Source organism: Vibrio sp. QJM3NY_15 (genome assembly GCF_057785995.1).
Genome location: NZ_CM173517.1, coordinates 3,458,512 through 3,516,182 on the forward strand (window position 1 = coordinate 3,458,512; position 57,671 = coordinate 3,516,182).

Consider the following 57,671-nt stretch of genomic DNA (forward strand, 5'->3'; position numbering starts at 1 on the left):
TCCACAAAACCCCTTGGGTGTTGTATGGTTAAGCCTCACGGGCAATTAGTACAGGTTAGCTCAATGCCTCGCAGCACTTACACACCCTGCCTATCAACGTCGTAGTCTACGACAACCCTTTAGGACGCTTATAGCGCCAGGGAAAACTCATCTCAAGGCTCGCTTCCCGCTTAGATGCTTTCAGCGGTTATCGATTCCGAACTTAGCTACCGGGCAATGCCATTGGCATGACAACCCGAACACCAGAGGTTCGTCCACTCCGGTCCTCTCGTACTAGGAGCAGCCCCTTTCAATTTTCCAACGCCCACGGCAGATAGGGACCGAACTGTCTCACGACGTTCTAAACCCAGCTCGCGTACCACTTTAAATGGCGAACAGCCATACCCTTGGGACCGACTTCAGCCCCAGGATGTGATGAGCCGACATCGAGGTGCCAAACACCGCCGTCGATATGAACTCTTGGGCGGTATCAGCCTGTTATCCCCGGAGTACCTTTTATCCGTTGAGCGATGGCCCTTCCATTCAGAACCACCGGATCACTATGACCTGCTTTCGCACCTGCTCGAATTGTCATTCTCGCAGTCAAGCGGGCTTATGCCATTGCACTAACCACACGATGTCCAACCGTGTTTAGCCCACCTTCGTGCTCCTCCGTTACTCTTTGGGAGGAGACCGCCCCAGTCAAACTACCCACCAGGCACTGTCCGTAATCCCGATTCAGGGACCGACGTTAGAACATCAAAACTACAAGGGTGGTATTTCAAGGACGACTCCACCACATCTAGCGACGCGGTTTCAAAGTCTCCCACCTATCCTACACATGTAGGTTCAATGTTCAGTGCCAAGCTGTAGTAAAGGTTCACGGGGTCTTTCCGTCTAGCCGCGGGTACACTGCATCTTCACAGCGATTTCAATTTCACTGAGTCTCGGGTGGAGACAGCGTGGCCATCATTACGCCATTCGTGCAGGTCGGAACTTACCCGACAAGGAATTTCGCTACCTTAGGACCGTTATAGTTACGGCCGCCGTTTACCGGGGCTTCGATCAAGAGCTTCGACCGAAGTCTAACCCCATCAATTAACCTTCCGGCACCGGGCAGGCGTCACACCGTATACGTCATCTTACGATTTTGCACAGTGCTGTGTTTTTAATAAACAGTTGCAGCCACCTGGTATCTGCGACTCTCGTCTGCTCCATCCGCAAGGGACTTCACTGATAAGAGCGTACCTTCTCCCGAAGTTACGGTACCATTTTGCCTAGTTCCTTCACCCGAGTTCTCTCAAGCGCCTTGGTATTCTCTACCCGACCACCTGTGTCGGTTTGGGGTACGATTCCTTACAATCTGAAGCTTAGAGGCTTTTCCTGGAAGCATGGCATCAATGACTTCACTACCGTAGTAGCTCGACATCGTATCTCAGCGTTAATGAAAGTCCGGATTTACCTAAACTTTCCGCCTACGTACTTGAACCTGGACAACCGTCGCCAGGCCCACCTAGCCTTCTCCGTCCCCCCATCGCAATTGTAAGAAGTACGGGAATATTAACCCGTTTCCCATCGACTACGCCTTTCGGCCTCGCCTTAGGAGTCGACTTACCCTGCCCCGATTAACGTTGGACAGGAACCCTTGGTCTTCCGGCGAGGGAGTTTTTCACTCCCTTTATCGTTACTCATGTCAGCATTCGCACTTCTGATACCTCCAGCAGCCCTTACAGACCACCTTCAACGGCTTACAGAACGCTCCCCTACCCCACATACCCTAAGGTACGTAGCCGCAGCTTCGGTGTATAGCTTAGCCCCGTTACATCTTCCGCGCAGGCCGACTCGACCAGTGAGCTATTACGCTTTCTTTAAATGATGGCTGCTTCTAAGCCAACATCCTGGCTGTCTGAGCCTTCCCACATCGTTTCCCACTTAGCTATACTTTGGGACCTTAGCTGGCGGTCTGGGTTGTTTCCCTCTCCACGACGGACGTTAGCACCCGCCGTGTGTCTCCCGGATAGTACTTACTGGTATTCGGAGTTTGCAAAGGGTTGGTAAGTCGGGATGACCCCCTAGCCTTAACAGTGCTCTACCCCCAGTAGTATTCGTCCGAGGCGCTACCTAAATAGCTTTCGGGGAGAACCAGCTATCTCCAGGTTTGATTGGCCTTTCACCCCTAGCCACAAGTCATCCGCTAATTTTTCAACATTAGTCGGTTCGGTCCTCCAGTTGATGTTACTCAACCTTCAACCTGCCCATGGCTAGATCACCTGGTTTCGGGTCTAATCCTAGCAACTGTACGCCCAGTTAAGACTCGGTTTCCCTACGGCTCCCCTAAACGGTTAACCTTGCTACTAAAATTAAGTCGCTGACCCATTATACAAAAGGTACGCAGTCACACCACGAAGGTGCTCCTACTGCTTGTACGTACACGGTTTCAGGTTCTATTTCACTCCCCTCACAGGGGTTCTTTTCGCCTTTCCCTCACGGTACTGGTTCACTATCGGTCAGTCAGTAGTATTTAGCCTTGGAGGATGGTCCCCCCATATTCAGACAGGATATCACGTGTCCCGCCCTACTCGATTTCACTGATTATGATGTGTCGGTTACGGGGCTATCACCCTTTATTGCGAGACTTTCCAGACTCTTCACCTGCATCATTAAAAGCTTAAGGGCTAATCCAATTTCGCTCGCCGCTACTTTCGGAATCTCGGTTGATTTCTCTTCCTCGGGGTACTTAGATGTTTCAGTTCCCCGGTTTGCCTCCTGTTGCTATGTATTCACAACAGGATACGTGCTTATGCACGTGGGTTTCCCCATTCAGAAATCCCAGACTCAAAAGGTTATTACTACCTAATCTGGGCTTATCGCAAGTTATTACGTCTTTCATCGCCTCTGACTGCCAAGGCATCCACCGTGTACGCTTAGTCACTTAACCATACAACCCGAAAGGGTCTTAGTGTATGGCAACTAACCAAGGTTTTTGGTTGTCATCAAGAAGGGTTAATTCTTGATAACTGTTTGCCGGACTCAATTGTGAATCAAACTAACGTTTGATTCGAATACAAGACACTTGAATGTGTTTGTTGTGTTTACCAATAAAGGTAAACATTGAGAACTTTTAAATTTGATTAACATGACTCGTAAGTCAGTTAATCAGTCAGCTTTCCAAATTGTTAAAGAGCATAAAGCAAAAAGCTTTAATCAATAACTTACGTTATTAATTAAAGCTCTGGCTTTAACTAAATCTAAACCATCAATCTGTGTGGACACTCATCGTAAGTATCTTCGTATAAGGAGGTGATCCAGCCCCAGGTTCCCCTAGGGCTACCTTGTTACGACTTCACCCCAGTCATGAACCACAAAGTGGTGAGCGTCCTCCCCGAAAGGTTAAACTACCCACTTCTTTTGCAGCCCACTCCCATGGTGTGACGGGCGGTGTGTACAAGGCCCGGGAACGTATTCACCGTGACATTCTGATTCACGATTACTAGCGATTCCGACTTCATGGAGTCGAGTTGCAGACTCCAATCCGGACTACGACGCACTTTTTGGGATTCGCTCACTATCGCTAGCTTGCTGCCCTCTGTATGCGCCATTGTAGCACGTGTGTAGCCCTACTCGTAAGGGCCATGATGACTTGACGTCGTCCCCACCTTCCTCCGGTTTATCACCGGCAGTCTCCCTGGAGTTCCCGACATTACTCGCTGGCAAACAAGGATAAGGGTTGCGCTCGTTGCGGGACTTAACCCAACATTTCACAACACGAGCTGACGACAGCCATGCAGCACCTGTCTCAGAGCTCCCGAAGGCACACCTGCGTCTCCGCTGGCTTCTCTGGATGTCAAGAGTAGGTAAGGTTCTTCGCGTTGCATCGAATTAAACCACATGCTCCACCGCTTGTGCGGGCCCCCGTCAATTCATTTGAGTTTTAATCTTGCGACCGTACTCCCCAGGCGGTCTACTTAACGCGTTAGCTCCGAAAGCCACGGCTCAAGGCCACAACCTCCAAGTAGACATCGTTTACGGCGTGGACTACCAGGGTATCTAATCCTGTTTGCTCCCCACGCTTTCGCATCTGAGTGTCAGTGTCTGTCCAGGGGGCCGCCTTCGCCACTGGTATTCCTTCAGATCTCTACGCATTTCACCGCTACACCTGAAATTCTACCCCCCTCTACAGCACTCTAGTTCACCAGTTTCAAATGCAGTTCCGAGGTTGAGCCCCGGGCTTTCACATCTGACTTAATGAACCACCTGCATGCGCTTTACGCCCAGTAATTCCGATTAACGCTCGCACCCTCCGTATTACCGCGGCTGCTGGCACGGAGTTAGCCGGTGCTTCTTCTGTTGCTAACGTCAAGATGTGCAGCTATTAACTACACACCCTTCCTCACAACTGAAAGTACTTTACAACCCGAAGGCCTTCTTCATACACGCGGCATGGCTGCATCAGGCTTTCGCCCATTGTGCAATATTCCCCACTGCTGCCTCCCGTAGGAGTCTGGACCGTGTCTCAGTTCCAGTGTGGCTGATCATCCTCTCAGACCAGCTAGGGATCGTCGCCTTGGTGAGCCATTACCTCACCAACTAGCTAATCCCACCTAGGCATATCTTGACGCGAGAGGTCCGAAGATCCCCCTCTTTGGCCCGTAGGCATTATGCGGTATTAGCCATCGTTTCCAATGGTTATCCCCCACATCAAGGCAATTTCCTAGGCATTACTCACCCGTCCGCCGCTCGACGCCCATTAACGCACCCGAAGGATTGTTAGTGTCGTTTCCGCTCGACTTGCATGTGTTAGGCCTGCCGCCAGCGTTCAATCTGAGCCATGATCAAACTCTTCAATTTAAGATTTTGTGACTCAACGAATACTGACTTCAAAACTACTATGTAATTTTAAAGCTATTACCATTCCAACAGAATGGTAATGAATTGACTGTGCCGAATAACTACAAGTAGTTAAACGTATTGGTCACTCAGTTCATTGAAATCATTGTGTTACCGAAGTAACTGTCATTACGCCCTTTCGAAAAAGAACCAATAACGTTTTGATATTCATCAACGAGTGCCCACACAGATTGATAGGTTTAAATTGTTAAAGAGCTTTGCTTTCAGTGCCTTAGCACGTAAGCAGGACGCGTATAATACGCCTTCCACTTTGAAAGTCAACATAAAACTCTAAGAAAACTTAGAACTCTATGGTGACTTGTCTAGAAACTAGACAAAGTCGAAATTAAAGCCTGGCGATGTCCTACTCTCACATGGGGAAACCCCACACTACCATCGGCGCTATTGTGTTTCACTTCTGAGTTCGGCATGGAATCAGGTGGGTCCACAATGCTATGGTCGCCAAGCAAATTTTAAAATTCGGAAAACTGGATTTAAAAGTCTCTCTCATCAAACTCATTCAAGCGTTTGGTATTTCTTTGAGTCCACAAAACCCCTTGGGTGTTGTATGGTTAAGCCTCACGGGCAATTAGTACAGGTTAGCTCAATGCCTCGCAGCACTTACACACCCTGCCTATCAACGTCGTAGTCTACGACAACCCTTTAGGACGCTTATAGCGTCAGGGAAAACTCATCTCAAGGCTCGCTTCCCGCTTAGATGCTTTCAGCGGTTATCGATTCCGAACTTAGCTACCGGGCAATGCCATTGGCATGACAACCCGAACACCAGAGGTTCGTCCACTCCGGTCCTCTCGTACTAGGAGCAGCCCCTTTCAATTTTCCAACGCCCACGGCAGATAGGGACCGAACTGTCTCACGACGTTCTAAACCCAGCTCGCGTACCACTTTAAATGGCGAACAGCCATACCCTTGGGACCGACTTCAGCCCCAGGATGTGATGAGCCGACATCGAGGTGCCAAACACCGCCGTCGATATGAACTCTTGGGCGGTATCAGCCTGTTATCCCCGGAGTACCTTTTATCCGTTGAGCGATGGCCCTTCCATTCAGAACCACCGGATCACTATGACCTGCTTTCGCACCTGCTCGAATTGTCATTCTCGCAGTCAAGCGGGCTTATGCCATTGCACTAACCACACGATGTCCAACCGTGTTTAGCCCACCTTCGTGCTCCTCCGTTACTCTTTGGGAGGAGACCGCCCCAGTCAAACTACCCACCAGGCACTGTCCGTAATCCCGATTCAGGGACCAACGTTAGAACATCAAAACTACAAGGGTGGTATTTCAAGGACGACTCCACCACATCTAGCGACGCGGTTTCAAAGTCTCCCACCTATCCTACACATGTAGGTTCAATGTTCAGTGCCAAGCTGTAGTAAAGGTTCACGGGGTCTTTCCGTCTAGCCGCGGGTACACTGCATCTTCACAGCGATTTCAATTTCACTGAGTCTCGGGTGGAGACAGCGTGGCCATCATTACGCCATTCGTGCAGGTCGGAACTTACCCGACAAGGAATTTCGCTACCTTAGGACCGTTATAGTTACGGCCGCCGTTTACCGGGGCTTCGATCAAGAGCTTCGACCGAAGTCTAACCCCATCAATTAACCTTCCGGCACCGGGCAGGCGTCACACCGTATACGTCATCTTACGATTTTGCACAGTGCTGTGTTTTTAATAAACAGTTGCAGCCACCTGGTATCTGCGACTCTCGTCTGCTCCATCCGCAAGGGACTTCACTGATAAGAGCGTACCTTCTCCCGAAGTTACGGTACCATTTTGCCTAGTTCCTTCACCCGAGTTCTCTCAAGCGCCTTGGTATTCTCTACCCGACCACCTGTGTCGGTTTGGGGTACGATTCCTTACAATCTGAAGCTTAGAGGCTTTTCCTGGAAGCATGGCATCAATGACTTCACTACCGTAGTAGCTCGACATCGTATCTCAGCGTTAAGAAAGTCCGGATTTACCTAAACTTTCCGCCTACGTACTTGAACCTGGACAACCGTCGCCAGGCCCACCTAGCCTTCTCCGTCCCCCCATCGCAATTGTAAGAAGTACGGGAATATTAACCCGTTTCCCATCGACTACGCCTTTCGGCCTCGCCTTAGGAGTCGACTTACCCTGCCCCGATTAACGTTGGACAGGAACCCTTGGTCTTCCGGCGAGGGAGTTTTTCACTCCCTTTATCGTTACTCATGTCAGCATTCGCACTTCTGATACCTCCAGCAGCCCTTACAGACCACCTTCAACGGCTTACAGAACGCTCCCCTACCCCACATACCCTAAGGTACGTAGCCGCAGCTTCGGTGTATAGCTTAGCCCCGTTACATCTTCCGCGCAGGCCGACTCGACCAGTGAGCTATTACGCTTTCTTTAAATGATGGCTGCTTCTAAGCCAACATCCTGGCTGTCTGAGCCTTCCCACATCGTTTCCCACTTAGCTATACTTTGGGACCTTAGCTGGCGGTCTGGGTTGTTTCCCTCTCCACGACGGACGTTAGCACCCGCCGTGTGTCTCCCGGATAGTACTTACTGGTATTCGGAGTTTGCAAAGGGTTGGTAAGTCGGGATGACCCCCTAGCCTTAACAGTGCTCTACCCCCAGTAGTATTCGTCCGAGGCGCTACCTAAATAGCTTTCGGGGAGAACCAGCTATCTCCAGGTTTGATTGGCCTTTCACCCCTAGCCACAAGTCATCCGCTAATTTTTCAACATTAGTCGGTTCGGTCCTCCAGTTGATGTTACTCAACCTTCAACCTGCCCATGGCTAGATCACCTGGTTTCGGGTCTAATCCTAGCAACTGTACGCCCAGTTAAGACTCGGTTTCCCTACGGCTCCCCTAAACGGTTAACCTTGCTACTAAAATTAAGTCGCTGACCCATTATACAAAAGGTACGCAGTCACACCACGAAGGTGCTCCTACTGCTTGTACGTACACGGTTTCAGGTTCTATTTCACTCCCCTCACAGGGGTTCTTTTCGCCTTTCCCTCACGGTACTGGTTCACTATCGGTCAGTCAGTAGTATTTAGCCTTGGAGGATGGTCCCCCCATATTCAGACAGGATATCACGTGTCCCGCCCTACTCGATTTCACTGATTATGATGTGTCGGTTACGGGGCTATCACCCTTTATTGCGAGACTTTCCAGACTCTTCACCTGCATCATTAAAAGCTTAAGGGCTAATCCAATTTCGCTCGCCGCTACTTTCGGAATCTCGGTTGATTTCTCTTCCTCGGGGTACTTAGATGTTTCAGTTCCCCGGTTTGCCTCCTGTTGCTATGTATTCACAACAGGATACGTGCTTGTGCACGTGGGTTTCCCCATTCAGAAATCCCAGACTCAAAAGGTTATTACTACCTAATCTGGGCTTATCGCAAGTTATTACGTCTTTCATCGCCTCTGACTGCCAAGGCATCCACCGTGTACGCTTAGTCACTTAACCATACAACCCGAAAGGGTCTTAGTGTATGGCAACTAACCAAGGTTTTTGGTTGTCATCAAGAAGGGTTAATTCTTGATAACTGTTTGCCGGACTCAATTGTGAATCAAACTAACGTTTGATTCGAATACAAGACACTTGAATGTGTTTGTTGTGTTTACCAATAAAGGTAAACATTGAGAACTTTTAAATTTGATTAACATGACTCGTAAGTCAGTTAATCAGTCAGCTTTCCAAATTGTTAAAGAGCATAAAGCAAAAAGCTTTAATCAATAACTTACGTTATTAATTAAAGCTCTGGCTTTAACTAAATCTAAACCATCAATCTGTGTGGACACTCATCGTAAGTATCTTCGTATAAGGAGGTGATCCAGCCCCAGGTTCCCCTAGGGCTACCTTGTTACGACTTCACCCCAGTCATGAACCACAAAGTGGTGAGCGTCCTCCCCGAAAGGTTAAACTACCCACTTCTTTTGCAGCCCACTCCCATGGTGTGACGGGCGGTGTGTACAAGGCCCGGGAACGTATTCACCGTGACATTCTGATTCACGATTACTAGCGATTCCGACTTCATGGAGTCGAGTTGCAGACTCCAATCCGGACTACGACGCACTTTTTGGGATTCGCTCACTATCGCTAGCTTGCTGCCCTCTGTATGCGCCATTGTAGCACGTGTGTAGCCCTACTCGTAAGGGCCATGATGACTTGACGTCGTCCCCACCTTCCTCCGGTTTATCACCGGCAGTCTCCCTGGAGTTCCCGACATTACTCGCTGGCAAACAAGGATAAGGGTTGCGCTCGTTGCGGGACTTAACCCAACATTTCACAACACGAGCTGACGACAGCCATGCAGCACCTGTCTCAGAGCTCCCGAAGGCACACCTGCGTCTCCGCTGGCTTCTCTGGATGTCAAGAGTAGGTAAGGTTCTTCGCGTTGCATCGAATTAAACCACATGCTCCACCGCTTGTGCGGGCCCCCGTCAATTCATTTGAGTTTTAATCTTGCGACCGTACTCCCCAGGCGGTCTACTTAACGCGTTAGCTCCGAAAGCCACGGCTCAAGGCCACAACCTCCAAGTAGACATCGTTTACGGCGTGGACTACCAGGGTATCTAATCCTGTTTGCTCCCCACGCTTTCGCATCTGAGTGTCAGTGTCTGTCCAGGGGGCCGCCTTCGCCACTGGTATTCCTTCAGATCTCTACGCATTTCACCGCTACACCTGAAATTCTACCCCCCTCTACAGCACTCTAGTTCACCAGTTTCAAATGCAGTTCCGAGGTTGAGCCCCGGGCTTTCACATCTGACTTAATGAACCACCTGCATGCGCTTTACGCCCAGTAATTCCGATTAACGCTCGCACCCTCCGTATTACCGCGGCTGCTGGCACGGAGTTAGCCGGTGCTTCTTCTGTTGCTAACGTCAAGATGTGCAGCTATTAACTACACACCCTTCCTCACAACTGAAAGTACTTTACAACCCGAAGGCCTTCTTCATACACGCGGCATGGCTGCATCAGGCTTTCGCCCATTGTGCAATATTCCCCACTGCTGCCTCCCGTAGGAGTCTGGACCGTGTCTCAGTTCCAGTGTGGCTGATCATCCTCTCAGACCAGCTAGGGATCGTCGCCTTGGTGAGCCATTACCTCACCAACTAGCTAATCCCACCTAGGCATATCTTGACGCGAGAGGTCCGAAGATCCCCCTCTTTGGCCCGTAGGCATTATGCGGTATTAGCCATCGTTTCCAATGGTTATCCCCCACATCAAGGCAATTTCCTAGGCATTACTCACCCGTCCGCCGCTCGACGCCCATTAAATCCTCCGAAGAATCAATAATGTCGTTTCCGCTCGACTTGCATGTGTTAGGCCTGCCGCCAGCGTTCAATCTGAGCCATGATCAAACTCTTCAATTTAAGATTTTGTGACTCAACGAATACTGACTTCAAAACTACTATGTAATTTTAAAGCTATTACCATTCCAACAGAATGGTAATGAATTGACTGTGCCGAATAACTACAAGTAGTTAAACGTATTGGTCACTCAGTTCATTGAAATCATTGTGTTACCGAAGTAACTGTCATTACGCCCTTTCGAAAAAGAACCAATAACGTTTTGATATTCATCAACGAGTGCCCACACAGATTGATAGGTTTAAATTGTTAAAGAGCGCTAGCGTTTTGTGATTCACATCTCAGTCGCTAGGGGTGCGTACTATACCTGCACCACTTAGAGAGTCAAGGGTTATTTTCAACTCCTTTTTCTCTACCGATTTCGCTGTGTGACTTTCGTCTCACTTCGTGTCGGTGAGGCGGCATTATAGAGAGTTCGACATAGAGCACAAGGGCTTTTTTGAATAAAAGTTTTGTTCGCCTAAAAAGCCACCAGATCCGCATTTTTCGAATAAAAACTAAACATTTGAGACGTATCACAGCAATACATTGGCAAAATGGAAACCATGAACGTAAGATTCATGTATCTATTTTGTTAAGAGTAGATGCGTCTATTTCGTTTATTAATATGTAGTATTCCGATATGAACTCAAAAAAATCGATGTTGTTAATTGTCGCACTAGCTGTTCTAGGTGGCATTGTTTTCTCTCAGGTAGATATATCGCCTGCAATTACCTTTATCCTTGGTGTCTTGGCTTCCGCTTTTGTTGTTAACTTTTCAAGCACCGACTCAAAATCAGATTCAGAACCTAAGGCATCAACAAAAACACTTTATGTAGGTAACCTTCCATACAAAGCGAATGAATCACACGTACGTGAATTATTCTCAGAGTATGGTGAAGTATTTGCAGTACGCTTAATGAAAGACAAACGTACTGGTAAAAGAAGAGGCTTTGGATTTGTCGTAATGGCTAGCAATGATGTGAATCATGCTATTTCAGAACTTAACGATAAAGATTACATGCAACGAACTTTAAAAGTGCGAGTTGCAAATGATCCTAAACATCCAGAAACGGACGAAGCTGAACTGAGCTAAATCCTAACTGCTTTAACATGCTATTTAGTGCACTTTCTTTCTTAGGAAGTGCACTACAAAAAACCTCACGCACTCCCCCTTCTTTATTAGTGCTTTCCAAACCCAACAAATCTTGAACCCTCTTAGCTATCGCTTTACCAGAATCTATCAGCACTACGCTTTCACCTAGTACTTGTTGAATCTCTGATTTGATCAGAGGGAAATGAGTGCATCCTAATACAGCCACATCAACCATGTTGATCATCGGTTGAAGGATCTGCTGCAACTCTTCAACGTTAATCGCCTCTCCTCTGAGTTTATCTTCGGCCATATCCACCAGCCGAGTAGAACCTAACAGTTCGACTCTTTTATTACTCGAGAAGTTTTTGATGAGCTCGTGTGTGTATTCACGAGTAATCGTTGCGGGAGTAGCAATGAGACCCACGGCTTTATTGGCAAGTAGGGATGCAGGTTTAATTGCCGGAACAACACCAACAATTGGGATTTGATTATTAGCGCGGAGTGTAGGTAATACAATCGTACTTGCGGTATTACAGGCTATTACTACGATATCAATAGCGTGGCTTGCCACAAAACTAGCGACGATGCTTTGGACTCTGCGAACAAGGACTTGTTGATCGAGTTCACCGTATGGATAAGCCTCGTTATCGAATACATAAGTATAGTTATGATTCGGTAGTAACTGGCTTATCTCCTTATATACAGATAGGCCACCCACTCCAGAATCAAAGACCAGTATATTTTTTTGCAGACTATCCGACACAACGATTACCTATAATAAGTTTCGCTGCAATGATACTCCTTCGCTTAGTTTTCGCCAATCCTCACTCTATATAATGCAAGCTTGATAACGTTGATGAACAAAGCGATCACCCTGCTCTACATTTTCCAGCTCTATCTTAAGCTTTCCTTTAAAGCATGGCGCTGACGTTACTAAGGTATGGAACTCGCCATCTTCGCCACATGGATCGACATGACTCGGTAAACTGTCTATTAGCTCAAGCGTGTATTCTTTCCCGCAATAGTCCATGTCCAATGCATCGCTATCGACTGTGACGAGAAAGGTTTCGATTCCTCTGTCTATTATTTCACTCGCAAGTGCCTGACTGCTCTCTCCCATTAGAGGAAATACACATTCCCAACCCGCAGGTTCTATATAACTTCTTCGGTAATCAGCAATGCCATTGCAAAACATATCGCCGAATGCCACGGCATCGATAGATAAACCAGAGCCTTTAAGCGCCGTAACAATGGTACTTTGATAAATCTCATTACTAGGAAACACTTCTGGAAGCTCAATCGTGATCAATGGCAAACCGATTAATTGAGCCTGCATGGCAACAACTTCGATCGGAGTCACTTGGAAAGGAACTTCATCTCCAACATATGTCGTATAGAGAGCAACAACTTCATATTCGGAGCTTTCAAGTAGACGCTCTAGCGTTAATGTCGAGTCTTTACCTGACGACCAACTTATGACGACTTTCTTTTTCATTGATATACCCAATAAGAAAAAACCGCCGGAGGCGGTTTAGGTGTAAATTAGAATTGGTAAGCTACGTTCAAGTAATAAGCTCGCTCCGCGGCTGGGTACCCTAAAGCCGTTTCGTAATCTTCATCAAGTAAGTTATCAACACTAGCACTGATCGTAGTGTTCTCATTAGCATAATAGCTAACAGCAGTGTCAACCAATGAATAAGATGGGAGAGTTACATCACTATATGGCCATGTCCCGTAATCAACATCAGGTCGCTTACCTACATATTGATAGCTTATAGACCAATCGACAACGTCAAATGCCACCAATGCATTCCACTTATACAGTTCTTTTGCTCGTCGCTGCAGCTGTTTACCATCATCACCTTCTGCATCTTTATAATCAGCACTCAACTGGTGTTGCACAATGCCCGTATCAAACTCGGCAGTCAGCTCTACACCTTGAATATGCGTCTCACCATCAACGTTGATGTACTTATATGTTGTTGGGTGGTAATCGATTAGATTGGTGATCTTGTAATCGTATCCAGTTAATGTCCAATATACGTCTTTCACTAGACCATAGAAGCCCACCTCAATCGCATCAGACTCTTCTGGCTTAAGATCTTGAGTTCCGTAAGACGGGTCATACTGTTGGTAAAGATTTGGAGCTTTAAAAGCTGTACCGTATGAAGCTTTCATTCCAAATTCTGGAATAAATTGATAACCAGCCCCGACGTTATATGTCGTCTCTGTACCAAATTCTTCATTGTCATCGACTCTTGCACTTGCTTCTAAAGTTGCAGAATCAACAGTGACTGAAGATAGGCCGAATACTGCCAAGTTAGAACGGTCGAATGTTTTATTCGCATTCTTATCTACATATGACTCATCGCGCCAATCAACGCCACCAGCTAACACAACATTCTTGTTTAATTTATAGCTATTAATCCACTGAACATTGCTTTGTTCTAATTCGTCTTGAGTTCCAGATGTTTTGCTTTCACCAAATTGATAGTTCCAAGAATCTTGGCTTTGTACTGTAGCTTGCATCTCAGAGCGTAATTGGCTGCCTTGATAAGTACCACCAATCGACACTGATAAATCGTCTTTTTCAGACTCCATATAACTGCGTGTACTATATGTATTGTCATACTGGGAAATATTCTCATAGGCACGGACATTACCAAATACACTGAATTCTTCATTCAACTTGTGGGTATAACCAATCAAACCATTCAACGTTTCGAAGCCATGGCGGTCGCCATCATTTAAGCCAGGTACGGGCTTAACATTGTAGCCTTCATCGCTTTCATGACTAATAGCAAGGTTTAACTGACCATTTTCAGAAGTCGCAACGCCGGATGCTAGACTAAGTTCTTGATAATCTAAGCTACCCAAACCAGCACTCAATGTTGTTGATTCATCCGTCGCACGAGCAATCGTAATAATGTTGATTACACCACCAATTGCTTCAGAACCATATAAAGAAGCTCGAGCTCCTCTTACATACTCGATCCTCTGAACATAACTCAATGGGATTTGGTTGAAATCGACTGCACCTTTTGCTGCACGAGCAAAACGAACACCATCAACTAAAACGAGGACTTGATCAGAACTTGTTCCGCGAACAAATATAGAAGCGAGCTGTCCTCTACCACCATTTTGAGTAATCTGGATCCCTGTTAATCTTCTCAACACATCTGGGATTGTTTTAGCTTGTGTTCTTTGAAAATCTTGGCGAGTGACAACTTCAACATCAGTTAATGTCGCCGTGGCAGACTGCTCAAAACGGTTAGCCGTAACCACCATGGTTTCGTCAGTAGATGCTTCTTGGGCGTGTAAATTGGAGATAGGTGAAAGTAGCGATGCTACAGCAACCGCTAAAAGGGATTTGTTCATGTTGTGATCCTAAATCGCGTAAATTCCTACCAAACCACATTGTATGGTTTAGCTACTGGCAGGTATTCGGACTCAAGAGCACAACCTTATGGTTTACCTCATATTCGACTTCCCACAAAAAGCTATTTGCAGTGTCTTATGAATATTCGTTCTCTTTTACCGCTGCGCGTCAGTTCTGGATTCACACCAGATTCCCTCTTCAGCCATCTATACATCCAAATGGCACCAGCTTGCGGGAGATAGTATTAACCTATGAATCATTTGTCTAGTCTAAGATAGTTATAAGCTATAGTTTTCATGCTCGATTTACATTGAATGGCTCTCAACACTGGACAAGCGCCTGTGATTGAATAAAATCTGCGCTCTTGATTTAAAAGCACGACAGCAAAAAGGCATAACAATGGCGAATTTAGATGTAAACCCGCAACGCTACCAAGAACAACTAGCAGAAAAGACTGAGCGTCTTACTGAAATGTTCTCACAATACGATGTGCCTGAGTTGGAAGTGTATGAATCTCCAGAACAACACTACCGCATGCGTGCTGAATTTCGCGTGTGGCATGAAGGTGACGATATGTATTACGTCATGTTCAATCAAGAGACCAAAGAAAAATACCGTGTAGACCAGTTCCCAGCAGCTAGCCGTCTTATCAACGACTTAATGCCTCTACTAACAGATGCAATGAAAGAGAACCACTCTCTACGCCACAAGCTATTCCAAGTAGATTTTCTTTCTACGTTGAGTGGTGAGATTTTGGTATCACTGCTTTACCACCGTCAATTGGGTGAGCAATGGATTCAAGATGCTAAAGCACTTAAGCAGCAATTGAACGATGAAGGTTTTAACCTAAACCTGATTGGCCGTGCGCGTAAGATGAAAATCGTACTAGATCGCGACTACGTCATTGAAAAGCTAGACGTGAATGGTGACAGCTACATCTACCAACAAGTAGAGAACAGCTTTACTCAGCCAAACGGTAAAGTAGCAGAGAAAATGCTGGAGTGGGCTGTCGACTGTACTCAAGACAGCAAAGGTGACTTGCTAGAACTTTACTGTGGTAACGGTAACTTCTCATTAGCACTGGCACAAAACTTTGAGCGTGTACTAGCAACTGAGCTAGCGAAGCCATCTGTAGAGTCTGCACAGTACAACATTGCGGCGAACAAGATTGATAATGTTCAGATCATTCGCATGTCTGCGGAAGATTTTACCGTAGCAATGGAAGGTAAGCGTGAATTCCGCCGTCTGCAACAAGCAAACATCGATCTGAAGAGCTACAACTGCAACACTATCTTTGTTGATCCACCGCGCTCAGGTATGGATATTGATACTTGTAAGATGGTGCAAGGCTACGAGCGTATCATGTACATCTCTTGTAACCCTGAGACATTGAAAGAGAACCTAGACATTCTAAGCGAAACACACGACATCACTCGTTTTGCTCTATTTGACCAGTTCCCTTATACGCACCACATGGAAGCCGGTGTATTCCTTGAGCGTAAAGCGTAAATATCGCTCTCTAGGTCGCACAGCACATACAAAAAAACGAGCCAATTGGCTCGTTTTTTTATTTATACGTTGGTTTAAGCGGTTTTACCGATAAAGCCTAGCTTCTTACCTACCCAAGCGAGCAGTAACATAGCGACAATAATCGCAAAGAAGTTTGAACCTGCATCAGGGTGTTGTGCTTTCACAAAAGCCGAGTGGCCAAATGCACCTACAAAGAAACAAGCTAAACCTACTAACGGAATATCTTCAGATACTGGATTAGTTAGGTATTCTTGGTAAAGCGCTTGTACAGCCAAAACTAAAGCAATCAGCGGGAAAATAGAGAAGCCCACTTCGCTCATTGTTACCCAAGATAACAGTGCATCACCACACACACCTGCAACAACAGCAAGTACGAGTGTCTTTCTTTCAGAACCACGGTTTACAGTATTATTTTCATTCGACATTATTCAATCCCGCCTTTTAATCGGTTACGTTCACGTTCTTTACGATACCAAAAAGCCCCTTTGGCCATCATTCGCAATTGCATGATCAAGCGATCAGCCAGTTCATCTCGCTGACGTCGATCTAAATCTAATGCTTCTGCCCCTGAGTTGAAGACCAAAATGACGGAGGCTTCAGCTTGAGTAAAAGCTTCATCTCGTGTCATGCCAGTCGTTATCAAATATTCGGTTAACTCAGCAGAGAAGTGCTGTATCTCACGAGCTACCGCTGCACGAAACTCAAATGAAGTTCCGGAGCGCTCTCGCAATAACAGTCTGAATACGTTTGGGCTGCTTTCAATGAATTCCATAAAGGTTTCAACCGATGTGCGAATCACACTGCCTTCTTTTACTATGCGTTGCCTAGCTTGTCGCATTAGCTGGCGCAATAGTAAGCCACCTTCATCAACCATAGTTAAGCCAAGCTCATCCATGTCTTTGAAATGACGATAAAAGGAAGTCGGTGCTATTCCAGCCTCACGAGCGACTTCTCTCAAGCTTAGATTGGAAAAACTACGATCAGCACTGAGTTGGCTAAATGCCGCATCGATTAAGCTACGACGAGTTTTTTCTTTTTGCTGTGCGCGAATGCCCATTGGTTTCATACTTTATCAACATCTTCTTTTACAGCCTAAACAGGCATGTCTAATACTCTCTTCAATATAACGCGAATCACTTATTTATATAAGGCACTCTGGTTATATAAGACACTCAACATACCTCTTTGTTCACGTACCGAAGTAAATACGTTCGAATAAAAAATTTCAATCTCCACACTGTCATTTGGAGACATACGACATACCAAATATTATTTTTTCGATAACACTGCGTGATCCCACCGACTCTCTGATGCCCTTTTCATGTACCCAAGAACAGAATCAGTTAAAATCTCGCTAAAGCAATGTTAATCAAATATAACAAGGAAGATATCTATGCCACACTCCAACCACTTTGATGTAATCGTAATTGGTAGTGGCCCCGGAGGCGAAGGGGCAGCGATGGGATTAACCAAAGCCGGGTTGAACGTTGCAATCATTGAAAAAGAGAGCAGCGTTGGTGGTGGTTGTACTCACTGGGGAACCATTCCTTCAAAAGCACTGCGTCATGCCGTGAGTCGTATTATTGAATTCAACAGCAACCCGCTGTTTTGTCAGAACAACAAAAGCATTCACTCAACCTTCTCCAACATACTGGGTCATGCTAAATCAGTCATCGATAAGCAAACTCGACTGCGCCAAGGTTTCTACGATCGCAACCAATGTACACTGGTATTCGGTACTGCGCGTTTTATCGATACCAACACCATCTCGGTTTTACAAAGCGATGGTACTGAAGAACATTACAGCGCGGACAAGTTTGTTATTGCGACAGGTTCTCGCCCTTACCAGCCAGACAACGTCGACTTCCTACACGAACGTATCTACGATAGCGATTCTATCCTTTCTCTTAAACACGACCCTCAACACATCATCATCTATGGTGCTGGCGTTATCGGTTGTGAGTACGCGTCGATTTTCCGTGGTTTAGGCGTAAAAACCGACCTTATCAATACGCGAGACCGCTTACTGTCATTCCTAGACAATGAAACCTCTGATGCGCTTTCTTACCACTTCTGGAACAGCGGTGTGGTGATTCGTAACGACGAGACCTTTGAGAAAATCGAAGGGACGGACGATGGCGTGATCATTCACCTAGAATCAGGCAAGAAAATGCGTGCTGATTGCCTACTGTATGCCAATGGCCGAACAGGTAACACAGACAAGCTTAACCTTGGTGCCGTTGGCTTAGAAGCGGACTCTCGTGGACAAGTATCCGTCAACAGCAACTACCAAACCAGTATTAGTCACGTTTATGCCGTGGGTGATGTGATTGGCTACCCTAGCCTAGCAAGTGCTGCCTATGACCAAGGTCGTTTCGTGGCTCAAGCAATAGTGAAAGGCGAAGCGGAAGGCCACCTGATTGAAGACATTCCAACGGGCATCTACACCATTCCTGAGATCAGCTCTGTAGGTAAAACAGAGCAAGAACTTACCGCCGCGAAGGTTCCTTACGAAGTGGGACGTTCTTCTTTCAAACATCTCGCTCGTGCACAGATCGCGGGTAAAGATATTGGTAGCTTGAAAATATTATTCCACCGTGAAACCAAAGAGATTTTAGGTATCCACGTGTTTGGTGAGCGTGCTGCTGAGATCATCCACATCGGTCAGGCGATCATGGAACAGAAAGGCGAAGCCAACACCATCGAGTACTTTGTGAATACGACCTTCAACTATCCAACAATGGCCGAAGCTTATCGCGTCGCAGCGCTTAACGGACTTAACCGTTTGTTCTAAACAAAGAACCAATAGGACTATTTGACCACCTGTAGGCCAAATACATAAACAGCAAGCCATGAGCTTGCTGTTTTTATTTAAATCACTGAATTACATAGCTATGTGAGCAATTAGATCATGGTATTCTAAATACCCTCTTACCTGTACAGCTTCTATTTATAGCTCCCTGAACTGAGCTATCTAAGCTAAGCGAGAAACTCTCCTTTCTTCCACTGAGAAATAAATAAAACACCAAGACCAATCCCACGCATCGCCATAAAGCTCAACATTGCTAGCCACAGAGCATGGTTTTCTAAACCTGATGCTAAGTAGAAAATCGCAAAGAAACTGCAGGTCGCAACAAACATACTGTTACGCATATCTTTGCCTTTGGTTGCGCCCACGAATATACCGTCCAGCAAGAAGCACCACATAGAAACGAGCGGCATCGCAATCAACCACGGTAAATAAACTTCAGCCTGAGTCTTAACTGCTGGGATTGTGGTGATCATATTAATCAAACTAGACCCAGCAATCGCGAATACAATGGTCAGTACCAAACAAATATTGAAGCTCCAGAAAAAGGTGCCTATCAAAGACTGATTTAGCTCATCTTTATCTTTCGCTCCGATCGCTTTACCGACCATGGCTTCCATTGCGTAGGCAAAACCATCCATCCCATAAGAGATAATCATCAAGAAACTCATCAATACTGCATTGGCTGCCACCACATCATCACCAAAGCTTGCACCTTGGAAAGTCATAAAAGTAAAAGTGGCTTGCAGACATAATGAACGCAGAAAGATGTCGCGATTCAGTTTTACAAAACGGCTCAAGCCTTGGCTGGTTTTCTTAAGCAGAGCCCATGGGGATGGCAGCTGTCTCTTCATCCAGATTCGATACACACAAATTAAGCCAAACGTTAGACCCGTATAGTCCGCAATCACCGATGCTAACGCAGCGCCTTCAACTTGCCAGCCGAGGCCAATCACAAATACGATATCTAAAACGATGTTGGTGATATTAGTAATGATCACCATCCACATGGGTGCTTTGGCATTTTGGGTTCCGAGTAACCAACCTAACAGCACAAAGTTAGTCAACGCAGCTGGCGCACTCCATGCTCGGATGGAGAAATATTGCTGACCATAGTGCTTCACTTGATCACTTGCACTACTCAGAGAGAAAACCGCATCCGCAACGAAGCTGTGCAATAGCAAAAAGACACCAGCAAACCCTAAGGCCATGGTCACGCCTTGCACAAAGACTAAACCAAGTTGCTTGCCATCGTTCGCCCCATAAGATTGCGCGGCCAGTCCAGTCGTCGACATTCGTAGGAAACCAAGCAACCAAAAGGTCACGCTGATCATAGTCCCACCCAAAGCGACACCACCTAAATACCAAGAATGCTCTAAGTGACCGATAACCGCAGCATCGACTAAACCCAGTAGAGGAACCGTAATATTGGAAAGAACCATCGGGATCGCGAGCAACAACACTTTTTTGTGCATCGCCTGATTGGATAGCGTTTGAAAAATAGTTTGGGGATTAAATAACTTCACGATCACCTCTTTGATTAGAGGCGATAGTTTAACCTAGTGAGTGTGCTTTCACTATGTTGTGTACTTTGTATATTGATTAGCTTTTACCAAACTATCTGTTGATAGAAGAAGCTAGCGCTACCATTTAACGAGCACTAATTGAGGAGTTAAACGCTTTTTAAGCTGAGAAATTTTACACAACAATCGCTGCCACAACTTCCAACGATTACATTGCTGCTCTAATGGTGAAAATGACTTAACCCATTGCGCCCATGGCAACCAATTAAGAACACTGTCTATTGGTGAAGACAAGCCGTGAGCATATTCACCAGATCCTAGCTTCTGCCCCAGCGTACTTGAGCTCTTATCTCCAGCCAATACTAAGCAAGCGTGGGCATGAGTAAAGTAACGACTGAGAGACTGAATAAAATGTGCCGTCTGCTGTTCGTTGCAATCAAGCAGAGCATGTTCACACACCACCATCACTGAGGCTTGCTCTGGAATGTTCAATTCATCGAGCCACGTCAGATCGTCAACCGAGCCACATTCCAAACGATAGCGTTCATTTTTGTGGAACAAGCGTTGGCGCCAAACTAGGTTTTCTGTGACATCTAATTCAACCCAATGACAACGGCCATTATCCAAACGGTAGAAACGCGTATCGAGCCCCGCTCCAACATTAATGATCCAAGCATCTGGGTTATGAGATAAAAACTGCTGTACCTGAGAATCGCAAAGCTGAGTCAATGTTGCGTAGAGAAGTTGTTGTTGGTCGAGTTCACCGGTAAGACATTCCGGTGCGAGTTGGCAACGCTTGCAGGCTTGAGCTGCAATAGGGTCATAAACTAAGCCATCATCGGCAAGACTTTCGCGACTGCGAAACCAAAGATGTTGGACGAGATTGGTCGGAACTTGAAATTCTTGATGTGCAGACCCGCGATCAGAAGAAGCCTTTTGATCAGAGGAGCGCGGCTTACGAACAAGCGGCTTCATTTGAGGTTTGGTTGGGTTTGGCATCATCATCTTCCTTGTATCTCGACAAAGAAGATGATAATGAATATCAATTACAATAACAAGTTATTGAGAATAAATATCAATAAGCTGCTTGTAATGACTACATCCAGTCCGTGTTACGAATAATACCAACCGCAAGCCCTTCAATAGACAAGTGTTGGGATTCTAAGTCCACGTGAATTGGAGAAAACTCTTCATTTTCAGCATGTAACAGAACGGTAGAACCTTTGCGTTCTAGGCGTTTTACCGTTACATCATCATCAACACGAGCAACGACAACTTGTCCATCACGCACGTCTTGTGTTTTATGCACGGCCAGTAAATCACCATCCATAATACCGATGTCTTTCATACTTTCGCCATTTACGCGAAGTAAGAAGTCAGCTTGTGGCTTAAACATACCTGGGTCAACTTGGTAATGCATTTCTACATGCTCTTGAGCCAAAATAGGCTCGCCAGCGGCAACCTGACCAATTAATGGTAAACCTTGCTCTTCGTTCGCTGCATCTTCAAGCAAAATACGAATACCGCGAGACGCACCCGGGATAATCTCAATCGCTTCTTTACGAGCAAGAGCTTTCAAATGTTCTTCTGCTGCATTAGCAGAACGGAAGCCTAGTTCACGTGCAATTTCTGCGCGTGTCGGTGGCATACCGAAATCGTCAATCTTACTTTTGATAAGATCGAAAACTTGTTGTTGGCGGGGCGTTAACGGCTTCATGATTCACCTGTCTTTTTATACAGTTGACTGTGAGTATATCCAGTAACCGAACAAAAGCAAAGCAATTGGTTGTTTTTAGTTCATTTTTCAGAAATCACAAAAATAAAATGTCTAGCCAAACATAACCTGCCAAGCCTAAACAGACAAAAACCGCAGCAGAACCGGCATCTTTAGCCATGCCCGCTAGCTCATGATGTTCACTGCCAATCCGATCAACGACCGCTTCAATCGCCGTATTGATCAACTCGACCACGACCACTAATACAACAGCAGCGATCATTAAGATGCGCTCTACCTGGCTCACATCTAAGTAGAACGCCAATGGGATTAACACCGCTGCCATAAATACTTCTTGGCGAAAAGCCGCCTCGTTTTTAAATGAGCTAGTGATGCCTTGCCATGAAAAGCCTGCTGCTTTCACTATGCGTTTGAATCCGGTGTTTGATTTTTTGCTCATTTTTAACCCTATACTCAATCAGTCGATGAATGATTTTAAACAAACTTAACGGCAATATGACTATTTCCATTAAAAGGTTAGACCAGTTTCTGGTATTCTTGCATCGATTAAATTTACGCCTAGGCTTATCCCTATTTCACTCACAGGATTTATCCTTTCATCATAGAAATAGAGATACGCTTAAGCACATTGAAATAACTATTGAGGCAGTGAACCTATATGTCTTCTGGACAATCTTTTTCACGTTCATTAATGAAGCTACCTTTATCCGTTTTGGTAAAGGGCACATCAATACCTTCGAATCCGGTTGAGGATTTGAACATTGATTTAGGCAAACCGATTGTATACGCCTTACCATTTCGCTCAAGTGTCGACCTACTTACGCTGCAAAAGCATGCTCTGGAATTGGGCTTACCCGATCCTTTTAGCAAGCTTGAAATAAACGGCAAATCACTGCAACGCTTCGTGTTCATCTCTTCACGCAAAACATTGCTGCAAGATGATGACTATGTACCAAGCTCTTCAATTGAAGTTTTCTCTGAGCTGCTTTCACTGCATGCTGAAGACTCAGAGCTTGATGTTCAAGTTATCCCAGCAACCGTATTGTGGGGACGTAAACCAGGTAAAGAGAATAACCAGAAACCTTACCTACAAGCAATGAACGGCTTAGAAAAATCAAAAGCTGTATTGCTGGCTGGTCGTGACTGTCTGGTTCGCTTTAGTCCGGTTGTCTCTCTACGCTATATGGCCAACTCACACGGTACTGATAGCACTATCGCGCATAAGCTTGCTCGCGTGGCACGCATTCACTTCTCTCGTCAAAAGCTTGCAGCATCAGGTCCTAACCTACCAAGCCGCCAAGCTCTGTTCGACCGCCTGCTAAAGTCAGAAGCTATCAAAAAGGCGATCGAAGACGAAGCTGAATCAAAAAATATTTCCATAGAGAAAGCGAGCAAAGAAGCTCAAGACATCATGGATGAGATCGCAGCTAACTTCTCTTACTCGCTGATTAAACGCGGTGAGAAGATTCTTGGTTGGTTGTGGAATAAGTTGTACCAAGGCCTGCATATTAGCAACGCTTCAACGGTTCGTAAGCTAGCTCAAGACGGCCACGAAATTGTTTACGTGCCTTGTCACCGCAGCCACATGGATTACTTACTGCTTTCTTATGTGCTTTATCATGAAGGCATGGTGCCTCCGCACATCGCTGCGGGTATTAACCTCAACTTCTTCCCTGCCGGTCCTATTTTCCGTCACGGCGGTGCGTTCTTTATTCGTCGTAGCTTCAAAGGCAACAAGCTTTACTCAACGATTTTCCGTGAATACCTAGCCGAACTGTTCGCTAAAGGTTACTCAGTAGAGTACTTCAGTGAAGGTGGTCGTTCTCGTACGGGTCGTCTACTGCAAGCGAAAACGGGCATGCTAGCGATGACCATTCAAGCCATGCTACGCGGTATGAACCGTCCTGTTACTTTGGTTCCTGTGTACATCGGTTATGAACATGTAATGGAAGTGGCGACTTACGCCAAGGAACTTCGTGGTAAACGCAAAGAGAAAGAGAATGCGAGCCTTGTGATTCGAACTCTGCGTAAGCTGCGCAACTTTGGTAAAGGTTATGTGAACTTCGGTGAGCCGATCCAACTTAACCAATACCTGAACGAGCACGCGCCAGAGTGGACTAAAGACATCGATCCAATGGGTACCAGCAAACCACAATGGATGAACCCTGTGGTTAACGATCTGGCGACTAAGATGATGACGCACATTAACGATGCAGCAGCGACGAATGCACTGACACTCTGTGCGACCGCGCTACTCGCATCTCGACAGCGTGCATTGTCTCGTGATTCTTTGGTTTCTCAAATCAACTGCTACTTGTCTCTGCTGAAAAACGTACCTTACTCTGATACGTTCACGGTTCCAAAAGACAGCGCAGAAGACTTAGTAAAACATGCGGAATCACTGAACAAGTTCTTGATTGAATCAGACACGATGGGCGACATCATTTCACTTGATCGTCACCAATCCATTCTGATGACTTACTATCGTAATAACATCATCCACTTGTTTGCACTGCCATCACTGATTGCTCAGATGACAATTCGCCAACGTGGTATCTCAATTGCGACCATTCAGAAGAATGTTGCTGCGATCTACCCGTTCTTGAAGAAAGAGCTGTTCTTAAGCTATGACGAAGATCAGCTTGAAGACGTGGTTGCGAACATCATCAATGAGCTAGTCAGCCAAGGCATGATTGTCGTTTCTGATGGTGAAGTAACGATCAACCAATCGAACAGCCAAGCACTGATGTTGTTAGGTCGTACGATTTCAGAGACTTTACAGCGTTACTCAATTGCGTTGAATCTGTTAGCAGAGAACCCTGATCTTGATAAATCTGATCTTGAGCAGAAAAGCCAAGACATCGCGCAACGACTGGGTCGTTTGCATGGTATCAATGCGCCAGAGTTCTTCGACAAAGGTGTATTCGCATCGATGTTTGCAACACTGAAACAGCAGCAATATCTGGATAACGATGGTAACTGTGATTTAGAAAAGACTCAGCAATTCGCTAAGCTTCTTTACTCGATGCTTTACCCAGAAGTGCGTCTGACTATTCAAGAGAGTATTCACCAAGCAGAGTAATCTCTTGGTATACCGTGAATCTCTGTTCAAGGTTTGATTGAACACGATCGAAAAAGGCACCCAATGGGTGCCTTTTTATTTGGAACGGATTCAATGACCAAAACTTACCAGAAAGTAATGAATAAGCCTGCTGTCACTGCCATTCCAACATAGTTGTTGTTTAGGAAAGCTTGGAAACATAAGTCTCGGTCACGATGACGCATCAAATGTTGTTGATACACAAACAAGCTACCTGCCACCAACAATGCCCAATAGAAGGTATCACCCAACTGGTAATGCATACCTAGCGCAATCAACATCGCCAGTGTCACTAATTGTAAGAAGCCAACGATAAGCTTGTCGAAGCGGCCAAATAAAATAGCGGTCGATTTGATACCAATTTTAAGGTCGTCATCTCGATCCACCATCGCATATTGCGTGTCGTAGGCTATCGTCCAAAGCGCATTAATCACGAAAATAAACCACACTACATTGGGCAGCTCATTGGTTTGAGCAGCCCACGCCATTGGAATCGCCCAACTAAAAGCTAACCCAAGAAACAGTTGTGGAAGATGTGTAAAACGCTTCATGAAAGGATAGATAAAAGCTAAGCCAACACCGATAACAGAAAGCTTAATCGTCAGCGGATTCATGGTTAGCACCAACAAGAATGAAACCACCGCCAATACTAAGAAGAGTAATATCGCTTCTTTACTGGAAACTAAACCTGAAGGTAATGGGCGCTGCTTAGTGCGTTTTACATGACCATCGACTTTGCGATCGGCAAAGTCATTGATCACACAGCCCGCCGAACGCATCAACACGACGCCAAGTACGAAAACAACCAAGACATCAAAATCTGGCATGCCTTGCGCAGCAATAATCAGAGACCATAAGGTCGGCCAAAGGAGTAATAAGGTACCAATTGGGCGATTCATTCGCGTTAACTGCCAATACGCTTTCGCTTTGGTGGCCAGCATTTACACATTCTCCTTAGAGTAAATTGGGGCTGTGGGTAAAAACAACTCTGCCACAAGCATTGGCTTGTGGTTCATCCATAATCGAGAGCGGCGTGCGAGCAATCGCTCATCGCCTGCAATAACCCATCCGACTTGCAGCGCATCTCGCTTCACGTTCTCCGCGCTGAAAACCGTCAAACCAAGCGGGACATTACCTTGTTGAGAAAGGTCAGAATGCTGATCGTCTAGCGTGACTCTGGGAATTAAGGTACGACCTAACACCCACGGGGTATCATCACCTTTTAAAATCACTTTACGCAATAAGCAATCAAACGATGATAAAAGATGTTCCTCGTCGTGTTGTAGCCTTGAGCGTTCTACAACTTGGTTATGAAGTAACTCAACAGACAGGTGCTGACAGCTCTTGCCCAACTTACGGGAAAGAGAACCTTGCTCCATCAGCCACTCTTTGGTGGTTTCATTAGGAAAATCAAATGTTTCTGTACTTTGCCAATCTACATTCATTAACGAATTAAGATACAGCGATATTGGCTGATTCATACTAGTATTCAATAGGTGACTTTACACGTACAATAAAGCTTCAACTTTCGAACAAAATTAAAGCGTTCTTCGAATTGTAAACGTATTTAGATTTAGACCGCTCATTGTAACAAGACTAATGCGTTTCGAATATCGCGAATAAACTAAAGAAAAGTCACAAATATGCACAAACGTTATGTAGCCCAAATATTTCTTGCGATTAGCCTTCTTTTTTCAGCATCAAGTTTTGCAGAGGAAGAGTCTGGGCCTAAACTCGCCTACTTCACACTAGAGCCAGACCTCACTACCAATTTTTACACTAAAGGTAAAAATCTCGGCTACATTCAGGTACGCCTCGACATCATGGTAGCAAATAGTGATGACCTAGCGGCCATTGAACATCACCAACCTTTGATTCGTGATGCGGTGATTGAATTACTTGGCAAACAAAACGAAGAAACCATTAAATCTTTGTCTGGCCGCGAAGATTTAAGAAAAAGCCTAGTTGAGCACCTCAACAAGATTCTGCTTCCGGAAACAGGCAAAACGATCATTGCCGACTTACTGTTTACTAAATACCTCTACCAGTAACAGTCATTACTACTAGATTCCCAATAAAAAAGCGGCCATTGGCCGCTTTTTTATTTTTATCGTTTCTCTATCAATGAGAGATCATCATTTAGCTTCTTGCTGAGCTCGGCGCTTTCATTGCATCAATAAAACCAATGATCACACCAGCCGCTAAACCAGCTAGATGTGCAGTATTGGCGATGGCCATGAACGGCTGCATATAACCTAAGACTAACCACACCAACATAAAGCCGACGATTTGTCTTGGGATACCGAGGCCAAGCTGAGGTGCTTTTGCACCCACTACCCACAAATAACCGACCAACGCATACACCACGCCAGAAAGACCACCAAAGTTCGCTCCCTCAACCCAGTATTGTCCGGCTCCTGAAAGTGCAGAAGACACAGCAAAGATCTGAAGCAGTTTGAGACCGCCTAACTTTTTCTCTATATCTCCGCCCAGTTGCCACCACCACAAGATATTGAATGCGATGTGCATAACAGAGAAATGTAAAACAGCGTGACTTAACCAGCGCCAAAGCTGCCACTGTTGTCCATCAACCGCAGGAAAGTGTAAGGCGTTAAAAATAGCCTGACCAAAACCTATCTGCTGCAGAGCAAAAATAACGACACATACCAGCATGATGCTGAGTGTTACTGGGCCTGCTTTTGCTTTTATCATGCCCATGAAGCTCGGGGTGTGGTAATGAAAGTTGCTCTTTCTGGTTTCTGCCATATCCCAAGACGCTGCTTGGTAGCGTTTATGGTTTGGCTCAGACAAGAAACGATTGAGCTCTGATTCCGTCTCGACCTGATACTGACCATCCGTCAGCCAAAGAGCAAAACGCCCCTCACCTTCAGGAGACATTTGAATAGGGATCTGGCGAGAAGCCATGTAATCAATAAATGCTTGAGCAAGACGCGGGTTATCTAACACCATCAGTCTAATCATTATCACTTCCTATTCATTCTACTGAGAAACGTTTAACGCAACTAACCAGCGTTCACTGGAAGTTCTGCGCGATGCCAGGCTTCAAACCCACCATCAACACTATATACCTCTTCGAAGCCTTGGTTCACTAAATATTGTGCAGCGCCTTGGCTACTGATGCCGTGATAGCACATCACCAAAATAGGCTGTTCAAACTCAACTTCATCCATGAACGACACCATCGTATCGTTCGTTAGGTGATAAGCGGTTTTAGAGTGAGCGACCGCAAAAGACTGCGGATCGCGGATATCGACAAGTCGAGCTTCACCTTGCTCTATAAGGGCTTGAGCACCTTTAACATCGATATGTTTAAACTGGTCCATGACTTTCTCTTTTATGCTGATTTACTTTGCTGCCATTGTAACCTATCCCAAGGCTAACAATCACATCCACTTAATAAGGTTATCCACCAGCGATCACTTTTACACCGATTGTGGATAAACCTGTGAATTGCGTGAATAAAGTGGTTTTTGGAAAATGGATCCACAACATATAGTAATGATCCTGATCTAGCTGTGGGTTACTTAAAACATATCCCCACACCAAAAACCCTTCCAAAGCCTTACTACACCCTGCTTTTAGACAGCTGACGAATAAACTTCTCACAGAGTTATCCACAAAATCACAATGCAAATATCGATCGCAAAAGTTGAGAATTCGATCCAAAACAAAAAGGCCGAGATCTCTCGATCTCGGCCTTTTCAAATTCTAACTTTTTATGCTGCTGTTAGTTTAGTGCTTAGAAGTCGCCAACGGCTTGTTTCAACTTCTTCATGGCATTCTTCTCTAACTGACGTACACGCTCAGCAGAGATGCTGTAAGTATCCGCTAAGTCTTGCAGGGTCGACTTGTTATCATCCAACCAACGTGAGCGCACAATATGCTGGCTACGCTCGTCTAAGCTCTTCAATGCGAGGCCTAAGCGATTATTGGTATGAGATTCCCAGTTAGCCGCTTCAACCGTTTCAGCAACGTCTGACGCTTTGTCTTCTAGGTAGTAAACCGGAGCCGTGTAAGCAGAACCGCCTTCGTCGTCATCCATCGGTGCTTCAAAGGTCGCATCTTGTGCCGCTAAGCGAGATTCCATTTCACGAACTTCTGAAGGCTCAACGCCCAGTTCACGCGCAACAGTCTCAACTTCACCATTATTGAACCAACCTAAACGCTTCTTAGATTTACGCAGGTTAAAGAACAGTTTGCGCTGTGCTTTGGTTGTCGCAATCTTAACGATACGCCAGTTACGCAGTACATATTCGTGAATCTCAGCTTTGATCCAGTGAACAGCAAAAGAAACCAGTCGAACACCCACTTCAGGGTTGAAGCGCTTCACCGCCTTCATTAGGCCGATGTTACCTTCTTGAACGAGATCAGCCATTGGCAGCCCGTAGCCAGAGTAGCCTCTTGCAACGTGCACCACGAATCTTAGGTGTGAAAGGATCAAACCTTTCGCAGCATCGATCTCACCTTTGTAATGTAATCGCTCTGCAAGTCCACGTTCCTCTTCAGGCGTCAGCATTGGGTAGCTGTTCGCTGAGCGGATATAGCTATCTAAGCTATCTTGTGTGACTAAAGCCATTTGATACGATTGGTTTGCCATTCGGTTCCTCATCAATCTCTGATCTGGAGTAATATATCTATTAAAACCCGACAATCTTGAACCTAAAATGAACAGGATTCAAGAAGGGGGAAGTAATTATGCATAATCAATTCGTCTATACAAGGTAAAAACTGATTAAAAAGTGCCTATTTATCGTCTAAATATGACTCTATTCACCTAAACAGGTTCAATTTCTTTTAGGTGGCGCTGTGCGGAAAGCTTCGCAGCCACGCTACCTAATAGGGTTCCAACGATCAAAAGCAGTAACGATTCGTCCCAACTTAAGCCAATCAATCTAAAGTGACTATCGTAAAGCTGAGCTAAATCATCAACTGCACTGTTAAGTAAAACAGTAATCAGCGCCGTCATTACCCAAGCGCAGATCGCGCCTAACACACCAAACCACATTCCAGAATATAGGTATGGGCGTAAAATGAAGCTATCAGTGGCGCCAATCAGCTTCATGGTTTGAATCTCTTCTTTATGCGCCAACACATTAAATCGTAATGTATTGCCAATAATCAAAAACACAGCGCCCAGCATAAGCACGGTTAATGTAATCACGATGACAGCCGCCAGCGCTTTGATCGCATCCAGCCTTGCAAGCCAATCTTCATCTAAACGAACATCGGTCACAAGCTCTTGCTTCTTAACCTTGCTCGCCAATTCTTTGATTTGCGTGTCGTTGTGTACACTTGGCGTAATCACCAACACACCAGGCAACGAGTAATCATCTAAAATCGTCAGTGCGTCATCAAAACCAGAATACTTGCTCAGATCGGCAAGGCCTTGTTGTGGTGAAATGTATTCAACCAGCTCAACTTGATCCCAACCTTCTATCTCATCTTTAAGCACTATCACTCTCGGCTCAGGAATTCCATCCTCGACGTAAGCACTGATTTGTGACGGACTAGTGACGTCTTTAGCCACTTCTCCAACGTTTTTACCTAATAGATATAAACAGGCAGGCATAGCCAAGGCCATAGAAATAACAGCCAGCGTCAACAGGTTGCCGATTGGGCGTTGCCACATTTGCGAAAAAGATGATTTGGCTTGTTTCCAATGAACAACAAAAAAGCCGTCACTAGCAGCACGGCTAGTGGCTCGATTAGATTGAGGTTTCTTAATGCGCTTATTCGCGGCCATAGTCTTCAACCTCACTCAAAAAGCCTTGGTTTAATTCAAGATGACGGTATTGAGGGCGAGTGTTCACTAACCCGATATCGTGCGTTGCTAGGATGATCGTGACACCTGCGCGATTGAACTCTTCAAACAAGCGCAGGACACGGTTCGACAATTCAGGATCTAGGTTACCAGTTGGCTCATCCGCTAAAAGCAGAGTTGGACGGTTAACCACAGCGCGAGCAATACCCACGCGTTGCTGCTCACCACCAGAAAGCTGGCTTGGCAAACAACGGGCTTTATCTAGTAAGCCGGTTTTATCCAACGCAGCGCTGACTCGGCGCTTTATTTCGTTTTCAGAAATAGATTCAATACGCATAGGCAGTGCGACGTTATCAAAGATAGAACGATCCATCAGCAGGCGATGGTCTTGAAAGACAATCCCAATATTACGGCGTAAAAAGGGAATGTCTTTGGCTGGTATACGAGTGATATCGTGGTCGTTAAACCAAACGCGGCCATCAGTTGGGCGCTCAATGGCGCAAATCAACTTCAGCAAGGTACTTTTACCAGCACCGGAATGCCCGCCTAAAAATGCCATCTCTCCACGTTTGAGGTGAAAGTCCACTTTTTGGAGTGCCTGGCGTCCGCCTCGGTAGGCTTTACTCACTTGCTGAAATTTGATCACCGAAAATTCCTCTTACGATCACTCATATCAAACTTAAAACGGTAGCAGGTTAAGGATAAACCACTTTGCTACACGAGTTACTCTTCACGACTAAATAGTGCTTCAATAAAGTCTTTCGACTCAAATGGACGTAAGTCATCAATGCCTTCGCCCACACCAATGTAACGAATTGGAATCTGGAACTGATCAGCAATTGAGAAAATCACGCCACCTTTCGCCGTACCATCGAGTTTAGTTAGCGTAATACCCGTTACCGGCGCTACTTCACTGAATAGTTTCGCTTGGCTGATCGCATTCTGACCAGTGCCAGCATCTAGCGTAAGCATGATTTCGTGCGGTGCAGAGTCATCAATCTTCTTCATTACACGAACAATCTTGCGGAGCTCTTCCATCAAGTTGCTCTTGTTCTGCAAACGACCTGCAGTGTCAGCAATCACGACATCAACACCACGCGCTTTAGCGGCTTCGATAGCATCGTAGATAACAGAAGCACTGTCTGCGCCAGTATGTTGAGCAATCACAGGAACGTCATTACGTTGTCCCCAAACTTGAAGTTGCTCTACAGCGGCTGCACGGAAGGTATCACCTGCCGCCAGCATCACTTTTTTGCCTTCGCCTTGGAATTGTTTCGCCAGCTTACCGATAGTGGTCGTCTTACCTACACCGTTCACACCCACCATTAAAATAACGTAAGGCGTTTTCGTTGTATCAACCACAAGAGGCTGTTCAACTTGGCTTAGGATGTCTGCCATCTCTTCTTTGAGCAGACCATATAGAGCTTCACCATCTTTTAGGTCATTACGAGATGCTTTTTCTGTCAGGTTTTCAATGATCTTAACGGTAGTATTCATACCCACGTCAGCGATCAGAAGTTGCTCTTCTAGTTCTTCAAACAGATCTTCATCGATTTGTTTGCCTTTGAACAAGCCAAAGAAGCCAGCACCGATATTCGCTTTTGTGCGGCTTAGGCTGCGCTTAAGACGCGCAAAAAAGCTTTCTGTTGGCTTCTCTTGAACTTCTTCAATCTTAGCTTGAGGAACAACAACTTCTTCCTGTTCTGCTTCTGCTTCTGCTTCTGCTTCTGCTTCTGCTTCTGCTTCTGCTTCTGCTAGAACAGGTTGTTGCTCTTCTTGATTTTCTTCAAGTGCTTGATCTGATTCAGCAAGCTCAGACTCAGCTAACTGAGTTTCAGTTGGCTTAGCTACTTCAGCTTCAGCCTCGACTTGTGATTCAACTTCAGTTTGCTCTTCAACGTTTTCTACGTTCGCTTCATTCTGAGTTTTTGGGCTTTGTTCTTCTTCACCAAAACCAAGCCACGATAATAATCCGCGCTTCTTTTTTTCCGTCATCAGAGGAGTTTCCTAGATCTACTAATTAACTGCATTGACTTAATGCACGTTGACTCTTTGCTATTGTTATACAATACAAGCTTGTACAAACGAATAGTAAAGAAAAATGACAAAGCAGTGATAAGTTTGCTTTTAGCTTGATACACTTTGTCATTGCAAATTTATTTAATACCCGAACCCAACTAAATTGGGCTCGGTATAGTATCACTTTATTAGCGGTCAAAAAATCTATGGTAAGACGTCGCCAGCAAAACACATCACAAAAAAAGCCATCCGGAGGCTTTGTTCGAATTATTAGTGGCTCATGGAGAGGTAGAAAACTGCCCGTACATGACTTAGAAGGCTTACGCCCGACCATTGATCGAGTAAAAGAGACTCTCTTTAACTGGGTAGCACAAGATATCCCACACTCGACCTGCTTGGATGTATTTGCCGGTTCTGGTGGCCTAGGTTTTGAAGCGGCTTCTCGCCAAGCAAAATTAGTGACGCTACTAGAAATGAATCAGAAGGCCGCTAAGCAGCTTGCTGATAATGCAAAAGAGCTCAAAGCAGACAACATCAACGTGGTGAACACTGATGCGATCTCTTTCCTTAAAAAGCCGGGTACTCCTTACGATATGGTCTTTCTTGATCCTCCATTTCGTAAAGGCTTATTAGCTGAAACTGTGGAGCTTCTTGAGAGCAATGGCTGGCTTGCCGACAATGCCATCATTTACGTTGAGACAGAAAAAGAATTACAACTCGAAGCAATGCCTGAGAACTGGGAATTGCATCGTGATAAGACCACTGGGCAGTCGAGCTACCGTCTGTTTAATAGAACCACTGAAGAATAGGAGTTACTGAATGAAGTTCTTGCTTCCATTAGCCAAAGCGGCCATCGCCTTTGTTTGGTTTATCTTAATCGCAAATATTTTCTACCCATTCCCAGGTAATGCTGCGATTGCGCTTTATATCATGACAGCATTCTTGTTCTTCATGCACGGCCTACAGATGCTGATCTTTATCGGTGCTTTCGGCGATAAGATCGAAATGTCACGTTGGGAGAAGTGGTCAATATTGATTTTCGGAGTCTTTGCCCTACTCGATATCCGACGCAAACACATGATGTAATCGAGCTAAAGGCTAGATATACAAGCTTCAGTACACAGTACTCGAGCAGAAAGCCTAGTGACGAGAAAGATAGATACAAAAACGCCGCTCATTTGAGCGGCGTTTTTTATTGTTCGAAAAGAAAATGCTAAGACATATAGCTTTTCACACCATCTAGGAACATTTGAGTCGACAGCATAACCAACAGTAAGCCCATTAAGCGCTCTATCGCCTTCAAGCCTCTCTCGCCAAGAATACGAAGGAAGAAACCATTAAACATAAGAATGAAGAAGGTTACGCCCCATGCCAGTAAAACCGACAGAGACAACTCAAACATCTGGTCTGGGTTTTGAGTTGCCAAAAGAATCAGCGCAGCGATAACCGATGGGCCCGCAATCATTGGAATAGCCATAGGCACGATAAACGGCTCTTCACCCGCGGCTAGGCCTGTGATGCTGCCTGCACTTGGGAAGATCATCTTAATCGCAATAATAAATAGAATGATACCGCCAGAAATACTCAGCGTTTCAGGTTGAACGTGCAGGAAGTTCATGATGCTTTGGCCAGCAAACAAGAACAACAACAGAATAACCAGTGCAAACATCAGTTCACGAACAAGAACAATACGACGACGCTTAGGATCGATATGCTTAAGGATTGAGAGCACGATTGGCAGATTACCAAGCGGGTCCATAATAAGAAACAGCATGGTTGCTGCAGATAAAATTTCCATAAGTTTGTCTCGAAAAGCGTAAGTGCGCGGAGTATAGCAGCCTCAACATTGATTTTCGAACGCAGTAATAAACGAGTTAACTTATGCTATTTAGAAGGGAATTTAACGAGAGCAAATAGAAAGGTAGAAAGGTAGAAAGGTAGAAAGGTAGAAAGGTAATTTAAAGAGTGGAACCGAAAAGATAGCATCCACTCTTCTTATCTATAAAAGCCAAAAGGCTCTAAAAACCAAATCATTGGTAATTAGTGGTTACATACACGTTCGCGATTGGTGCAAAGCTTATCATCGACAACCACAACCTTTTCCATCTTCAGGAAAAACTTAAGTAGACCATCCAAATCTAAACCACTTAACTTACAAGTATGGAAACGAGCTTCTGTGCCATACGTTTGAGCGAGTTCTTGTGTTAGCTCTTCGCGAGTCAGTGGCTTCTCACTAAGCAGGTTTAAAACGTTGTGTGCGTGAATTTCAGTCGTCATAACTCTATCTCATGTTTAATGAATCAAACGTAGAGTACCGATTTTCAGCAAGGCTGCCTTGATGTAGCTCAGAGTTGAGGGTGCTCTATCCTAAATGGTTAGAGATGCCACGATAAGAGCATGAGCTAAGAAGTAACTGCCCGTTACCCAAAGATAAGCGCCCTTGATTGGACTACGATAACAATTTAGAGCATACGCCAGTGCAGAAAGCAGCAGCACGCTACAGCCGGCAAAACCCACCGCATGTGATAGCTGAGGCTCAAGTAACCAGAGCTCACCAGAAGCCCATGCAAGCTGAATAAGCACGATGCCCATGATAACCACAGGAAAGACGAGTTTATCTAAGCGAGGCAGAAGTAAAAAGAAAGCAACGACACAAGCCGCTAACAATAACGCAAACAACCACCAAACCATTTCTCCTGAGAGCTGTAACCAAAATGCCTTGCTATAACAGAGTTGAGCCAATAAAAAACAGACAAAATGAAGCGGTCGTTTTTGAGTCACCGTATGTAGAACATCAGCCACCGCCGAGATAGCTAAGCCAGCGACAATCCAATAAGTATATTCAGCAACTATCGATTGAGTGACCGCCACTACCGCCAACAAAACAAAGGTAAACACCTTGTACACTAAGGCCTGACCGATATGTCCATGTTTCGTCCCTGCTATCGCTCCGATACCAGATAAAGAAACCGCTAACCAACTCCACATACCAATTGCCCTATTGCTTTAAAACGTCGCCAGTCTAGGCACACGAGTGTTGATGTAAAGCCTCAGCCCCTCAAAATTGGATCTTGATTACGCTTCCACTAAAAAGAGCCTCTTTCGATTGAAGTCCTAACAATTACCGTCGTGATATTGGTTATTAGTTTAAAACTAGAGCGATTCACCGTAAAACTCATTTAAAACGACGTTACAGGACTCAGCTTTCAATTTTAGACAATTCTAGATCATTGAAACTCTAATAAACCGTTAAATACCGCCAAAAATCACAGATAAAAATTAAAAACCAAACCAATAAAAAACACTAAAAACAATCACTTAAAATCAACAATCCAGAGTTAACCAGCAAATAAAAACCTCGAGCGCCCCTAGGTTTATAAAGTGAATAACTTGTTTTATTTATACCTATAATTGTCAGAGTTTCCCAAACCTAGTGTCAAAACAACCACCAAAACCAAGCCAAAAACTCAGAAACAAAACCAAATCAAACCTCGCCACCACCAACCCCTATTAATACAGTTTAACAACCTTTAACAATATAAATTACACATAACAACCATTATAAAACAGCAACTTAAATAAAATAAGAACAAACATGAATCACAACGAACAAAATAAGAACACACCAAAACACACAGTTAAACAGAGTCAAACAAGCCAAAAACTAATAGTTTTCTACTACTTTTGGAGCTTTCGAAAGTAATTCTTGATCTAAACCTATAAGTGGGCTATTCTTTAAAACATAGCGAGAGACAACCAAATTTAGGAGTAGTGTTATGATTTCATCTTCGCAAAGACAAGGACTTGTAATGATCGCGGTAGTTGTAGGTCTAATGACACTACCGATGATGTACTAAGCAAGTTACAGATAAAAAAAGGGACGCCATGAGCGTCCCTTTTTTTGTTCAATTTTTTCACTTCGAAAACAGATGCAGTGTTAGCACATCCCAGTTCGCATAATAGAAACCCGCGGCAGCTAAAGTCATTGCCATCATCAGTAAGATCGCAACTCGCCAGATAAAACGACCGCTTCGTGGAGTCAGCTCCTTCTCACAGTCGTTACACATCATGATAAACTTATGTTGATCTTCCAACTTAGCCTCATGTTCATTGACTACCTTGTTACGACACGTTGCGATATAACGCAGCTTGATTACCATATCGTGCGGTAGCCTTTCTTCGCAGCTTGTTACAAGCTCATGCAATCCTTCGCCTTCAGCGTGATATTGAAGCCTCAATAATTTCTCTATATTGCGAGTTCTTGTCACCACTTTTTCAATATCGGTCATCTTGGCCCTCCCACTCCACACTATAATTCTAGTCGAGCATTTCCCTATTTTTATACTAAATCGTTGCTATTTACATAAGAAAGAGACAATAAATAACAATGCTTTATCCCAAAATTGCCATTAAATGTGATATCAGCCGAAAAATAATCAGCTTAGCTTACAGCAGTTCACGAATAGCGGCTTTAAACACATATCCCTATTGCCCGAAAGACTAGAATAACCATCACGACTACATGGAGGTTATATGCCTAATTCACTCTTTTTTGCCATCTTTGCACTTGCCGGTTTAGCGGCTTGGGTATTTATTGGTTTCTATCGAAAGCACTCGCAAGGTGAAAACGCGCCAGAAAAGAAAGTGAACGTCACGGTATTAGATAAACAATCTATCGACCTTCCTGATGCTGAACCGGGACAAGAAGATCAAGAGTACTGGATTTACGTTCAACGTGGTGTCGTGGGTCCGAAACGAGAATTCCAAGTCGGTATCCACTACTTCCATGCTCTTAACCCTGGTGACAAAGGAACCTTAACTTACCAAGGCGATAAGTTCTTACACTTTGCCTTGAAGCGCTAAATGCTAGCCGCTTCAACCACTACCATAGAACAACCCATAATCAGCTGCCAACAGCCTTAGCGCTCACCGCTAAGGCAATAGCCAACGTGTTTTCTCTGACTTAGAGACCAACCAACTCATCCATAAAGCCCCTGCACCACTGATCACTATCCATAATGGAATCACCCAAGCCGGACTTCCTTGGTACCAACCGAACTCTTTCATTGGCCACAAGAAAATTGGGTGCAACAAATAAATACCTAAGCTGTGCTTACTGATAAAGCCAACCACTTGATTACTTTTCTCAGATAACCCTTCACCATAGTAACGACACACCATAAACACCATGCTCGCCGCCAGCACCGTATTCAACGTTTTATAAGATAACCAACGCCCTACCGTGTACTCTTCCGCGACCAAACTCGCATCAACCACCATGTAGACTGTGGTCAACAACGCAAGGCCGCCAAGCGCCACACTCACACCAACGGTTAATTTGTTAAGCGGTACCTTCTTGTATAACAGATAACCCAGAGGCAAGTAGCCAGTATAAAGCCATAACTCATGACTCCATGGGCCATCGATTCTTAGTAAGAACAGTAACGTCGTGAACAACCACACTGCAGTGAAGCCATAGACCGCTTTGTCGCCATACTTTCTGACCATGATCTGTAAGAAAGGAATCACAAAGTAGAGCGGGATAAAGTAATAGAAGAAACCAAGATGGTAGTACGTGTAGTGGTGGTAACTATTGAGCAACACCTCCCAACTCACGTCAGCATCAAAGCCCATCGCAGACCAACCAGACAGATAGGTATAGAAAAGCGACCAGACGATGAAAGGTATCAATACCTTACCTAGACGGCGCTTGAGATAATATTTGGCGTCAAACGGGCGCTGATCGCTCAACATCAACGCACCACTAATCAAAATAAACACGGGCACAGCCCAACGACTGAAGCCATTTACAGTGATTGCCGTTAACCACTCGCCGAAAGGAATGGTTCCTAGTTCGTTGCGATAAGGCGCCAAAACATGAATCGCGATAACCGCTACGGCCGCGACACATCGTGCTAAATCAAAAAAGAGAATTCGCTGCTTCATGTAAATGCCTGATTAATATTCAATCATTCTACTATAGCAATAAAAAAGCTGACCGGAATAAATACCAAGTCAGCTTATTGTTAAAGGAGAAGCATATCGCGAATTAAGATCGTTCGACTTTAGATTATGCGGCTTTAACTCTTGCGAATGAGGATCATGCGGCTGACGCTTATGTCGCTGAGATTTGCGGCACCTTAGGTAAACGCAGAGAGATGACCGTCGTTATTGCTAAGAACGCGAACGATACCCACAAACACGCAGACAAACCGGCCATTTGAAATACCAAGCCCGACAGAATAGTACCGATTAAACGACCCATCGCATTTGCCATGTAGTAGAAACCAACATCAAGCGACACACCATCGCCTTTCGCATAGCTCACAATCAGATATGAGTGAAGCGATGAGTTCACCGCGAAGATGGCACCAAACACCATCAAACCACCAATGATCACTAACTCAGGTTGCCAACCGATCTGTACCGCATAGGCAATACCAGCGGTCACAATAGCCAATGCACCCGCCCACAATAGCGCCGCATGGCCATCAGGCACCTTGCCTTGCGCTTTACCGGTAATCTTAGGTGCAATGCCCTGTACAAAGCCGTAAGCGATGGTCCAAGCCGCTAAGAAGCCACCAACCCATGAGTGATCCCACCCAAACACGCTGCCTAGATAAATCGGCAGAGCAATCACAAACCACACGTCACGAGCACCAAATAGGAACATACGTGCAGCCGACAAGATATTGATGGATTCAGACTTAGAGAAAATCTGTTTGAACTTAGGTTTGGTTTTCGCTTTACCCATGTCCGCTTCTAAGCTCACTAAACTGCCAATGAATACCAATGTCAGCACAGCAGCCATCGTTAGCACTGCGTATTGGAATCCAATCGTCGAAAGCAGTAAACCACCAATAAAGAACCCTGCACCTTTCAGTGCATTCTTAGATCCAGTCAGAATCGCAATCCACTTATACAGCGCACCTTGCTGTTCATCAGGGACTAAAGTTTTGATTGAGCTCTTAGCACTCATCTTATTGAGGTCTTTAGCGATACCAGACAACGCCTGCGCGGCCATGACCCAAGGGATGGTCAACATTGCGCTTGGCACCGCGAGCATACCCAAGGCAACAACCTGCATCCCTAAGCCGATGTTCATGGTTTTATTGAGGCCAAGACGTGCCCCTAACCAACCACCGATTAGATTAGTCACCACACCAAAGAATTCATAAAAAAGGAACAGTGAGGCGATCTCTAACGAACTGTAGCCAAGGTCATAGAAATACAGAACCACCAGCATACGAAGTGCACCATCAGTAATGGTGAAATTCCAGTAGTTGAAGGTCACCAACATGTATTGGCGAACGCTTTTGCTTAGGTTTGCGAACATAACATCACACCTATAAAAACGGAGAAAAGCGAAGTAAGAAGAGTAGATAGAGCTTTTGGATCATGATGTTCCAAAAGCTCTTGTAACTGCTAAGTGCGATGTTACTGAGCAGCAACACCTTGAATGTAGTCAACCTGAATTGCCTTAGTAAACGCGCCCGGACGCAGTGATTGTACTTCTTGAACAATCTTACTCAGATCCCAACTCTTCTCTAACAGCAGGTGTGCAGCCAGCAAACCAGTCCGGCCAGAACCGCCCATACAGTGCATTGCTACCTTGCCGCCGTTATCCACTACTTGGTGTAGCGCAGGGCTCGCCGCCTGCCATTTCGCAGCAAAGTCGGCACCCGGTGCACAATCGTCTTCGATTTCGATTTGAAACCATTGCATGTCTAGTGCTTGCGCTTTCTCGCCTAGCTCAGCAACATTCTTGCTTGCCAGTTCTTCACTGTCTAGAGCCGTCACAATCGCTTCCACGCCTTGCGCTTTCAGCTGCGCTAGAGATGCATCGAGGTCAGTGCCTTTAGTACCTGGGCACGGAGTAAGCACTAACGCACCTGCTTTTAAATCTAGTTGCCATGTTGGGTGTACTTGAGAATTCGTCATCGTCATCAATCTCTTAAAATTATTTTGTATATAGACCGATACTCAAAATAATTGGAGTTGCAGCTAGGCAACCAGTAAGTTCAGCCCTATGAGCATAGGGGTTCTATGTGATTAGGGCGGCCGGCGCTCCGGTGAACTTACGCAGTTAACAACGCTTGCAGCTTCAAGTATGAAGAGTATTAAGCTAGGCCAACTGTACGTACTAGCTCTGCCGTACGTGTCGCATAACCCATCTCGTTGTCGTACCAAGCGTAGATCTTAACCATGCGCTTACCCACTAACATGGTTGATAGTGCATCTACGATGGTTGAACGTTGGTCGCCTTTGTAATCGATAGAAACCAGTGGACGCTCTTCAAAGCCAAGGATGCCTTTTAGTTCGTTCTCAGACGCTTCTTTCAGCATCGCGTTAACTTCTTCTGCTGTTGTGTCTTGCTTCACTTCGAAGATGATGTCAGTCAGAGAAGCGTTCGCTAGTGGTACACGAACTGCGTGGCCATTGATGCGGTTTTCAAGCTCTGGGAATATCTCAACAATCGCTTTAGCACTGCCCGTTGTTGTCGGAATAAGGCTCATGCCACATGCACGAGCACGACGTAAATCTTTATGGGGCGCATCAAGAATAGTTTGCGTATTGGTTAGATCGTGAATAGTAGTGAAAGCTGCATTTTCGATACCCAGCTTCTCGTTGATCACTTTAACCACGGGCGCGAGACAGTTGGTTGTACAAGATGCTGCGGTTACGATTTTATGTACTGCTGGATCGAAGATATTGTCGTTCACACCGACAACGATGTTTGCAATGCCTTCTTCTTTCACTGGCGCCGATACCACAACACGCTTCACACCTTGCTCAAGGTATTTGTTTAGGAAAGAAGTCTTACGGTGAACACCGGTCGCTTCAAGGACAACATCGCAACCAGACCAATCGATCGCATCGATGTCACGCTCTTGCGTAGTTCTAATGCGTTGACCCTTGATGATCATCTCATCGCCTTCAACCGCGACTTCATGGTTCCAGCGGCCTTGAACCGAATCGAACTCAAGAAGGTGAGCCAATGTCGCGGTGTCGCCAGCCACATCGTTAATCAGTACGAACTCAATTTCCGCCCAATCAAACGCTGCGCGAAGTGCTAAACGGCCGATACGACCAAAACCATTAATACCTACTTTGACTGTCATTTTCTGTTCTCTCAGCTCGTGGTGAATCTAAAAATATTAAATTAAACGCAACACTGAGGGCGTGAAGTCATGGCTTCTAAGCGCTCAATATCTTGTTGGTATTCAGTTTTCAAACAGTTCGATGCGATAAGGTCATCGATTAACTTTAGCATCCAACCCGGTAAATCTTGTGACAAACGGTAGAACACCCACTGCCCTTGGCGAACGTCAGTTAAAATGCCGTTTGAGCGCAACTGCGCTAGGTGACGAGATACCTTTGGCTGACTTTCTTGTAATGCCTGAGTTAGCTCACCAACAGATAAGCACTCATTGCGCACTATCAACATTAAGCAACGCACTCGCGTCTCATCAGACAGTAATTTGAAAAATTGGTGAGGAAGCATAACTACATACTCATATATGGATATGCGTATATATTAATCATTAAAAAACGCACGTCAAGGCGTGCGTTTCAATTGTCATAAAAGTTTAACGGAGAGAAATCAGAGCTGGCTGGTTACGTTATGACTCCAGCGTTGGGCTTCGGTGAGCTCGGTTTTGACCTGATCAACATTCAGTCCCAAGTGAGCACAGTGCTTATCAATCTGTTGCCAATCAGCATGTTCAAAGCTCTCTTCAAGCGCTAAAAGCGTCCCGTATGGCCCTTCTCTGCGTAACAAAGCGACCTTGATGGTTTTAGATAATGGGAGTTGTTCAACTAGGTTTTCTAGCGATAAATCTAACAGGGCGTCGAGCGACGAAAACAAGCCAATCATAAAGGCTTGTTCAGCATGCCCTGAAAATGGCTGATAGCGAGACATACGCTGACAGAACTGAGCACGCTGAAGCGATAAACTGTATAACTCTTTCGGCTTTTTATCTGACACATAAGAAGCCACCGCCAGCGAAACAAACATTTTAAGTTTTTCTTGCCCCAGATAAACCAAGGCCTGACGGAAAGAAGAGATCGTCACTTCAAGACGCGGCGACATGGAATTTACGAAGCGTAAAAGCTTGTATGACAACGCCACATCTTTGGCCACGATATTTTCAACTCGTTTAAAATCGACATTGGCTTTACATACTTCCTGAAATAGCTCCATAGCAATCACCTGCTCTGGGCTAATGTACTTGGTTTTGACTATTTCAGGCTTACTGAAGAAGTACCCTTGAAAAAACCGGAAGCCCGCGTCTTTGGCTTGTTGGAATTCTTGTTCGGTTTCGACACGCTCAGCAAGAAAGCTAAACTTCTTCCCTTCGTGTTTTCTTACCAACTCACACGCTTCATCCAAGCCCATCTGCATGATATCGAGCTTAACAATATGTGTGTATTTTAGGAAACGTTCCCATTCTGGCGTTGAAGTAAAATCATCTAAGGCAATCATATAGCCCGCTTGATGCAACTCTTTCACCGCTTCGAGCAATTCGTCCGTCGGTTGGCAGGTTTCAAGGATCTCAACCACGACCTTGTCTTTTGGCAAGCTCAAGGGCAACCGGCGAATCAGGCTTTGATAAGGGAAATTAATAAAACAGCGTGAAGATGGGATCGAAGGGTTAAGCCCAACCGACAAGAAGTTCTCAACAATCAAACGATACGTTGCACGATTAGACTCAATATGCGCAGGATAGGCATTCCTTTCTCCGTCGCGAAACAACAGCTCATAACCAAGCGTGTTCTTCTTACGATTTAAGATAGGTTGTCTAGCAACGTAGGTAGCGGTCATTTATTGATAACTCTATTGGTTTAACGATAACTCTATTGCCTAAACTAAGCTTTCGCGGCAGCCAGCAAAGCACCGCAGCCCATGAACATACCACCAAATATTTTATTTATCTTACCCATTACACGATCAGAACGAATAAAACGTCCCATTTGTGAAGCTAATGAGGTGTAACCCAACATAACCACGCTATCAATGAATACAGTAGTTACACCAAGTACTAATAGCTGTGGAGCTTGAGGCTGTGTCGGGTCAATAAATTGAGGAAACAGGGCCACCAAAAACACGATAGATTTCGGGTTGGTTAAATTAATAAGCACGGCATTTCTCAGTAATCTTCCGCTCGATAACGTTGTGCTCTCTTCTGAAGCCACCAAGCTAGAATTATCACGCCACTTTTGAATGCCCAACCACAAAAGATAAGCCACACCGACCCATTTGATGATAGTGAAAGCCAACGCGGATTGCGCCACTAGTGCACCAATGCCCGCACCCACCAGCATGATGTGGAATGCTAGACCGAGCTGTAAGCCTGCGATCGACGCGAGTGACTTCTTGGTACCATAACTTAGTCCATTGCTGATTGAATTAACGGTACCTGAGCCCGGAGCCAAACTAAACAAAATCGCCGTGACGACATAAGCAAGCCAAACATGAGTATCCATTTGCATTTCCTTACTAGTTCTTTAATCTAACAACATTAGTAGCGATGACGCTCTCACATGCATCAGTTCAGGTAATTTCCCATGGAAAACCACAGTGCCGCCCCGGTTTCATACACGCAAGAACCTGAGTTCGAGCAAGCGATTAAACACCCGATCCCTGCCCTTTGGCAACAACGAAAAGATGGGTATATCACATCATCTGGTAAAAAGAAGCTGTACTGGTGTAGCTTAACCTCACCGACGCACACCAAAGCCATTGTGATTTCAAATGGTCGCATCGAGTGCTGCTTAAAATACCAAGAACTCTTTTACGACTTCTATCAGCAAGGCTATGACGTTTATTCATTTGACCACCAAGGTCAAGGCCAGTCGGAACGTATGGTAACAGACTCTGACATTGGTCACATTCATGAGTTTGATGATTACGTATCAGACATGTCCGACATCATTAACAGTTTTAACCTTAGCCGATATTCCAATCGTTATCTGTTAGCGCACTCAATGGGCAGCACCATTGCCACTCGCTACCTACAGACCAACCCTAACCACCCATTTGACAAAGCGACTCTCTGTGCTCCCATGTTTGGGATCAATACTGAATGGTACTTCAAGCCCATCGCGATGATTGTTGGACAAGTGCTCACTGCTTGCTATACCAAACCGACTTATGCCCCAGGGCAACAAGCGTATTACTCCAAGCCATTCGAAAATAATTTACTCAGCCACAGCAAGGTTCGTTACCAGTGGTTCCGACGCCTGTATGACGAGTCACCTTCTTTGCAAGTTGGCGGACCAAGCACTCGCTGGGTATGGCAAGGGTTAATGGCTGCGAAACAGGCAATCCAGCAAACTCGTCAAATCAAAATCCCGCTGCTATTGATTCAAGCCGGAAACGAGAAGATTGTCAGTAACGATGCTCAACTGAAGTTCATCAAGAAGCTGAAGAAAACCAACTCAGCTTGCCAGTTTAAGGCCATTGAAGGATCTAGGCATGAGGTGTTGTTTGAAAAGGATGAATATCGTAATCAAACACTGGATGCCATTAATCAGTTTTTTGCTTAATGTCAGCGGGATAACAAGAGGCGCGACGAATAAAAAAGATAAGCGCTAAAGAGGAAGAGAAGTAAGTGAGCTTTGCCCTCTTTTCTTTCGCAGATTTGGCATACAATTTCTGCATAGAGATATTGTACTTTAGAGGATGCTAGCACTGGCTAGTGTCGATATCAGCTAAGCATTTTGCAATGAGGGTTAAATGACTATTCCTGCACTAAAAGATTCCGTGAAAATCGTTGCCTCTGATTTAGATGGTACGCTTCTGGCTCCCAACCATCAGTTAAGCGCTTTTACCAAGCTAACACTTAAGAAGTTACACGACCAAGGCTACACCTTTATCTTCGCGACCGGCCGCCATCATGTAGATGTTGCTGGTATTCGTGAGATAGCAGGAATTCCGGCGTATATGATCACTTCAAACGGTGCACGCGTGCACGACCAAAATGATCAACTAATGTATAGCCAGAACGTGCCTCAGGATTTAGTTCAGCCTGTTATTGATGTGGTTCGCCAAGATCCAAACATTTTCATTCACATGTACCAGAATGAAGATTGGCTACTGGACCGTGAAGACGAAATGCTAGCAAAATTCCACAGTGAGTCAGGCTTTAGCTACAAGCGATTTGAAGCCGACAAAGCACCAAGTGATGGCATTGCGAAAGTCTTCTTCACGCACCCAGAGCAAGACCATGAGTATCTGGTCACATTTGAGCAGAAGCTAAAAGACGCGTTTGGAGACAAACTCAATATCGCCTTTTCAACACCTTGGTGCCTAGAAGTCATGGCCGCTGAAGTCTCTAAAGGGCATGCCTTAGACGCTGTTGCGAAATCACTCAATCTGACCCTCGAGAACTGTGTTGCCTTTGGTGATGGGATGAATGATGCTGAAATGCTCGCAATGGCTGGTAAAGGTTTAGTCATGGAGACTTCACACCATAAAGTGAAAGAAGCGCTACCCAATAATGAAGTAATCGGCAGTAATGCCGACGATGCGGTTGCGCACTACTTAGAAAAGCACCTGCTTTGATCTAATCTAGTCAAAGAAATCTGAAGAAATAAAAAGGCAGCCAATGGCTGCCTTTTTTGAACCTTACGCTAAAAGCTTCCTCTAACGCTAACGAGAGCCGAGTACTTCTTTCCCTAAGATCGCCTGCCACTCTTGTTCAGTAACAGGCATGATAGATAAGCGATTGCCTCGTTTAACCAGCGGCATTTCTGCTAGCTCAGGCATAGCTTTCAACGTTGCTAAAGGGATCAAGCGCTCTGTTACTCGCACAAATTCGACATCAACCATTATCCAACGCGGATTCTCTGGCGAAGATTTAGCATCATAGTAATCACTTTCTGGGTCGAATTGAAAATGATCTGGATAGGCTTCTCTGGTTACCTTAGCGATCCCTGCTACGCCAACTTTTTTGCATGATGAATGGTATATCATCACCAGATCTCCAAGCTTGACGTCATCACGCATCATGTTTCGAGCCTGATAGTTGCGTACACCCTCCCAACAAGAGGTTTTTTGCACTCTAAGAGTCTGAATAGAGAAGGTGTCGGGTTCTGTTTTAAATAACCAATATGCCATAATAAATCCAATTAACGGTTGCTCCGAGGAAGATATAACATGAAGGTAATGAAAAACCCAGTGACATGGCTAGTCGCATTCGCTTTGCAAGGCTGTGTATCGGCTCCAGATACGCCGCAACAACCTGAATTACCACCAGCAACCTTAGATGAACCACTGAGTATTCAGCCGCAAACCTTCATCATGCGTGGTCAAGTTGTGGTGGGTCATGAGAGCCGAACTTTCACGCCTTGCGGCAGCCAACAACAATACTGGTTAGATTTATCACCAGAGTTAGCGCTCGAAGCACAAGGGCTCGCCACTAGACCTTATCAAGCCTTATACGGTGAGCTTATCGGCCATTTAACCGTTCCTAGCCAAACGGGATACAATGCCGACTTCACCGCACGCTTCGTAGTTGACCAAGTCAATGTGCTAACGGCAGAGAACCCTGATCGTTGTGACCAACCACTTCGCGCGACACGCGCTTTTGGTAACGAACCTTACTGGTCAGCAACCTTCGATAAAGACCAACTCAAATACACTAAGATGGGCGAAGAACCTCAGCGCCTCGATATCGAATCAAGCCGCACCTCACCAAGCACTCGCGACTACCAGCTTAAAGGTAATCAGGGACAAGGTGAGCTAAACCTTAAAAAAGAGAGCTGCAGCGATGGCATGAGTGACTCTATCTATGGCTGGCACGCCAAACTTAATCTCAATGACAGCAACTACAATGGCTGTGCAATGGTGGCCAATCAAGATCCAACGCTGAACTGGAGTGGACTCTACTTCGCAAGCTCAACGCAGAACACTGGCTTCTCTATCAACCTAGAACTCAACGACGACCACAGCGCTATTACGACTTACTCGTACAGCAATGGCGATCCTTCTATTGTTGAACAGGGTTTCTGGCAGCAACTTAACCAAAATCAGGTACAGGTTGTGATGACTCGTCACCAGCAACAGTACTTAATCTCTGAGCGCGTCTTCACACTCGATAACGGCAAACTGGTCGCTGAAAAAGAGAAAGTGGGCAATGTTGTCTACCCGATTGCCAATGGCGGTCTAGTGCTATTTGAAGCCAAGAGTGCACAAGCGCAGGTGAATACGACCACCAACGTTGATCTAACCGCAAAGCAGATAAACTCGAGTGATCAACTTGATCAAAAAGTCGACCAAGCGATCCGTGAGTATTTTAAGATCAACAACACCGATCCAGACAATACTCAGTACCGCTGGCTAACCTACGATCTGAACGGTGATGGCAAAGAAGAGTTGTTTGCTCAACTCGACTGGTGTGGCTCGGGTGGCTGTACGTTGCTTATCTTTGAAAACCACCAAGACAACTGGCGCTTCAATAGCCGAGTGACACTGGTGAAAGGCGATATACGCTTAGGTAAATCGCAAAGTCATGGCTGGCAGGATCTGATCTTCAATGTCAGCGGCGGTGGAGCAACACCTGCGAAGCACACACTGTCTTACACCGGTGTTAGCTACCCACTAAATCCAAGTGTCTCTCCAGTTGCAAATGATGCTGATATCAGCGATGTGGTTCTGTTTGCTGATGGCATATCACCAGCGCAAAGCGGAGTTAAGCTATAACCATGAGTAATCAACAAGCTTGCGGTGGTTGTGGCTTCACTCATCAATGTATTTGTCACCGTATACCAAGTGTTGAAAGCCAAACTGCTCTTGTACTGCTGACCCATGAGAATGAACTGTCGCGAGACACCAATACCGGAAAGTTACTTGAGCAATCTATTCAGCAATGTCAGTCCTTCGTATGGCAACGAAAGACACCACCAGAAGAGTTGATTGCCTTACTCGAAGACAAAGCATTGCAGCCTTTTTTGCTGTTTCCAAGTGACAACAGTATTGAGTGCCAGCAAGCCGTGTCATCTGTAGCTGGAGATCGTAAGCCGTTATTCATCATCTTGGATGGCACATGGCAGGAAGCGAAGAAAATGCTCAACAAGAGCGCGTGGTTAAACACCATTCCTCAAATCCATCTCGATATCACGACTGAATCGTCATACACCTTACGCCGCAATCAAGACAGCGGGCACCTGTGTACCTGTGAAGTTGGCGTTGAGTTGCTAAAAACGTTAGGTGAAATCGAACCGGCTAAGTTGATTAACGATTACTACCAACACTACCTAAAGGTTTTTCAAGCCGATAAATGTGGTCATTCACTCAAGTAGATTAAGCCACGTATAATCTTGCGGTAGATAACGTAAAACTGAAACAAAAAGGGTGAGCCATAAGCTCACCCTTTTTACATCTAACGTTAATCTATTGAACCGATCGGTGTTTCACGTGAAACCGAAACTCTGGCTGCTCTTTGAAAGAAATTTAACTCGTTCGATTAGAACAAACGCTGAGGTTGACCAAAGTAGTAACCCTGAAGGTAATCGACCCCCATATCTTCTGCGATTCGACACACCTGTTCATTATGTACGAACTCCGCCACTGTCTTGGCATTGAGTATCTGGCACAAACTAACAAGTTGCTGGGCAATCTTACGCTGTTTCTTGTCTTGGTCGATATTGCGAATCAGGCTGCCATCGAGCTTTATCACCTGTGGCTCAAGTTTCAATATCTCATCAATGTTCGAATAGCCTGAGCCAAAATCATCAACGATGATATTCACGCCCATATCGCGGAAATGGTTACATATCTCAATCAATCGACCGTAATCCTGAATCTGTTCGGTTTCCAGTACCTCTAACCCAATGCGCTGCGGGTGACTGATCTTTTTGATGGCTTGCTCAAGATGAAGAATAGTTTTCTCGTTGTTGAAATCTTGTGGCGCCAAATTAATAGAAAACGAATCGGTCCTTTGACTCATAAAATCAAAGGTACGCGTTATCATCTGGCGACTAAGGCGCGTATAAAGGTGCGTTCCCTCGATAATCGGTAAAAACTTACCTGGAGCTATCAGCTGACCATCTTCTTCTATTCGAACCAAGCATTCATAGCTTTCAACTTGATGGCTGTGCGCGGACACTATGGGTTGAGAACACGCCACAACATTTTGATTCAACACCGCGCGGCTTACACAAGACAACCAACCTAATTGCTCTTGCCGTTGCTTCTCGAGTTGGATTAATGTTCTAGCGCTCACTAGATGCTTATTCTGACTTACCGCACTACGGCGAGCCTCAATAGCTTTCAGTAACAAATCATCTATCGATGTGGTTGGAAAATCACGACGACTCGCAATGCCTGCGCAAATTGAAACCGAGAGGTAATCGATATCCGGTAAGCCCATCGGCTCAAAATTTACGTGTTCGGTTTTATCAGCAAACTCAGAAAAGCGCTGATGAATGTGCTCATGGCTAGCCCAGCTTTCAAACACTACTGCCCACTCGCCAATACCGATGCTGTAAAGCTGACACCCTTCATCAAAAAACTGCCATAACGCCTTTTGAAAATACTCACTCAAATCACGAAGCAGCTTATCACCCACTCGATAACCGTACTTTTCATTGATCTGTCCAAACGTCGTCACCTTCAACGCCAACAAGTGACTATCAGCATTCATTTTTGACAGCTTTTCACGCAACACACTTCGATTAGGTAAACCCGTTCGACGATCAATCCGGTAACTGGCAGTCAGTGCCGTGGCTTGCTGCTGGATTTTGCTTGCCATGCTGTTGTTCATGTCGTCAACATCGAGCAAGGCATTACGAATCAATGAAAATAAGGGGGATATGTTCGTGGCAGGTTGTGTCTCAAGCGGAACTGCACCTTCAGCTTCTCCCTCTCTTAGCGTGAGATACGTTAGGCTGTGATGCAGAATGCGTTGTTGATCATCATCTTGATAAAGCTCGCCCATACAATACACACCATAGGTGTCTGCTAGGTTTTGAAAAGTCTCCACCTCTTGGTTGCCATCAATAAAGTCGATACGCGAAGTGCAGTTATAAATAAAGAACTGTTGCGGGGCATGAACACCAATTTGTTGAACGCCAAGTCGTATCTGCTCCAAGGTCAGAGAAGGATGGTCATAACAAAACCGAACCTCATCGCCAATATGAAACGGACCACTAAACTCGATCTCTCCGTCATCAATGACCTTGAGTGGTAAATGGATGTTTTGTTCTTTTGGATCGCCAACCATCAAAGGGAAGTTATGGAGTTGCTCGAAAGGTACTTCGAGGCCATCCGCAAGGTAGCGATTATAAAGATCACGAACTGGCATACCATCCAATTCAGCCAAGCGTTGACCTTCAGCGCCAGTGACTCGAAAGGTGCGCCCTATCGGGTTCCACTCGGTGTAGTAGCCTTTGGTTACGACTAACTCAGAACTGTGTAAGGCCAGCATTACGTAGGCATTTTCATAGCAATGGCCATTCAGCATAACCCATCGTCCACTGTCGGTAATGGTCGATGCGCCTCCACAAATAGGCAGTGAGTATCTGGATTGTTCAAACGCAGAGAACAAGGCTCGGTTATTTATCTGCAAGCGATCGGCAAAGCAGATAATACTTTGAGTCTGAGCGGTACATCCCAACTGTTCCCACATCGATTGGCTATCAATTTGTGGCTGCTCGCTATATTCCACGACACCACAAGAAAATGAGGTGCTGTCGAAGCGAGTAACAATAAGGTACAAGCCCTGATGTAAAATGACACCTTGGCTGATGTAATGATTGGCACTACAACCAATGAGCTTTGCGTTGGGGAAAGTCGATTGAATTACTTGGCAGGCAGCCAAAACCGAACCTTTCTCGAAAGACGAAAACACCTGAATCAGTAGGCTTTCATGTGTATGAAAATCTATCTTTTCCAATTCACGCTGGGTTTGTTCTATGTCTTGTATCAGGAGAGAGGTCGACTGCATATTCACATTAATCGTTGCGTTAATGATTTGTTATTGTGCTTATTATAGATAAGGCTTGCACGGAATACTTACAATCGTCTTGTAAATAATGTGACGTTAGTTAGACATCACTCATTCCACCAAAAAACAGTCATTAATAGTGGCTGAGCGCTTTCTAAGTAAGGGCTTGTGGGATTGTACGAGCTTTAATAACTAAAACAGTCGCTTAGGCTCGCCAAAGTAATAACCTTGCAGATAATCGACACCCATTTGCTCCGCTATCTCACAAACCTGTTGGTTATGAACAAATTCAGCGACCGTTTGGGCATTAAACACTTGGCACAAACGCACCAATTGAGAAGCGATGTTCCTTTGCTTTTGGTCTTTGTCGATGTTGCGAATCAAGCTGCCATCGAGCTTGATGATCTGCGGCTCGAGTTTGATGATTTCATCAATATTGGAATAACCTGAACCAAAATCATCCACAATGATTCTCGCCCCGAGTGCACGGAAGTGATCACATACCTCAATCATTCGACCGTAATCTTTGATCTGCTCAGACTCGAGAACTTCTAAGCCAAGTCGAGTGGGATCGTTGATACCACTAATGGCAGTCTCGAGAATCTCAAGTGTCTTATCGCTTAGCAAGTCTTGTGGAGAAAGGTTGATCGAGAACGGGCTCTGCTTATCCGCCATATAACCAATGGTGTTCTTAATCATATGTCGGCTTAGACGAGTATAAAGGTGCGTGTCAGCAATCATAGGTAAGAACTTACCCGGTGGCACAATCGTCCCGTCTGCTTCCATGATTCTAACCAAACACTCTTGGCCGATCATTTCGTGAGTACCCGCCGCAACAATAGGCTGTGAGTAAGTGATGATATTCTGATCTAAGATTGCTCGACTTACGCAGCTCAACCAGCCTAATTGCTCTTTACGATCTTCCTCACTCACCTGAATGTCTTTAGCATTAGTAATGTGGGTGTTGTTACGCACTCCATAACGTCGAGCTTCAATCGCTTTCAATAAGATCTCATCACCGCTGTCGGTTAAGAAATCACAACGACTGGCAAAGCCACCACACAACGAAACCGACAGGTAATCAATATCGGTTAATCCATATGGCTCAAAATTAATGTGTTCAATGTCGTCAGCAAACTCAATGAAGCGTTGCTCTATCTTCCCGCTATCTATACTGGCGTTAAAGATAATCGCCCACTCACCAACGCCAATACTGAACAGTTCGACCTGAACCTTAGATTCCTTCACCACACGAAGGTGTAATCGCTCAACAAAATGATTCGAGAGGTCGAGTAACAGCTGATCACCCACTTGATAACCATATTTCTCGTTAACCTGATGAAAATTGGTCAGCTTTAAAGTCAGAAGGTGTTCACTGAACAGAATCGAATTAAGACGCTCTTTTAATACAATGCGATTAGGCAGCCCGGTACGCGAGTCAATTCGGTAGCTCTCGGTTAGACGACGCGCCTGCTGATGAAGTTTTTTCTCCATCTGGGTATTAATGCTGTCTAAATCCGCAACCGCATTTCTCACTAAATTGAGCAGCGGTGAAACCGTAGAATCACAATGGAAATCGTCACAGCGAAATTCGTCTATCTCATCCGACTCTCTCATCGCAATATAGGTGAGGCTGTGATGAAGTATGTCTTGGCGATCTTCATTACGGTAGAGCTCACCCATGCAGTAAGCACCGCTGGCCTTCACTATGCCTTCAAATGGCTTTAGTTCGAGCTTACTGTCGATGAATTCAAGCCGAGAGACACAGTTATAAATGATCACCGATTCAGGCTGATGCATCGCAAGCACCTCGGCACCATGACGCACCTTCTCTGCGGTCAAAGATGGGTGGTTATAACAGAACTGTGCTTCCTCTCCGACATGCCAAGGGCTATCAAATTCAATACTGCCATCGTCATTAATACGAAGAGGCGTTGAGATGCCTTTCTTTCTTCCGAGCTCACGATAAAGCGGAAAACTCATCAACTGACTAAATGGGAGGTCTTTACCATCAGCAAGGTAATGTTTAAACACGTCAATCGCTGGCTTGTCATTCAATGCATATAAGCGGTTGCCCTCGGCTTGAGTGACTATTAGCTTCATTCCGATAGGATTCCACTCAGAATACGCATCCGACCAAACCTTCAACCTTGGGTTGGTCAAAGCAACTGCAACACAGGCATGTTGATAGGTCTCTTCGTTATGCATAACCCAACGGCCAAAGTCATTCTCATGACAGAGTCCACCAGCCACCGGCAAGGTATAAGGCAGGTTTTCAAAAGCGCCATAAATGGGATAATCGCGCCCTTCTACCTGATCACACAGGCTAATCACCGTTTTAGTGTCTTTAGAAAGAGATAATTGAGCTACCAGAGCTTGGCTATCATGGTTAGGATTGCCAGTAAAAGGCTGCACAGCAGAGGTTAAATGTGTTTCATCAAACTCGCTGATAATCACTAAGGTACAAGCGCTTTCAAGGCAGTTATCACAAATAACATGACGCGCACTTTGTCCTATGAGTATGGAATGATTTAGGTGCTTGAGAGCAACACTCGCGATGCGTCGAGCAACGTCTTGAGATTGGGCTGAGAAGAGTTGAATTAGGTATTGCTTGCGATCACACCATTCTCGCTGTTCAAATTGAGATTTAAATAACTCCTCAGTATTTGCGAGAAATGTAAATGTTTGCATGCCAACCCTTGTTCAAAATCGAGTGAAGTGAGAACCCGCAACCACTGCTATGATTGAAATGAATCGATAAAAAGTAGTCGCCAATTATCCTAGCCTAAACAGGCATTTAATTACGACTAATGTAACAATTCAATATCATAAATGCGACACAATAGCTTACCGTAGCCATTAAATTAGTCGCATAAGATCGCTAAGTTGCTCTATTTCAACATCAGGGAGCACACTCGCCTTCGAGGAGAGGTATAAATTGGAACCAGTGTCATTAAACCAGCATGCCTGAAAGCCATTTTTCTTAGCTCCGTAAACATCCGTTCTCAGATGATCACCAACGTGAAGAATGTTGTTCGCATCAAAACCTAAGTATTGCTGCGCTTTTTCAAACATATCCGGGTAGGGTTTTGCTCTGCCATCAGGGCCGGCTTTGAGGATTAACTGAAAGTATTGCCCTAAGCCAATTTTATGCGGATCGACATTACCATTGGTAATCGCCACCAAAGGAATACGCTGACTAAGCTCAGCCATCACGCGATGTGTCTCTTGAGGAACATCCACCTGATTACGTAGCCACAAGGCGTGTTCTATGCCTTCACGAGCCGCCTGTTCTGCTTGCTGCTGAGAGTAACCCAACTGCAGTAAGCCACGCTTAATCTGTGTTTCACGCCACACGGTGACATCATGTTTTAACGCTGGATTTTCAGAGGCGACTTGCTGTTTGATGCCTTGCCACTCTTCCAACGAAAGAGAAGCCGACACTGGATGCTTTTGATAAAGCCACTGCGCCATCTCTTTCTCAACCTTCATGATCACAGGCCAGTTGTCGTACAGGGTGTCGTCCAAATCAAAGGTCATGGCTTTGACGGGCTTTAACCCTCGATAAATTCGCATAGTTAAACCTTTAATCTAATCTTTATTCTTCTTACGAGCTCTTGGATGAGCTTGGTCATAAGCTTGTGCTAAATGTTGGAAATCTAAGTGGGTGTACACTTGGGTTGTCGAGATGTTTTCATGCCCGAGCAACTCTTGAACCGCACGAAGGTTTTGGCTTGATTCAAGCACATGCGTTGCAAACGAGTGACGCAGTTTGTGCGGGCTAATATGACTGGCGACAGCCTGCTTCTTGCCCCACTCCTCCATACGCTTCTGAACACTGCGATGAGAAATACGTGTCCCAAGTTTAGAGACAAACAGTGCAGGCTCACCCGGCGAAGCGAGTTCACCACGTACTTTTAACCATTTATCGACCCACTCTTTCGCTAAACCAGAAAATGGGGCTTTGCGTTCTTTATCACCCTTACCAATCACTCGGATTTCGCCCTGTCGAGCCAATACATCTCTCAGGTTGATACCGACCAGTTCGGCCAATCGTAATCCCGCGCCATACATCACTTCCATCATCGCTCGGTCACGAATCGATAATGGATCGTCCTCGTTCACATCAAGCAGTTGACCCACTTCATCGACATCAAGGTTTTTAGGTAAAGGACGTTGTTTGCGAGGTGCAGAAACACCTTTGGCTGGATTGGCGGTCATCTCGCCACGCAATACAAGGAAATCAAAGAAGCTGCGCAATGAAGATAAACGAGTCGCGATGCTGCTCGCTTTCATTCCCTCACGCATGCCTTTACTGGCAAGTTGTCTTACCCATGCAGCATCCACTTGAGCCCAGTCTTTCAGTCCTAATGTGACTAAATGAGCGGCCATGGTTTCAAGCTGTTGTCGGTAATTGCGTTGGGTGTGTAGGCTGAGTCCCTTCTCGCTTCTGAGATATTCATAGAAGCGAGAAAGTGGCTTTTGAAGGCTGTTAGGAAGAGGTATTTTGGGCTCTAGGCTCATTATTTATCTGCCAAGGTAAGGTGTCCGCCAAATGAGCAACAACAAGCGCTAAATGGCGTAAAAAGAGCGTATCCATATGGGGTTGGAAATGGCCGCCATCTTCGCTAGAAAAGGCGAGCAAGCCCAATGGAGACTGCTTAGCAAGCGGAAGTACTACATAAGAGCCTAGCTCTGGAACTGGAAAATCACCAAACAAATCTTGTCTGTCCGCTTTTCTCAAGCGCCCTAAATAAGCATCTTTACCGTTGAAATGGTTCAATGAAAACTTCGAATAACGCTCTCCGTTAAGCTGATAAAAGCCCAACTGAGACAGTACGCGAATATGAGCTTTCAAACCTAATTCAATCGCCTTTTGTTCAACCGCCTTAATGACTTGCATGAAATCACTGCATTTCAATACCTGAGCTTGCAGATCCATAAACTCATAAAAAGTTTTGTCGTTATTCGCAGCCAGTGACATCAAGCCAGTGATCTCTTCTTCTAACTCTTCGATTCTCTGACGTTGACGCTTAAGCTGAACCTCAACCAAAGAAACCGCGCCCTGCTCAACATTGTTAACAGCAAGGCGATCAACCAAATTTCTTCTGTCTTGAAAAAAATCTGGGTTATCACGTAAATATTCCGCGACCACTTCTGCGGTGAGTGCGTCGGCTTCAACGTAAGACAAAACCTATCCTTTATTTTTTATGAATCTATTTGCTATCAGTCATTCTTAGCAAGAAAGTTGACCATCAAACACATGGGTTGCAGGGCCAGTCATAAACAGAGGTTTACCCGGACCTTGCCAGCTAATGTGTAAGTCACCGCCAGGTAGACGAACTTTCACATTCTCAGCCAGTAAGCCTTGAGTAATACCAACCGCAACTGCACCACATGCGCCGCTACCACATGCCTGAGTTTCACCCGCGCCGCGTTCGTAAACACGTAAGCGAACCTCTTCACGGTTAACAACCTGCATAAAGCCAGCGTTAACACGCTCAGGGAAACGTTCATGTGATTCAAGAAGCGGAC

47 protein-coding genes, 5 rRNA genes and 1 riboswitch (1 of these 53 running past the window's edge) are annotated in these 57,671 nt (G+C 45.3%); of the genes, 12 read left to right on the forward strand and 40 right to left on the reverse strand.

Features of this window, described 5'->3' with window-relative positions:
* Window positions 1–24 precede the first annotated feature (24 nt).
* From AC3CKG_RS15605 to AC3CKG_RS15625, 5 genes are all read right to left on the reverse strand, one after another.
* Window positions 25–2,917, reverse strand: a 23S ribosomal RNA gene (locus AC3CKG_RS15605).
* Between the two features lie 355 nt (window positions 2,918–3,272).
* Window positions 3,273–4,827: ribosomal RNA gene (locus AC3CKG_RS15610) — 16S ribosomal RNA — on the reverse strand.
* A 390-nt stretch (window positions 4,828–5,217) separates the two neighbouring features.
* A 5S ribosomal RNA gene (gene rrf / locus AC3CKG_RS15615) occupies window positions 5,218–5,333 on the reverse strand.
* Window positions 5,334–5,434: 101 nt separating this feature from the next.
* A 23S ribosomal RNA gene (locus AC3CKG_RS15620) occupies window positions 5,435–8,326 on the reverse strand.
* Window positions 8,327–8,681: 355 nt separating this feature from the next.
* Window positions 8,682–10,236: ribosomal RNA gene (locus AC3CKG_RS15625) — 16S ribosomal RNA — on the reverse strand.
* The 16S, 23S and 5S rRNA genes sit together here, the layout of an rRNA operon.
* A gap of 620 nt (window positions 10,237–10,856) precedes the next feature.
* Between AC3CKG_RS15625 and AC3CKG_RS15630 the strand changes: the two genes are divergently transcribed.
* On the forward strand, window positions 10,857–11,309 hold the full coding sequence (locus AC3CKG_RS15630; RefSeq protein ID WP_004736687.1) for an RNA recognition motif domain-containing protein: 453 nt from the start codon (window positions 10,857–10,859) through the stop codon (window positions 11,307–11,309).
* Here AC3CKG_RS15630 and murI read toward each other — a convergent pair.
* Genes murI through btuB form a run of 3 tightly spaced genes read right to left on the reverse strand, consistent with a single transcriptional unit; the run spans window position 11,272 to window position 14,687 of the window.
* On the reverse strand, window positions 11,272–12,078 hold the full coding sequence (gene murI / locus AC3CKG_RS15635) for a glutamate racemase (RefSeq protein ID WP_488529251.1): 807 nt from the start codon (window positions 12,076–12,078) through the stop codon (window positions 11,272–11,274). The two genes, AC3CKG_RS15630 and murI, sit on opposite strands and share 38 nt — an antisense overlap.
* Window positions 12,079–12,138: 60 nt before the next feature.
* On the reverse strand, window positions 12,139–12,804 hold the full coding sequence (locus AC3CKG_RS15640; RefSeq protein WP_488528556.1) for a Dph6-related ATP pyrophosphatase: 666 nt from the start codon (window positions 12,802–12,804) through the stop codon (window positions 12,139–12,141).
* Window positions 12,805–12,851: 47 nt separating this feature from the next.
* The gene (btuB, locus tag AC3CKG_RS15645) at window positions 12,852–14,687 is read right to left on the reverse strand and encodes a TonB-dependent vitamin B12 receptor (protein WP_488528557.1); all 1,836 of its coding nucleotides are present in this window, start codon (window positions 14,685–14,687) and stop codon (window positions 12,852–12,854) included.
* Window positions 14,688–14,727: 40 nt separating this feature from the next.
* A riboswitch (cobalamin riboswitch) is annotated at window positions 14,728–14,932 on the reverse strand.
* A 155-nt stretch (window positions 14,933–15,087) separates the two neighbouring features.
* On the opposite strand from btuB, the gene trmA reads away from it, so the two are divergent.
* Window positions 15,088–16,197, forward strand: a complete 1,110-nt coding sequence (gene trmA / locus AC3CKG_RS15650) for a tRNA (uridine(54)-C5)-methyltransferase TrmA (RefSeq protein WP_102299672.1) — start codon at window positions 15,088–15,090, stop codon at window positions 16,195–16,197.
* A 74-nt stretch (window positions 16,198–16,271) separates the two neighbouring features.
* Here the strand turns inward: trmA and AC3CKG_RS15655 are convergent, their stop codons facing one another.
* Both AC3CKG_RS15655 and fabR read right to left on the reverse strand, forming a co-directional pair.
* The gene (locus AC3CKG_RS15655; protein WP_004736696.1) at window positions 16,272–16,643 is read right to left on the reverse strand and encodes a YijD family membrane protein; all 372 of its coding nucleotides are present in this window, start codon (window positions 16,641–16,643) and stop codon (window positions 16,272–16,274) included.
* Window positions 16,643–17,284 (reverse strand): HTH-type transcriptional repressor FabR, encoded by a 642-nt coding sequence (fabR, locus tag AC3CKG_RS15660; protein WP_004736697.1) that lies wholly within the window; start codon window positions 17,282–17,284, stop codon window positions 16,643–16,645. Before fabR ends, AC3CKG_RS15655 begins: the two co-directional genes overlap by 1 nt.
* 327 nt (window positions 17,285–17,611) lie before the next feature.
* On the opposite strand from fabR, the gene sthA reads away from it, so the two are divergent.
* A complete protein-coding gene (gene sthA / locus AC3CKG_RS15665; protein ID WP_017084870.1) occupies window positions 17,612–19,012 on the forward strand; it encodes a Si-specific NAD(P)(+) transhydrogenase in 1,401 nt (466 codons plus the stop codon).
* Between the two features lie 185 nt (window positions 19,013–19,197).
* On the opposite strand, the gene dinF is transcribed toward sthA, so the two are convergent.
* From dinF to AC3CKG_RS15685, 4 genes are all read right to left on the reverse strand, one after another.
* Window positions 19,198–20,553, reverse strand: coding sequence for an MATE family efflux transporter DinF (dinF, locus tag AC3CKG_RS15670; RefSeq protein WP_488528558.1), 1,356 nt, complete (start codon window positions 20,551–20,553; stop codon window positions 19,198–19,200).
* A gap of 117 nt (window positions 20,554–20,670) precedes the next feature.
* The gene (locus tag AC3CKG_RS15675; RefSeq protein WP_065104271.1) at window positions 20,671–21,549 is read right to left on the reverse strand and encodes a class I SAM-dependent methyltransferase; all 879 of its coding nucleotides are present in this window, start codon (window positions 21,547–21,549) and stop codon (window positions 20,671–20,673) included.
* A 97-nt stretch (window positions 21,550–21,646) separates the two neighbouring features.
* Window positions 21,647–22,267, reverse strand: a complete 621-nt coding sequence (lexA, locus tag AC3CKG_RS15680) for a transcriptional repressor LexA (RefSeq protein ID WP_017104719.1) — start codon at window positions 22,265–22,267, stop codon at window positions 21,647–21,649.
* A gap of 94 nt (window positions 22,268–22,361) precedes the next feature.
* Window positions 22,362–22,724: a diacylglycerol kinase gene (locus AC3CKG_RS15685; RefSeq protein WP_029223652.1), complete on the reverse strand. Its 363-nt coding sequence runs from the start codon at window positions 22,722–22,724 to the stop codon at window positions 22,362–22,364.
* Window positions 22,725–22,943: 219 nt separating this feature from the next.
* Between AC3CKG_RS15685 and plsB the strand changes: the two genes are divergently transcribed.
* Window positions 22,944–25,367 (forward strand): glycerol-3-phosphate 1-O-acyltransferase PlsB, encoded by a 2,424-nt coding sequence (plsB, locus tag AC3CKG_RS15690; RefSeq protein ID WP_102281210.1) that lies wholly within the window; start codon window positions 22,944–22,946, stop codon window positions 25,365–25,367.
* Window positions 25,368–25,471: 104 nt separating this feature from the next.
* Here the strand turns inward: plsB and ubiA are convergent, their stop codons facing one another.
* Window positions 25,472–26,326, reverse strand: coding sequence for a 4-hydroxybenzoate octaprenyltransferase (gene ubiA / locus AC3CKG_RS15695; RefSeq protein ID WP_017111731.1), 855 nt, complete (start codon window positions 26,324–26,326; stop codon window positions 25,472–25,474).
* A complete protein-coding gene (locus AC3CKG_RS15700; protein WP_198592436.1) occupies window positions 26,327–26,866 on the reverse strand; it encodes a chorismate lyase in 540 nt (179 codons plus the stop codon).
* Window positions 26,867–27,028: 162 nt separating this feature from the next.
* On the opposite strand from AC3CKG_RS15700, the gene AC3CKG_RS15705 reads away from it, so the two are divergent.
* Window positions 27,029–27,436, forward strand: coding sequence for a flagellar basal body-associated protein FliL (locus AC3CKG_RS15705; protein WP_017111730.1), 408 nt, complete (start codon window positions 27,029–27,031; stop codon window positions 27,434–27,436).
* An 88-nt stretch (window positions 27,437–27,524) separates the two neighbouring features.
* Here AC3CKG_RS15705 and glpG read toward each other — a convergent pair whose 3' ends face one another.
* The 6 genes from glpG to ftsY all read right to left on the reverse strand — a co-directional run bounded on the left by glpG (window position 27,525) and on the right by ftsY (window position 33,162).
* Window positions 27,525–28,367, reverse strand: a complete 843-nt coding sequence (gene glpG / locus AC3CKG_RS15710) for a rhomboid family intramembrane serine protease GlpG (RefSeq protein ID WP_065112025.1) — start codon at window positions 28,365–28,367, stop codon at window positions 27,525–27,527.
* 41 nt (window positions 28,368–28,408) lie between these two features.
* Window positions 28,409–28,729 (reverse strand): thiosulfate sulfurtransferase GlpE, encoded by a 321-nt coding sequence (gene glpE / locus AC3CKG_RS15715; protein WP_017104726.1) that lies wholly within the window; start codon window positions 28,727–28,729, stop codon window positions 28,409–28,411.
* Window positions 28,730–29,145: 416 nt separating this feature from the next.
* Entirely contained in the window at window positions 29,146–30,003 is an 858-nt protein-coding gene (gene rpoH, locus AC3CKG_RS15720; protein WP_029223651.1) for an RNA polymerase sigma factor RpoH, read from the reverse strand.
* 177 nt (window positions 30,004–30,180) lie between these two features.
* A complete protein-coding gene (gene ftsX / locus AC3CKG_RS15725) occupies window positions 30,181–31,149 on the reverse strand; it encodes a permease-like cell division protein FtsX (protein WP_029223650.1) in 969 nt (322 codons plus the stop codon).
* Complete coding sequence (gene ftsE, locus AC3CKG_RS15730; protein ID WP_004736585.1) at window positions 31,136–31,813, reverse strand: cell division ATP-binding protein FtsE; 678 nt, start codon at window positions 31,811–31,813, stop codon at window positions 31,136–31,138. Before ftsE ends, ftsX begins: the two co-directional genes overlap by 14 nt.
* Before the next feature lie 77 nt (window positions 31,814–31,890).
* The gene (gene ftsY / locus AC3CKG_RS15735; protein ID WP_102579705.1) at window positions 31,891–33,162 is read right to left on the reverse strand and encodes a signal recognition particle-docking protein FtsY; all 1,272 of its coding nucleotides are present in this window, start codon (window positions 33,160–33,162) and stop codon (window positions 31,891–31,893) included.
* Window positions 33,163–33,392: 230 nt separating this feature from the next.
* Here ftsY and rsmD point away from each other — a divergent pair, with 230 nt between their 5' ends.
* Both rsmD and AC3CKG_RS15745 read left to right on the forward strand, forming a co-directional pair.
* Complete coding sequence (gene rsmD, locus AC3CKG_RS15740) at window positions 33,393–33,995, forward strand: 16S rRNA (guanine(966)-N(2))-methyltransferase RsmD (RefSeq protein ID WP_017104730.1); 603 nt, start codon at window positions 33,393–33,395, stop codon at window positions 33,993–33,995.
* A gap of 10 nt (window positions 33,996–34,005) precedes the next feature.
* Window positions 34,006–34,272: a DUF1145 domain-containing protein gene (locus AC3CKG_RS15745; RefSeq protein ID WP_009848233.1), complete on the forward strand. Its 267-nt coding sequence runs from the start codon at window positions 34,006–34,008 to the stop codon at window positions 34,270–34,272.
* A gap of 127 nt (window positions 34,273–34,399) precedes the next feature.
* Here AC3CKG_RS15745 and AC3CKG_RS15750 read toward each other — a convergent pair whose 3' ends face one another.
* The 4 genes from AC3CKG_RS15750 to AC3CKG_RS15765 all read right to left on the reverse strand — a co-directional run bounded on the left by AC3CKG_RS15750 (window position 34,400) and on the right by AC3CKG_RS15765 (window position 37,475).
* Window positions 34,400–34,984, reverse strand: coding sequence for a YhgN family NAAT transporter (locus AC3CKG_RS15750; protein ID WP_029223649.1), 585 nt, complete (start codon window positions 34,982–34,984; stop codon window positions 34,400–34,402).
* Window positions 34,985–35,226: 242 nt separating this feature from the next.
* Entirely contained in the window at window positions 35,227–35,463 is a 237-nt protein-coding gene (locus AC3CKG_RS15755; RefSeq protein WP_017111725.1) for a YecH family metal-binding protein, read from the reverse strand.
* 90 nt (window positions 35,464–35,553) lie between these two features.
* Window positions 35,554–36,174 carry a lysoplasmalogenase gene (locus AC3CKG_RS15760; protein ID WP_102518474.1) on the reverse strand — a complete coding sequence of 207 codons (621 nt, stop codon included), beginning with the start codon at window positions 36,172–36,174 and terminating at the stop codon, window positions 35,554–35,556.
* A gap of 926 nt (window positions 36,175–37,100) precedes the next feature.
* Window positions 37,101–37,475 carry a hypothetical protein gene (locus tag AC3CKG_RS15765; RefSeq protein WP_029223647.1) on the reverse strand — a complete coding sequence of 125 codons (375 nt, stop codon included), beginning with the start codon at window positions 37,473–37,475 and terminating at the stop codon, window positions 37,101–37,103.
* 244 nt (window positions 37,476–37,719) lie between these two features.
* Here AC3CKG_RS15765 and AC3CKG_RS15770 point away from each other — a divergent pair, with 244 nt between their 5' ends.
* On the forward strand, window positions 37,720–38,049 hold the full coding sequence (locus AC3CKG_RS15770) for a DUF2500 domain-containing protein (protein WP_004736596.1): 330 nt from the start codon (window positions 37,720–37,722) through the stop codon (window positions 38,047–38,049).
* A gap of 69 nt (window positions 38,050–38,118) precedes the next feature.
* Here the strand turns inward: AC3CKG_RS15770 and AC3CKG_RS15775 are convergent, their stop codons facing one another.
* From AC3CKG_RS15775 to rhtB, 7 genes are all read right to left on the reverse strand, one after another.
* Window positions 38,119–39,132 carry an acyltransferase gene (locus AC3CKG_RS15775; protein WP_488528559.1) on the reverse strand — a complete coding sequence of 338 codons (1,014 nt, stop codon included), beginning with the start codon at window positions 39,130–39,132 and terminating at the stop codon, window positions 38,119–38,121.
* Between the two features lie 169 nt (window positions 39,133–39,301).
* On the reverse strand, window positions 39,302–40,522 hold the full coding sequence (arsJ, locus tag AC3CKG_RS15780) for an organoarsenical effux MFS transporter ArsJ (RefSeq protein WP_372247481.1): 1,221 nt from the start codon (window positions 40,520–40,522) through the stop codon (window positions 39,302–39,304).
* 101 nt (window positions 40,523–40,623) lie between these two features.
* Complete coding sequence (locus tag AC3CKG_RS15785) at window positions 40,624–41,133, reverse strand: cyclin-dependent kinase inhibitor 3 family protein (RefSeq protein ID WP_198594514.1); 510 nt, start codon at window positions 41,131–41,133, stop codon at window positions 40,624–40,626.
* 173 nt (window positions 41,134–41,306) lie between these two features.
* The gene (locus tag AC3CKG_RS15790; protein ID WP_488528560.1) at window positions 41,307–42,308 is read right to left on the reverse strand and encodes an ArsJ-associated glyceraldehyde-3-phosphate dehydrogenase; all 1,002 of its coding nucleotides are present in this window, start codon (window positions 42,306–42,308) and stop codon (window positions 41,307–41,309) included.
* 41 nt (window positions 42,309–42,349) lie between these two features.
* Entirely contained in the window at window positions 42,350–42,691 is a 342-nt protein-coding gene (locus AC3CKG_RS15795) for a metalloregulator ArsR/SmtB family transcription factor (RefSeq protein WP_017104736.1), read from the reverse strand.
* A 99-nt stretch (window positions 42,692–42,790) separates the two neighbouring features.
* Window positions 42,791–44,011 carry an EAL and HDOD domain-containing protein gene (locus tag AC3CKG_RS15800; RefSeq protein ID WP_488528561.1) on the reverse strand — a complete coding sequence of 407 codons (1,221 nt, stop codon included), beginning with the start codon at window positions 44,009–44,011 and terminating at the stop codon, window positions 42,791–42,793.
* Between the two features lie 44 nt (window positions 44,012–44,055).
* A complete protein-coding gene (gene rhtB / locus AC3CKG_RS15805) occupies window positions 44,056–44,673 on the reverse strand; it encodes a homoserine/homoserine lactone efflux protein (protein WP_029223645.1) in 618 nt (205 codons plus the stop codon).
* An 81-nt stretch (window positions 44,674–44,754) separates the two neighbouring features.
* On the opposite strand from rhtB, the gene AC3CKG_RS15810 reads away from it, so the two are divergent.
* Both AC3CKG_RS15810 and AC3CKG_RS15815 read left to right on the forward strand, forming a co-directional pair.
* Window positions 44,755–45,735 carry an alpha/beta fold hydrolase gene (locus AC3CKG_RS15810; RefSeq protein ID WP_488528562.1) on the forward strand — a complete coding sequence of 327 codons (981 nt, stop codon included), beginning with the start codon at window positions 44,755–44,757 and terminating at the stop codon, window positions 45,733–45,735.
* 190 nt (window positions 45,736–45,925) lie between these two features.
* On the forward strand, window positions 45,926–46,753 hold the full coding sequence (locus AC3CKG_RS15815; protein WP_017111719.1) for a Cof-type HAD-IIB family hydrolase: 828 nt from the start codon (window positions 45,926–45,928) through the stop codon (window positions 46,751–46,753).
* Window positions 46,754–46,840: 87 nt separating this feature from the next.
* Here the strand turns inward: AC3CKG_RS15815 and AC3CKG_RS15820 are convergent, their stop codons facing one another.
* The gene (locus tag AC3CKG_RS15820; RefSeq protein ID WP_102269105.1) at window positions 46,841–47,308 is read right to left on the reverse strand and encodes an EVE domain-containing protein; all 468 of its coding nucleotides are present in this window, start codon (window positions 47,306–47,308) and stop codon (window positions 46,841–46,843) included.
* Between the two features lie 39 nt (window positions 47,309–47,347).
* Here AC3CKG_RS15820 and AC3CKG_RS15825 point away from each other — a divergent pair, with 39 nt between their 5' ends.
* Both AC3CKG_RS15825 and AC3CKG_RS15830 read left to right on the forward strand, forming a co-directional pair.
* Window positions 47,348–48,892: a COG3650 family protein gene (locus tag AC3CKG_RS15825; RefSeq protein ID WP_488528563.1), complete on the forward strand. Its 1,545-nt coding sequence runs from the start codon at window positions 47,348–47,350 to the stop codon at window positions 48,890–48,892.
* A gap of 2 nt (window positions 48,893–48,894) precedes the next feature.
* On the forward strand, window positions 48,895–49,491 hold the full coding sequence (locus AC3CKG_RS15830; protein ID WP_488528564.1) for a tRNA-uridine aminocarboxypropyltransferase: 597 nt from the start codon (window positions 48,895–48,897) through the stop codon (window positions 49,489–49,491).
* 164 nt (window positions 49,492–49,655) lie between these two features.
* On the opposite strand, the gene AC3CKG_RS15835 is transcribed toward AC3CKG_RS15830, so the two are convergent.
* The 6 genes from AC3CKG_RS15835 to dapF form a co-directional block, all read right to left on the reverse strand.
* Window positions 49,656–52,136 (reverse strand): bifunctional diguanylate cyclase/phosphodiesterase, encoded by a 2,481-nt coding sequence (locus AC3CKG_RS15835; protein ID WP_488528565.1) that lies wholly within the window; start codon window positions 52,134–52,136, stop codon window positions 49,656–49,658.
* A 192-nt stretch (window positions 52,137–52,328) separates the two neighbouring features.
* On the reverse strand, window positions 52,329–54,827 hold the full coding sequence (locus AC3CKG_RS15840) for a bifunctional diguanylate cyclase/phosphodiesterase (protein WP_488528566.1): 2,499 nt from the start codon (window positions 54,825–54,827) through the stop codon (window positions 52,329–52,331).
* A gap of 168 nt (window positions 54,828–54,995) precedes the next feature.
* Window positions 54,996–55,712, reverse strand: coding sequence for a 5-amino-6-(5-phospho-D-ribitylamino)uracil phosphatase YigB (gene yigB / locus AC3CKG_RS15845; RefSeq protein WP_102518481.1), 717 nt, complete (start codon window positions 55,710–55,712; stop codon window positions 54,996–54,998).
* A 15-nt stretch (window positions 55,713–55,727) separates the two neighbouring features.
* Complete coding sequence (gene xerC, locus AC3CKG_RS15850; RefSeq protein ID WP_017111712.1) at window positions 55,728–56,660, reverse strand: tyrosine recombinase XerC; 933 nt, start codon at window positions 56,658–56,660, stop codon at window positions 55,728–55,730.
* On the reverse strand, window positions 56,629–57,327 hold the full coding sequence (locus AC3CKG_RS15855; RefSeq protein WP_065104289.1) for a DUF484 family protein: 699 nt from the start codon (window positions 57,325–57,327) through the stop codon (window positions 56,629–56,631). Before AC3CKG_RS15855 ends, xerC begins: the two co-directional genes overlap by 32 nt.
* Before the next feature lie 45 nt (window positions 57,328–57,372).
* Window positions 57,373–57,671, reverse strand: the 3' end of a protein-coding gene (gene dapF / locus AC3CKG_RS15860) for a diaminopimelate epimerase (RefSeq protein WP_488528567.1). 532 nt of this gene lie beyond the right edge of the window; 299 of the gene's 831 nt are visible here — the last part of the coding sequence; its start codon lies beyond the right edge, outside the window; it ends in the stop codon at window positions 57,373–57,375.

What these genes read in the sequence shown, in the direction of transcription:
- AC3CKG_RS15630 (WP_004736687.1), top strand. Translation starts at nt 10,857, where the DNA reads ATGAACTCAAAAAAATCGATGTTGTTAATTGTCGCACTAGCTGTTCTA.
- AC3CKG_RS15640 (WP_488528556.1), bottom strand. Translation starts at nt 12,804, where the DNA reads ATGAAAAAGAAAGTCGTCATAAGTTGGTCGTCAGGTAAAGACTCGACA.
- btuB (WP_488528557.1), bottom strand. Translation starts at nt 14,687, where the DNA reads ATGAACAAATCCCTTTTAGCGGTTGCTGTAGCATCGCTACTTTCACCT.
- trmA (WP_102299672.1), top strand. Translation starts at nt 15,088, where the DNA reads ATGGCGAATTTAGATGTAAACCCGCAACGCTACCAAGAACAACTAGCA.
- AC3CKG_RS15655 (WP_004736696.1), bottom strand. Translation starts at nt 16,643, where the DNA reads ATGTCGAATGAAAATAATACTGTAAACCGTGGTTCTGAAAGAAAGACA.
- fabR (WP_004736697.1), bottom strand. Translation starts at nt 17,284, where the DNA reads ATGAAACCAATGGGCATTCGCGCACAGCAAAAAGAAAAAACTCGTCGT.
- sthA (WP_017084870.1), top strand. Translation starts at nt 17,612, where the DNA reads ATGCCACACTCCAACCACTTTGATGTAATCGTAATTGGTAGTGGCCCC.
- AC3CKG_RS15675 (WP_065104271.1), bottom strand. Translation starts at nt 21,549, where the DNA reads ATGCCAAACCCAACCAAACCTCAAATGAAGCCGCTTGTTCGTAAGCCG.
- lexA (WP_017104719.1), bottom strand. Translation starts at nt 22,267, where the DNA reads ATGAAGCCGTTAACGCCCCGCCAACAACAAGTTTTCGATCTTATCAAA.
- AC3CKG_RS15685 (WP_029223652.1), bottom strand. Translation starts at nt 22,724, where the DNA reads ATGAGCAAAAAATCAAACACCGGATTCAAACGCATAGTGAAAGCAGCA.
- plsB (WP_102281210.1), top strand. Translation starts at nt 22,944, where the DNA reads ATGTCTTCTGGACAATCTTTTTCACGTTCATTAATGAAGCTACCTTTA.
- ubiA (WP_017111731.1), bottom strand. Translation starts at nt 26,326, where the DNA reads ATGCTGGCCACCAAAGCGAAAGCGTATTGGCAGTTAACGCGAATGAAT.
- AC3CKG_RS15700 (WP_198592436.1), bottom strand. Translation starts at nt 26,866, where the DNA reads ATGAATCAGCCAATATCGCTGTATCTTAATTCGTTAATGAATGTAGAT.
- AC3CKG_RS15705 (WP_017111730.1), top strand. Translation starts at nt 27,029, where the DNA reads ATGCACAAACGTTATGTAGCCCAAATATTTCTTGCGATTAGCCTTCTT.
- glpG (WP_065112025.1), bottom strand. Translation starts at nt 28,367, where the DNA reads ATGATTAGACTGATGGTGTTAGATAACCCGCGTCTTGCTCAAGCATTT.
- glpE (WP_017104726.1), bottom strand. Translation starts at nt 28,729, where the DNA reads ATGGACCAGTTTAAACATATCGATGTTAAAGGTGCTCAAGCCCTTATA.
- rpoH (WP_029223651.1), bottom strand. Translation starts at nt 30,003, where the DNA reads ATGGCAAACCAATCGTATCAAATGGCTTTAGTCACACAAGATAGCTTA.
- ftsX (WP_029223650.1), bottom strand. Translation starts at nt 31,149, where the DNA reads ATGGCCGCGAATAAGCGCATTAAGAAACCTCAATCTAATCGAGCCACT.
- ftsY (WP_102579705.1), bottom strand. Translation starts at nt 33,162, where the DNA reads ATGACGGAAAAAAAGAAGCGCGGATTATTATCGTGGCTTGGTTTTGGT.
- rsmD (WP_017104730.1), top strand. Translation starts at nt 33,393, where the DNA reads ATGGTAAGACGTCGCCAGCAAAACACATCACAAAAAAAGCCATCCGGA.
- AC3CKG_RS15745 (WP_009848233.1), top strand. Translation starts at nt 34,006, where the DNA reads ATGAAGTTCTTGCTTCCATTAGCCAAAGCGGCCATCGCCTTTGTTTGG.
- AC3CKG_RS15750 (WP_029223649.1), bottom strand. Translation starts at nt 34,984, where the DNA reads ATGGAAATTTTATCTGCAGCAACCATGCTGTTTCTTATTATGGACCCG.
- AC3CKG_RS15755 (WP_017111725.1), bottom strand. Translation starts at nt 35,463, where the DNA reads ATGACGACTGAAATTCACGCACACAACGTTTTAAACCTGCTTAGTGAG.
- AC3CKG_RS15760 (WP_102518474.1), bottom strand. Translation starts at nt 36,174, where the DNA reads ATGTGGAGTTGGTTAGCGGTTTCTTTATCTGGTATCGGAGCGATAGCA.
- AC3CKG_RS15765 (WP_029223647.1), bottom strand. Translation starts at nt 37,475, where the DNA reads ATGACCGATATTGAAAAAGTGGTGACAAGAACTCGCAATATAGAGAAA.
- AC3CKG_RS15770 (WP_004736596.1), top strand. Translation starts at nt 37,720, where the DNA reads ATGCCTAATTCACTCTTTTTTGCCATCTTTGCACTTGCCGGTTTAGCG.
- AC3CKG_RS15775 (WP_488528559.1), bottom strand. Translation starts at nt 39,132, where the DNA reads ATGAAGCAGCGAATTCTCTTTTTTGATTTAGCACGATGTGTCGCGGCC.
- arsJ (WP_372247481.1), bottom strand. Translation starts at nt 40,522, where the DNA reads ATGTTCGCAAACCTAAGCAAAAGCGTTCGCCAATACATGTTGGTGACC.
- AC3CKG_RS15785 (WP_198594514.1), bottom strand. Translation starts at nt 41,133, where the DNA reads ATGACGATGACGAATTCTCAAGTACACCCAACATGGCAACTAGATTTA.
- AC3CKG_RS15790 (WP_488528560.1), bottom strand. Translation starts at nt 42,308, where the DNA reads ATGACAGTCAAAGTAGGTATTAATGGTTTTGGTCGTATCGGCCGTTTA.
- AC3CKG_RS15795 (WP_017104736.1), bottom strand. Translation starts at nt 42,691, where the DNA reads ATGCTTCCTCACCAATTTTTCAAATTACTGTCTGATGAGACGCGAGTG.
- AC3CKG_RS15800 (WP_488528561.1), bottom strand. Translation starts at nt 44,011, where the DNA reads ATGACCGCTACCTACGTTGCTAGACAACCTATCTTAAATCGTAAGAAG.
- rhtB (WP_029223645.1), bottom strand. Translation starts at nt 44,673, where the DNA reads ATGGATACTCATGTTTGGCTTGCTTATGTCGTCACGGCGATTTTGTTT.
- AC3CKG_RS15810 (WP_488528562.1), top strand. Translation starts at nt 44,755, where the DNA reads ATGGAAAACCACAGTGCCGCCCCGGTTTCATACACGCAAGAACCTGAG.
- AC3CKG_RS15815 (WP_017111719.1), top strand. Translation starts at nt 45,926, where the DNA reads ATGACTATTCCTGCACTAAAAGATTCCGTGAAAATCGTTGCCTCTGAT.
- AC3CKG_RS15820 (WP_102269105.1), bottom strand. Translation starts at nt 47,308, where the DNA reads ATGGCATATTGGTTATTTAAAACAGAACCCGACACCTTCTCTATTCAG.
- AC3CKG_RS15825 (WP_488528563.1), top strand. Translation starts at nt 47,348, where the DNA reads ATGAAGGTAATGAAAAACCCAGTGACATGGCTAGTCGCATTCGCTTTG.
- AC3CKG_RS15830 (WP_488528564.1), top strand. Translation starts at nt 48,895, where the DNA reads ATGAGTAATCAACAAGCTTGCGGTGGTTGTGGCTTCACTCATCAATGT.
- AC3CKG_RS15835 (WP_488528565.1), bottom strand. Translation starts at nt 52,136, where the DNA reads ATGCAGTCGACCTCTCTCCTGATACAAGACATAGAACAAACCCAGCGT.
- AC3CKG_RS15840 (WP_488528566.1), bottom strand. Translation starts at nt 54,827, where the DNA reads ATGCAAACATTTACATTTCTCGCAAATACTGAGGAGTTATTTAAATCT.
- yigB (WP_102518481.1), bottom strand. Translation starts at nt 55,712, where the DNA reads ATGCGAATTTATCGAGGGTTAAAGCCCGTCAAAGCCATGACCTTTGAT.
- xerC (WP_017111712.1), bottom strand. Translation starts at nt 56,660, where the DNA reads ATGAGCCTAGAGCCCAAAATACCTCTTCCTAACAGCCTTCAAAAGCCA.